Raw genomic sequence first — 57,671 nt, 5'->3', positions numbered from 1 at the left:
CTGCACCCAAATCGAGAAATGCCGAAGAGTAAAATGTGTCGTTGTTGGGACGAACCACCAAGCGTGATCGAAAATCGGGGAACTGATTACTATGATGAAAGTGATTAACAGGCACTCCGGATCCGATTCGGGTAAGATCGGTTAATATCAAGGGTAAACCGTAAATATATGCCTCTTTGGCTATTTTCAAAACTGAATCTTTTTCCAGCTTTGGAGCCGCCTGTCCGTTCATTGCTGCGACTGCAAAAACTATTAGCAGCATCAGTTTATTTAATTTTGTCTTCATTTCATTATTTGTTTTTTATTTTTCATTATCGTGGTGTTACAATATTCCAATTCGGCTTGGCAGTCTCAATCAGTTCAAAAAACTCTTTCAGCAAAAATATATTTCCTGAATAATTAACCCCATCTTTTGTTTGTATCTTTTTTCTCAAGGTTTCTGCATCAGTGAATCCTGACAATAAGACCTTTTTAGGAATGGTAAGTGTTAGTTCAGCTTCAAAGTCGGTTTTGTTTGTACTATGGTGCAATACCGCATTCTTAACTGTCACCAATGTATTTTCCTTCACATCGGGAAAAATAAACCGGATAGAAATATCTTTACCTTCTGCTTTTTTGCCATCAAGAGCCACAGACAGATAATCGAATAAAGCATCAGTAGTTAATTTGTTGATTTGCCCGGCAGAGGAAAGTGCCCCACCGGGAATAGCCCTGTCCGATACATTGCCATCCGCCCGAAGTTCCGTTGCTCCCGACAGATATAAGTTTCGCCAGATAGAGGATTCAGTCTGATAAGCCAACTGTTCAAAAGCATCAGCTTGTAGGTTACGTGCTTCCCTGTTGGCAGGATTGGCAAATACTACATGCTTCAGCACTTCGGCTACCCAACGGTACTCTCCCTTAGCATAACTGAGGCGGGCTTTTTCGAGTGCCGCTTTTTCGCCACCAAAGAAATCCACATAATGCTTTGCAGCCTCCACATCAGGAAGCTTATCGTAATTGGCTGGATTGCCATCCCACCATCCGAGGTAATATTGATAAACAGCTTTGGAGTTATGTTTCAGCGTACCGTAATAATCTCGATTATACCATTCGCCAGATAGTTCTTTAGGGAGTTGGATTGTTTCTGCTATTTCTTCCATATTCAGCCCACGATTAGCCAAGTGTATGGTTTGATCGTGAACGTATTTATATAAATCCCGCTGTTTCTCCAGAAAATCAATACTCTTATCGTGACCAACCAGCGGCCAGCCGTGTACCAGAAAAACCACATCGGTTTTATCGCCAAACCGTTCAATAGCTTCATTCAGATAGCCAGCCCAACCACGTGCATCGCGTATTTTTGCCCCACGGGGAGTGAGCAAATTATGAAATGTGCGGTTGGCATCTTCAGCTGGGCAGAAAGCTTTGTATTTAGGTATATAGAAATAAAATTCGGCAGGTGCTTCGGTGTTGGGTGCCAGCAAGAACTCAATATCCAGACCGTCTACATTAACAACTTCTCCGGTCTTTTTTATTTCAATATTGGGTTCCAACAAACTTGAAATGCTACGTGTACCTATATAGGATTTTCCCAGACCAGCATCGACGCGTCCTTTTTCGTTTGAAGTCAGTGAAGCTCCAAACTGGTATCCGGCTCTTCGAATCATGGCATTTCCCAACAGAATATTTTCACTCACGGCTTCGTGGTAGAAACCTTCCGGAGCGATGTATTTTACTTTACCGCTTTTAATATCATCGAAATTTACAACTCCTTCAATCCCACCGTAGTGATCAGCATGACTGTGTGTACTGATAACTGCCACCACAGGTTTGTCGCCCACATGCTTTTTTACCAACTCATAAGCCGCCCGGGCTGCATCAGCATTAGTACATGGATCGATTACCAGATAGCCGTTGTTTGTTTGCACAAATGTAATAACAGCAATATCGAACGAACGAACCTGATAAATACCTTCAGCCACTTTAAATAAACCATTGATTGCATTTACCTTAGCATGTCTCCACAAAGAGGGGTTGACAGTAGCAGGAGCATCATCTTTCAAAAAATTATATTCATTAGCATTTACAGCTATTTCGCCTTTATGATTGTAAATAATTCCACTGTCAAGTGTGGCAATAAAGCCACGACGTGCATCTACAAAGTCCGCCGAATCTTTGAAGTTCAACTTAGAATAGAAAGCGTCATTGGCTTTTTTAGTATATTCTGTAGCAACCTTTGATTGTCCAAAAACAAACAGAGAAGTACTTATACCTATGATCAAAAAAATATATTTAGTATTCAACATGTTATATGGATATAAAACAGGTCGAATAAATTCGACCCGTTGAGTGGATTATTCAACTATTTTTTTCTGTTTTTCTCAAACTCCAGTCTTTTCTCATAAATATCTGCCCAGTCGATATAGGGAGCTAATCCATAACGCTTTGCCTGTGCCTCAAAAAGGGTCTTCAGTTCTTTTAATTTTTCAGGATATTTTGCTGCCAAATCATTAGTTTCGTTGAAATCCTCATTTAAATTATAAAGTTCCCATTTCTCAGTATCAAATCGATTTGGGTCACGAGGTATTATCTGTTGAGCTTTAGGCGAAGTGTATAAGTCGATATAATCAGGATGATGAGGAGCGGCTGCCTTCCAACCAGCTTTATAAACAGATCGTGCTCCGAAAATATAATAATGCTGAAGCGTATGTCTTGATGGGGCTTTAGCATCATTCAACGAATAAAATAAAGAAGTTCCATGAATAGAATCCTGTTTTATATTTCTGATTTCGGAAGGTGACTGAATGCCAATCAAATCGAGGGTTGTAGGCAACACATCAATTACATGTCCGTATTGTGTTCGGATACCTCCTTTTTCAGTCACAACTTTTGGATAATAAACAATGAGTGGATTACGGGTACCTCCTTCACTGTAAGCATCCTGCTTCCAGTTTCGGAATGGAGTATTCGTTGCCTGAGCCCAAGCCAGCGGATAATTGGCAGAAGTAATTGTGCTGGGAGTTCCTATTTTGTCAATATTCTTCAGGTTGTAATCCAAAAACTCTCCATCGTTTTCAAATGCAAGTACACCTTTGTCAATCACTCCATTGAAAGTACCTTCCTTACTTGCTCCGTTATCACCGATAATGGCAAAAACAGCTGTATTCTCCAGTAGACCTGAATTACGCAGGTATTGAATTAATCGTCCGATTTCATAATCGGTATACTCAAGGAACCCCGCATAAACCTCAAAAAAACGTGCATATAATTTTTGTTGCTCAACCGACAAATCTCTCCATGCTTTCAACCGGGTATCACGTGCAGGCAATTTTGCATTTAGAGGAATAATACCCAATTTTTTCTGACGGGCAAAAACTTCCTCGCGATACCAATCCCAACCCTTATCAAACTTCCCTTTATATTTATCGCTCCACTCTTTGTCCACCTGATGCGGCGCATGAACAGCTCCCGGAGAGTAATAAAGGAAGAAAGGTTTATCGGGCGCTACTCGATGTTGACGAGTAATGTATGCAATGGCCTTATCGGTTATTTGCTCATTCAGGTGCCGACCATCAGGGCGCACGTGCTCATTGTCATTAACTAAATCAGGCTTATATTGATCTGTAGCAGAACCCAGAAAGCCGAAGAAGTGGTCGAAACCTTTACCTGTAGGCCAGCGATCGAACGGTCCAACGTCTGTTGTATCAGCATCGGGGGTCAAACCATATTTTCCAACAGCAAATGTGCTATAACCTCGATCACGAAGTATTTCGGCAATCGTTCCTGTCTCAGAAGGAATTCGTCCTTCCCATGCCGGGAATCCCGCAGAGAGGCTTTCATGTCCAAATCCTGCCATGTGAGCTGTCGAGCTATTACGTCCTGTCAGAAGAGATGCTCTTGTAGGTGCACTTATAGCACAGGTATGAAAGTTTGTGTAGCGTAATCCGTTATTTGCAAGTTCATCAAGGTTCGGCGTATTGATTAACCCGCCAAAAGCGCTACTGGCTCCAAAACCTACATCGTCAATCAATATCCAAAGTACATTGGGTGAACCTACTGGAGCTTTAGGGTTTTGAGTTCTGGCTTCTTTGGAATCACTCAGCGTTCTGCCAACAACTCCCGGAAATTTGTCTACATATTTTGATATGGATTGCGCACTGACCATTCCTGTTCCGGCAAGTATAGATGAAGCCAAGACTCCGGCTGTTTTTAGATGAAATTTATTATTTGTCATTTTAAATCAGTTTTTATATGCCCTTCGCCAAATAATCAGTAAAGAAGAAATATGACTGTTCAAGGAAAGGTTACTAATGATTATTGTATGGATAAGCTGAAAATGAGTTTACAGTAAATCCCAATAAACATCATAATTGTTTATTGGGATTCGAGCTTAAGTATTTATTTCGTTTCGCGAGCTTTAGTGATATCCTTCGCACTTTCTATAAATGATTTACTATTCTTGGTACGATGAATTTTTCCATTCAAAACGTCATCCCAGGTAATAAACGGATATAAATTATGCGATTGAGCTTCGGACTCAAAGAGAGCTTTCAGTTCTGCCAGTTTAGTAGGATTTTTCTTCGCTAAATCAATACGCTCTGTTGGGTCATCAATCAGGTTATAAAGCTCCCATGCATTTTCGTCGAATGTTACTGAAGTACTATTCTGAGCCTGAGGCTGACCTAAATCAATAAAATCGGGATGATATGCTAATGACGCTTTCCAACCATCTTTGTAGATGGAACGGTTTCCAAAAATGTAATAGTACTGCTGTGTACGACGTGCCTGAGCTTTAGCATCATTGATAGAGTATGCCAACGAAATTCCTTGAATACTGTCTTGTTTCACACTTTTTATCTCAGCAAGGGCTTTAACACCAGTAATATCAAGCGTAGTAGGAAGAATATCAATCACATGGCTGTACTGCGTACGGATTTCACCTTTAGCATGAATTTGTTTCGGATAAAACACAATCAATGGGTTGTGCGTACCACCTTCGCTGTTTGCATCCTGCTTCCAGTTTCGAAAAGGTGTATTGGTAGCCTGAGCCCATCCTAATGGATAGTTGGTTTCAGTGCCTGCTGCAGTACCTATTTCGTTTATTTTATTCAGATTATACTGGATATTCTCCTGTTCGGTAAGAGCCTTTGATAATAAAGTACGATCAATATCACCATTCTGAGTACCTTCTTTACTGGCACCATTATCGCCAACCAATACAAATACCAAGGTATTGTCCAGCTGTTTTATCTCTTTCAAATGATTAATAACCCGACTGATTTGATAATCTGTATAAGTAAGATAACCTGCATAAACTTCGATAAAACGGGTATAGAGTTTTTGTTCATCCGGCGTTAGCTTATCCCATGCCTTAATATTTGGATTCCTATCGGGCAAAACAGCATTGGCAGGAATCACACCAAGCTTTTTCTGACGGTCAAAAACCTCTTTTCTGTATACATCCCAACCCTTATCAAATTTGCCTTTATACTGATCGCTCCAGAATTTATCCACCTGATGTGGTGCATGAACAGCTCCGGGAGCATAATACAAAAAGAATGGTTTATCAGGAGCAGCTTTCTTCTGTCGATCGATATAGCTAATGGCTTTATCAGTAATCTGTTCACTCAAGTGCCGGCCATCAGGTGTTACATGCCATTGATCTTCCACTAGATCGGGACTATACTGATCGGTTTGTGAACCCAGGAAACCAAAGAAATGGTCGAATCCTTTTCCTGTTGGCCAACGATCAAAAGGACCTGCATCGGTAGCATCTTCATCGGGTGTAACTCCATATTTACCTACTGCATAAGTGTTATATCCGTTTTCACGTAGAATTTCAGCAATTGTTCCTGCAGAAGATGGAATTTTCCCATCCCATCCCGGGAATCCGGCAGACATAACCGTATGTGAGAATCCTGATACATGAACTGAGGCGCTATTTCTACCCGTCAGTAGAGCTGCGCGTGTTGGAGCACTAATAGCGCAGGTATGAAAATTGGTATATTTCAATCCGTTATTTGCCAGACTATCTAAGGTCGGAGTCCGAATCAATCCTCCAAATGAGCTGATGGCACCATATCCCACATCGTCCAGTAAAATCCAGACTACATTGGGTGCACCTTTGGGAGCCTTTACAGGTTCTGGCCACCATTCTTTCGATTCGGCCAGTGTACGACCAATTTTACCCTGATAGGGCTGTACATTTTGCGCATTAGTGTAAGCAATTGATCCGCTTGCTGCTACAGTCAGCGTGGTCAATACATTTAATCCTTGTTTAATTCTTTTCATTTTGAATATCTTTTATAAATAATTACTCAATTAAATTATTTCCAGGCGTCATTTTGCACCAGTTTCTTATTATTTAGCAACTCTGTTGCCGGAATTGGAAGTAACAAAAACTTCTCAGATACATTTTTCGATTTAGCAACAACCCATTCGTTTGTCGCCGATACGCCCGGAATACCGGCAGCAGCCTGCTGAGCAGCTATGGTTGGTAGTGCCTGTAATGCTTTTACCAGCAATGCAGATCCAGAACCATTTATTCGAATCAAATCGAAAAAGCGAATTTGCTCATATACAAACTCCAATTGACGTTCGTTGAAAATAGAGTCGCGGAATTGCTCTTTGGTCAATCCAGTAGTGAGACCGCTACTTGTTGGTCGTGCACGTTTATAAACTTTGTTGAACAAAGCATAGGCAGAACTAGCATCATTCGGATCGCCCGGACCTGAAAGTTCGTTCTTAGCCTCAGCAGCAAAAAGCAGAACTTCGGAATAGCGAATGATGGGTGCATTTACTCCATTGTTAGCGAGATTGGCAGCAGCAGTTGGATCCCAGTATTTATAGAAATGCGGGTAGTACATTTTCTTTACCTTTGCAGCACTAGAAAATACTGAGTCCTTAAATGTTATCTTAGTTCTGGTATCGCTAGCCTTAAATTTTCCGCGCAATGTCACCAAAGGTTGATCGGCACCATACCCTGTACCCTGACCAGTTTCATATCCGTAAATCCAAGTAGAAATCATACTCAGAATGTTTACATTACCTTTTCCAGACATGGCGGCTGAACCGTCGGCAATAAAATTCGCATCAAAAATGTGTTCAACGGTATTCTCTTTGGAAGTAACAAAATTGTCAGCATAACTTGGAAACAAACCATAGGAGTAGGGTGTCGTACTAATTATATTATACTGTTCGAGTGCTTTATTATAGTCTCTACGAGTTACATAAACATTAATTAAAAATGCACGAGCCGCTCCTTTGGTAGCTCTGAATCCATCAGCACCGGTATAACTTAAAGGTAGTCCATCCGCAGCAGCTGTAAAGTCATCTATAATCTGTTTGTAAACTGCATCTACGGGACTTTTAGCAAGTTGTAGATTCTGAAGCGTTGTAGTTTCCTGCGTTACCAACGGAACCTCGCCCCATAAACGCACTAGATTGTAATATAAAAGACCTCTCAAAAAACGGGCTTCGAGTACTAATCTGGTTTTTAGCGCTGCATCACCTCCGGTAATCCCCGGAATACGGGAGATAGCTGAATTAGCACGGTTGATAGCTTCGTAATGCTGACGCCATAGCTCATAAAAACGGGTATTAGTGGCCGAAGCTGTTAAAGCACACAACGAACGTACGTCAGGATTGGTTGCTCCAACTCCAGCAATATGATCGTCGGTCAGCATCCCAACTGCAAGAACAAGTTGACGATTGTATATGGACGCATGATCACCAGAAGTATTATGAGTTAAATCAGAGTATATGCTTTGAACTGCAGCAATAGCATCATTATCTGTTTTATAAAAGTTTTCTGTGGTAATTTGTGATCGGGCATCTTCCTCAAGATTGACACACGAGCTGAATCCAGTTACACTTAAAATGACAGAAATAATCAATAATTGTTTATATATTTTTTTCATTTTCATCTCATATTAATTAGTTATGATTATTGTATCAAAAGGTAATACTTACACCTGCTGTATACGTTTTTGAAGAAGGATATGATCCAAAATCGACTCCCTGACGACTGGAGTTTGAATCGTAAAAGTTAACTTCTGGGTCAAAGCCAGGATAAGAAGTAATTGTTAGTAAATTATTGCCGGTAGCATATATTCTGAGTTTTTCTATCTTAATTTTTTTTGTCAGACTTTTTGGTAATGTATATCCTAATGTTAATGATTTTAACCGAAGATAAGAAGCATTATAGACATACAAATCAGACACAGCATTTGTCGTAATATTTTCGTTAGGTCTCTGATATCTGGCACTTGTGTTATCAGCTGTATAATGGTCAGCAAATCCGCCTATAACATTTTGATAACCAGTTGGGGTCATTAATTGCTGCAAAAAATAGCTATATATCTGATTTCCAACTGAACCGTTCAAAAAGATTGATAAATCGAAATTTTTGTATCTTAAATTATTGGTAAAACCGAAAATAAAATCAGGTTGTGCATTTCCAATAGTAGTTTGGTCGCCTGCCTGAGTGATTTTTCCATCGGGAGAACCATCTGCGTTACCACCTAAATCAAGATATTTTACATCACCCACTTTGGTATTGGCAATAAGTGGAGTAGTTGGGATTTCGCTCGTATTACGATATAGTCCATCGGTTTTATATCCCCAAAAAGTACCTAAAGGCTGACCTACAATAATGGCATTACCGGTTTGAATCTCACTTGCAACAAATATCTGCTTTGTACCTTCGTTCAATGAAAGAACTTTGTTACGATTAATAGAATACGTTATATCAGTTGTCCATGTAAAATTTTTAGTTTTGATGTTTTCAGTATTTAAAGTTACTTCCAATCCTTTATTGCCAACACTACCTATATTCTGAAGCGAAGATGTATATCCACTACTCAATGGAACAGCCACTGCCAACAGTAAATCGTTAGTTTTTTTGTAGTATGCATCAAAAACAAGATTTATTCTATCTTTAAAAAATCCTATATCAAATCCTGCATTGTACTGATTAGTTGTTTCCCACTTTAAATCAGGATTTGGAATTTGAGATGAAGAATAACCAGTAATCAAAGTTCCTGTTGCCGTTGGATAAGTGTAAGCTGTGAGTACCGAAAGTGATTGATAAGGCGCAATTTCCTGACTACCTGTAGTACCGGCACTTGCACGAAACTTTAGTTTGCTGATTTTAGCACTTTCTACGAACTTATTCAGGAACACTTCTTTATCAGCTTGCCAGGCAAATGATAATGAAGGAAAATAACCCCAGCGATTATTCCGTCCCAATCGGGACGATCCATCAGCACGGAAGCTTACAGAGGCAAAATATTTCTGATTGTAATTGTATGTGGCACGACCTAAATACGATAGTAATGTCCATTTAGAATAGACACTTGATGGTGTTTGAAGTGTAGCTCCACTTGCAAGGTCGTTGTATTCTACTACATCATTTGTAAATTTAGATGAACGAGCGACAGCACCTTCTGCCACTGATTGTTGTTGAGTAAAACCACCCAAAAATTCCAGATTATGTTTGTTTGCAATGGTTTTATTGTAAGTTATCGTATTTTCATTTAATACATTTGACACACTTTTAAATCCTACAGATGCTAAACCTCCGTATGTCTGACCATCGAGAATAGTGGAAGGTATGTAACTGTTTTGCTTATTATATATCAGGTCGGCACCAATCAGAAATTTTGCTTTTAGCCCTTTGATAATCTCATATTCTCCAAATCCACTTGATAACAGGCGGTTTGTTTTGGAAATATTGGTAGCCTCATTGAGGTAAGCAACCGGATTACCCTGAGTAGTGATATAAGGATTGCTAAGTGTATAGTTACCAGCATTATCATATATACTGGCCAATGGTGAAAAGAATAATGCATTTTTCAGAATTCCATCCGGAGCTATTTCAGAAGTTGAATAACTGTTGTTGAAGTTTACACCGAGTGTAAATTTTTCATTTACTTTGCTATCCAACGCAACACGTGCATTGTATCTTTTGTATCCGGTGTTTATGATGATACCTTGTTGATCTAAATATCCTACAGACACCGAATATTTATTTTTATCAGTACCACCTATGATGCCAATGTTGTGCGACTGAATGGAAGCATCTCTTAATAATGCGTTCTGCCAGTCAGTCCCGTTTAAGGCATTAATATCAGTTTGAGTGTACAACGGAGATTTTCCAGCATTGATTAAAGCATCGTTCTTATACTGAGCCCACTCTTTACCGCTTAACAAGTCAATTTTATGTGCAACTTGTTGAACTCCATACGATCCTGTATAAGTAACTTTACCTACTCCGGTTTTACCCCTTTTGGTAGTAATAATAATTACTCCGTTAGCCCCTCTTGAACCATAAATGGCTGTTGAGGATGCATCTTTTAATATATCGATAGATTCAATATCTTCAGGATTAATGCTTGACAATGGATTAATTCTGGTTCCGGCATCTGCCAATCCACCATTGAGTGCTCCGGCATTTGCATCGCTGGTATTATTGTACACAGGGAAACCATCAATTACGTAAAGAGGCTCATTGCCGCCAGTAATAGAATTACCACCTCTGATTCTGATGGTGGATGCTCCACCGGGTGCACCGGAAGTCTGTGTTACCTGAACACCGGAAGCTAATCCCTGCAATGCATTCACAAATGATGTTTGTCCGGATTCCTTAATTTGCGGAACGGATATCGAAGATAACGATCCTGTAAAATCACTACGTTTCTGGGTACCGTAGCCAATGACCACTACTGTACTCAATCTGTTTTGATCTTCTGTAAGATAGATAGTAGTTGGTTCGGCTTCGTATACATCTATTTCCTGAGGCCTATATCCTACTATTGAAACATTTAATGTTACAGGGAGCGTTCTTACTTTTAAACGAAACTCTCCGGTAGCGTCTGAAACTGTACCGAGTTGTTGCCCTTTAACTTTGACTGTGGCTCCAATAACCGGAAGTTTTGTACCTTCTTCCAAGATTTTTCCGCTTACCTCTATTTGTTGAGCTCGGGCAGCAAGAGTAGTTAAAACAGCAAACAGGAATAGTACTCCATATTTGCGTAAAGAATTATTTAGAAACGTTTTGCCGTTCCCAAAAATAAATGGTAATTTTGCCATACAATTTTTGAATTGTGGCGGGCGTACCCTCAATCAGTTTGCCGACGGAGAAGGGGACGCTCGCTTTATGTATATTTAAATAGTGAATATTTTATTTTAACGTAAGGTATTTCTCCGACAACAGATTTGTTTGTTCTGCCAACGATTGTTTATCCAGATTTAGAAATCCTTCGCTATGGTTAAATTTTTGCCCTTCGGTCAGAACCCATTTTAGAAAATCTGAAATTTCTTTTTTTGGAGTTTCTTGTGAGTAGATAAATCCAATCTTTTCAACAGGTATAGTTTCTATATGACTTTTCTCAAGGGCATCTAATACCAAATCCAAGTTGCCTGTCAGAATTTCTTTTGTTTCTTTTTTCAAATCAAGTGGAAGCAGTGCAATACCATCTTTCAATTTGCGTGAATTAGTATCATACAAATAACCCAAGTTATTATAAGCCAGACCTATTGAATCTTTCTTAACTGCTGAAATCAAATAAATATCATCACCCAACACTTTTTTACCTCTTATTTCCGCAGATACATGACCAAAATAATTGGCTAAAGCTGTAGATGCACAAGCCTTATTTTCTCTTGAATAAATTGTAGCTTGATATTTAGGCTTCTCTTTTGTTGGTTCTGCATCGTAATCAATTACCTCAAAAAACAACTTGTCAATCTCCTTTCTGCTTAAGCCTTTCTTAGCAGTTGTAGCCAAAAGTGGATTTTTAGTATTTGTTATCGGGAGTAAAGCATATCTACCGGTATATATAATTTCCTTATTATCTGCCAGTTCTTCCTTGGTTGGCTGATGTGCAATGACACTTAAGTCAACTTCAGCACCCGAGATTTTTGAAGCAAGTTTTATACTGGCATTTGGGTTTACTTTAGTATATTCGGCAATCCATTTTTCGATTAATGGATACGTAAATTTTGTTCCTGAAATTGTAATAGTTTCGTTAGCTTTATTTTCTGCCCCAAAAGCAGTAGCTGAAATAAATAAAGCGAAAAGCAATTGATAAAAATAAGTTGGTTTCATATTCCTGAGTTTTTAAAAATGAATATATTAATGGCTAAATCAGACCAATATATGACCTGAAAAGAGTGAAAAGAAATGTGATAAACTTGTGAAATTTCTAGTCTCGTAGATTATAGAGGAAAAAGAAACGAGAACTAATGAATATGTGAGAATTCAATACGCAGTGCAACAACAGCACATTCGCATAGATGAGGAGGTGTAATTTGGTTCTAAAGAAAAAGTTCGTTGAACTATAGAGAGAATCCGGTTCCTGTCCGGAAGCTGTTCACTTCGTTGTTTCGAAGCAAACAGAATGTTTTGATTAATATAATAAATACCTGTTCTCATATACTATACCTTTGTTTGAATCTGAAGTTTCTCGTTCACGATGCAAAGATAGATGACACCCTCAATACATCAAATACCAATTTTAGGTCATTCTATATACCTCATTTTAGGTATTTTATAGTTAAGAATGCGATTTTAATTAAAATTCAACAAAAAAGTTACATGTTCTAAATCAAATATAAAAATTCGACGCAAGAAGTCTTTTAGTCTTAATAAGCACTAACAGCATCATCCCCTCTCGAATCGGCGCCACCTTGCAGCCAACCATCAGCGGTGATTTGCACAGCATCAACCCGACCAATTTTGTCTCTGGGCACAATTTCATATCCTGTAGAACTAAGATGTTCACGTACATTTTGCGGTATAGCATTATCTTCAACAAATACTTTATCCGGCAACCACTGATGATGAAAACGTGCTGCATTAACAGCTGTCTGCACAGGCATTCCGAATTCAATTACATTAAGAATTGTTTGAAAAACGGTGGTAATTATAGTTGAGCCTCCAGGCGATCCTACAACAAGAAATAATTTTCCATCTTTTTCAAGTATAGTAGGTGTCATGGAGCTAAGCATGCGTTTATTCGGTTCAATAGCGTTCAGCAAACCTCCAACCAATCCGTATTGATTGGGGAATCCTGCTTTTATAGAAAAGTCATCCATCTCATTATTCAATAAAAATCCGGCACCTGCTACTACCACATGCGAACCGTATGAGCCATTGAGTGTTGTGGTTATCGACACAGCATTACCATCCTTATCGACTATCGAAAAATGAGTGGTTTGCTCACTTTCATATCCGTTCAGGTTACCGGGTTTTACTTCCTGGCTGGGAGTGGCTCTGTCAAAAGATACCGAACTCATACGGTCTTTAATATATTTATCATTGAGCAGCTCTTTTTGATGAATCGGATTGAAGTCCGGATCACCCAGATGAGTGGACCGGTCGGCATAAATCCGACGTTCGGCTTCCACCATTAGCCTCACGGTTGAATCCTTCTGAAAGCCCCATTTTGAAATCGGATAAGGTTCAACAGATTTCATCAAGCTGATAAGTGCTATTCCGCCACTCGAAGAAGGAGGCATAGTGATAATTTTAAAATTCTTGTAATTTCCGACAACCGGTTCGCGCCATATAGCCCGATATTTTTTCAAATCATTCAGCGTTACTATTCCATTTCCACGGTTCATTTCTGCCACAATAAGTCTCGCGGTACGTCCTTCATAAAAACCTTTACGTCCTTTATTCTTTATCAAAGTCAGTGTTTTTGCCAGTTCAGTCTGTTTCAATATATCGCCGGCTTTCCATTGTTTTTCATTCGCAAAAACTGTTTTGGTAGAATTACATTTAATAAAATCATCGTGATGTTTATTGAGCTCCGAAGCTTGCATGGCTGTAATGTGAAAGCCCTCTGAAGCTAGCTGGATGGCTGGTTCAATAAGTTTTCGCCATGCCAGTTTTCCATATTTAGCATGCGCCTCCACCATACCGGCCACCGATCCGGGAATTCCTACTGCTAACGAACCGTACTGACTTAAATCAGAAACCGGATTCCCGTTTTTATCCAGGTACATATCTCGCGAAGCTTTTGAAGGCGCGGTTTCCCTGAAGTCAAGTGCCGAGACAGCACCCGATGAAGCCCGGTAAACCATAAATCCACCACCACCAATATTGCCGGCATTCGGATATACCACCGCCAAAGCAAATTCTACAGCAACTGCAGCATCAATGGCATTTCCACCTTGCTTTAAGATAGCAACTCCCACTTTAGATGCCTCGGGATGAGCAGACACTACCATTCCGGTTTTATAGTTTTGTGAAAACGCTGACAGCGAAAAACACAAAGCCAAAAGCAACGTAAAATACTTATACATAGAGCTATATTTCTTCTTCAAATGATTGTTCATAATGCAAAGTTATCAATTTTAAATGGTAATGTAATTATAACTACTACCAGAAGAATATAGTTATAGATTCAAAGTCAAGTACACAGAACAATCTCAGATATAATACTCTGGTAGAACATTAGAATCTAATTTCAGCTCCATATAAATATTACAGCGTGCATGCAGTTGACTTTGATTTATTTCAGACAAAGGCACTTCTTCAAAACCAAGTTGTCGGTATAATGAAATAGAAGCGGTCATTTTGGTGTTTCCTTCCAACACAACACGTTTAAAACCACGATCGCGGGCTTTTTCAATTAAAGCCAAACCAAGTAATCGACCTATACCTCGGTTTCGGGCTTGAGGGTCTACTGCCATCTTAACCAGTTCACAGGTGAAAAAATCTTGGACTACTAATGCACATGTGCCGACAGGAACTCCATTCAATAGGGCTATAAAAACAACTCCACCCTTATCCAGAATATATTTTTGTGGATCATTCAAAACCAGTTTGTCCGCCTCTTCCAACCAAAAGTTGGAGGAAATCCAGTCTTCATTAATGCGTTTAAAATCTTTAGCATACGCCATGGAATTTGTTCTGACAATTATCTCTACACTCATAATCAACTGATTTAAAATTTTATAATTCTTTCAACATCCAAATAGTACAGGCAGAATGTCCTGAGTTTCCTAACGATTCATTTATTTGTCTAAATCCTAATCTCTTATAGATTGTAACTGCTTTGTCTAATTCAGGGAAACTCTCCAGATACAATTGTTTATATCCCAGTTCTCTGGCTGTATTTATGTTTACCTGCAATAAAAGCTTTCCAATGCCTTTACCTCTTGCGTCGGATGAAAGGTAGTATTTAACCAGTTCTGCACAATCTGATGGAAGTCCGTTAGTAGGATAAATTCCACAGCCGCCAAGTAAAACTCCATCTTCTTCAGCTACCCAATACCTTGATAAATCATCTTGAAACAATTCGTATAGATTATCTGTCGTCGGGTCGGTATAAACCGTTCCGGGTCGATCAATATTGAACTCGCGAAAAACCGTTCTAATGAGTTCTGCCAAAGTTTTATTGTCACTTTTTTGTATTTGTCTTATTATAACTGCCATATTGCGAAATTGACGGAATGACTTTAAAATCACCCCGTCAATAAGTTTATTTATAATTTATTTCCTTATCTGTTTGATTGTATCCTTCTTACGGCATCCACCAGTTTATCAATTTCGTCGGTGGTATTGTAAAACGAGAATGACGGACGAACAGTGGCTTCCACCCCCAATCGGCGTAAAGACGGTTGTGCGCAATGATGCCCCGCACGCAGGGCTATTCCGGCATCTTTATCAAGCAATCGTCCTACTTCGGGCGTAGGTACATCTTTCAATACGAAAGAAACAACACTTACCCGTTCGCGCGGATTACCGATGAGAGTTAACCCGTTAATCTTCGACAAATGTTCACGCGCATACTCGGTAAGATAGTGTTCGTATTTTGAGATGTTCACCAACCCTACATGACTTACATAATCTAACGCTGCACCCAACCCTACGGCATCAGCCACGTTGGGAGTTCCCGCTTCGAAACGTGCCGGAGGTCCGTTGAAAATCGTTTCTTCGAAAGTTACATCCTGAATCATGTTACCTCCTCCTTGCCAGGGTGGCAAAATATCGAGTATCTCTTTCTTTCCATAAACGACTCCTATTCCATTGGGAGCATATATCTTATGACCCGAGAAAACAAAAAAGTCGCAACCTAGTTCCTGTACATCCACCGGCGTATGAGCCACAGATTGCGCACCATCAATCAGCACCCGGGCACCATAACGCTTAGCCAGATCGATCATGGTTTTGATTGGCAGTATTGTCCCAAAGGTATTATTCACCTGTCCGATGGACACAATCTTTGTCCGTGGAGAAAGAAGACGTTCATACTCTTCGAGAATGATCTCGCCATTATCATTGATCGGAATAACCAGCAGTTTGGCCTTTTTTTCTTTGGCAAGTTGTTGCCAGGGCACAATATTGGCATGATGATCGAGTGTGGAGATGATAATTTCATCGCCTTCCTGAATATATTTCCGGCCGTAAGTTTGTGCCACCAGATTTATTCCTTCCGTCGTGCCACGCACAAAAATAATTTCATCGGGACTCGAAGCATGAATAAAGTCTTTCACTTTCTCACGGGCACCTTCGTAAGCATCGGTGGAACGAGCCGCCAGTGTATGTGCAGCACGGTGAATATTCGAGTTATCCTGTTGATAAAAACGGGTCAAGGTATTGATAACATGCGCAGGTTTTTGGGTTGTAGCGGCATTGTCGAACCAAATCAGATCTTTGCCATTTACCTTTTGATGCAAAATGGGAAAGTCTTTGCGAATGGTTTGCACATCAAACACATCCCTGTTACTATAATTAAATTCCTGATCGCGGAGAAACGAATAATCCGAATAGGTATTATCGGCAAATTGATTGCGTGCAGCCGACGACAAGTCATCCTGTTTGGTGGTTGCGGGCGAATCCGGAAAAAACAAGTTGTTTAGCCCGTCGGTAAAAGGCAGTCCGGCCTGAAAATCGGGCAATACCAGTCCGCCGGTGCTTATTCCCAAAGGATTTTGCAATTGAGCAAAAGAGGCATACACACTTTCCAGATTAATATCATCGGGGATTACCTCCGAAGCAATTTGACGAGCTTCCTCAGGACAAAAACCACTGGCAATTTCTCTCAGACGACCGATATCGAAGCCCCCTAAATCCCCCGAGGGGGACTTATAGTTAGTATTACTATTGTTTAACTCTAACATAATAGATTATTTTTGTTTTGAACCCCCTTGGGGAGGCAGGGAGGCTTTATTTTTCCGACTTCCGGTTCTGATAATCGTGATAGTAGCCAACTTCTACATTTTCCAATACGGCAATAGCATCATCGGTCAGTGAAGCCAACGAAAAATACTTAGTCAAGAGATAAGAAGCCACGCCAAATTTATCCAATCCCATCAACCGTGCCGAAAGACTCGGAGCTATTTCGCCCGGAATACCCGTTTGATGTAATCCCACAATTCCCTGCTCGGCTTCGCCTGTACGTACCAGAATAAAGCTGGTATTTCCCACGCCCCGGTTAGTCAGGTATTGCCCTTTTATCTCCACTTTATCGCTCGGAATAATGGGCACTCCACGCCAGGTGATTACTGATACACCAAACACATTGGTAGTTACCGGAGGCACACCGCGCCAGGTACATTCGCGCTCAAAAGCAGCAATGGCACGCGGATGAGCCAGAAAGAAAGAAGGTGATTTCCAGACAAGCGAAAGCAATTCGTCCAAATCATCGGGTGTGGGTGCGCCATAACGGGTACTAATGCGGTAACTTGGCTCAACACTGGCCAGTAAACCAAAATGTTTATTGTTTACCAATTCCCATTCCTGACGTTCTTTGATACTTTCGATGCTTAAGCGCATCTGTTGTTCTAACTGATTATACGGATTATTGTACAAATCCGAAACACGGGTATGAACACGCACAACGGTTTGCAGCGTATTCAATGAATATTCGCGGGGCGTTTCTTCATAATCAATATATGTTTCGGGAATCAGATTATCTTCTTCGTGACCTGAGACTAAATCAATATGTTTCTCGCCATGTGTATTTACGGTTGCTTTTAGCCGGAGATGAGCATCAACAGCTTTTTGAAATTGCTCGCGGAAATTAGGCACTTCTTTGATAATGCTTTCCAATTCGGCACTATTCAGTGTAAAAAATACGCCCGAAGTAATGGTGCGCACAGTTACCGACGATGGTTTATCGGAAATAATATCGGCTTCGCCAAAATACTCTCCTTCCGACAGTAAAGCAATACGCAGATTCTCACCATGAGTTCCTTTACTCAGAATTTCCACCTGTCCTTTGGCCACGATGAAAAACTTCTGGCGATCTTTTCCTTCTTTAATCAGACTACCTCCAAGTTCGACCTGTTCAACCTGAAATTTCTTTGCTAAACGATTTACAATATCTTCATCAATATGAGAAAATAAGGGAATACGACGAAATGACTCAACCCGAAAAGCAGGTACGCCATCGAAAAATTCAACTTCAATGCGCTCTGCACTTTTCAATTCCACTTTTGTGCGGTTTACCCGGTAAGTACCCGAATCAACTTGTGTCCATGGAAGAAGTTTAAGCAATAAACGAGGAGTAATGGAGCCCATTTGTGGGGCTGTCTTGGTCGTGGTTGCCAGTTGTCTGGCTGTAGCAGTAGTTATACTGCGCTGTAAATCATTTTTAGCCATCATTTTTAGGGTTATTATTTGTTATTTGCCCTTCGGGCGATATTTATTTCTTGTTATTTGTTCGCTTTGCTCACGTTATTTATTTCATGTTATTTGCTTTCGTTTGTTATTTGCTCGCTGTTCTTTATACTATTAATAACGTACGAAGTGCAAATATCGGCGCAGCCTAATAACAGCCGAAGGCTTAATATCAGTGAAGCTAGATTCCCAAGCCATCGTAAAACGAACTGACGATGGCTTTTTGCTGCAAAATGCGCGAACCGGCCGGTACACTGGTGGTAAGCCACACATTACCGCCTATGATTGAATCACGTCCGATGGTTATGCGTCCCAAAATATTGGCATTGGCATATATCACCACATTATCTTCCAGAATAGGATGCCGGGGTACATTTAGCGGGTTACCGTCTTCGCCCAGGGTAAAACGTTTAGCCCCGAGCGTCACACCCTGATACAACCTAACGTGATTTCCGATTACAGTGGTTTCTCCGATTACAACCCCGGTGCCGTGATCGATGCTGAAATACTCACCGATCTTAGCACCCGGATGAATATCAATACCGGTTTCGGAATGTGCCAACTCGGTAATCACCCTTGGGATAACAGGCACTCCGAGCTTCAACAACTCATGGGCTATACGATAATTAAATACGGCACGAATGGTAGGATAGCAAAAAATTACCTCGCCATAACTCTTGGCTGCCGGATCGCTATCGTAAGTGGCCTTAATATCTGTGGAAACGATACGTTTTAACTCGGGAAGTTTATTGATTAATGATTTGGCTATCTCGGGAGCTAGCTTTTGCGACTCGATACACTGATCTTCGGTGGCGTTAAAACACAAACCATTCTGAACCTGATCCCGAAGTAAACTATACAAGCGTTCAAGATTGACTCCCATGTGGTAAGCCAGCGTATCATTGTCGGTTACCGTGTCGCCATAATACCCGGGGAAAATAATCGACCTGAATAAATCCACCACCTGCGATAATTTCTTCAACGATGGCAGAGGTTTATTGTGCAATGGTATATATTTGTATTCCACTGCACTGTCATTTGTCAAAAGAGGAATGTTCTTTTGGATAATATTTAGTATTGATTGTTTCATATTGCGGATATTTGACGTGTATATAATCAGGTGACTTCAATAGCTACTTCGGTACTGACTCCGTTTTGTATATTAAATGCCTTCAGAACGGGTACTTCAGCAGCCAAAGACACAATAAGATAAAGAATATTCGGATCGTAAGCCAACCGGATGTCTTCTTCCGAAGGACGTGAAGGAGTTTCCGGATGACTGTGATAATTCGCAATAATCTCCAACTCATCGGCACGAGCCGAACGAAGCACCTGAAACTGCTCAGCCGGATCGAATGAGAAATGCTCGGGACTGTGATCGATATTAGTCAGAGGATACTGTTTAAGCACATCACTCCCACTACCTACCAGTAATCCGCAAGCTTCATTTGGCAGTTCATTAATTGCTTGCGCAATAATCCCATTAACAATATATGCCGGAATTCGAATCATTTCTGAATAACAATTAAATGTGTTCCTTTTACTTCGGCTTCGGTTATCGAAAGCACTTTAAATCCCTGTTCTTCCGAACTACGTGGCACGTTTTCCAACGGTTCACCCTCGGTTAGCAACACTTCCAATGTATCGCCCTGTTTCAGTTTTGCCAATTCAATCTTTGTTTTCACAAAAGTCATTGGACAATGTTCTTTGGTTATATCTAATTTGTAGTTTGCCATCTTAATTATGAATTATAAATTGTGAATTATGAATTAAATAAAGAGTGTTTGCCCTCCATCGGCCAGTTTCAAAAAAGTAGCCACGCCCAGTATATCTTTCACTTCGGGTATTAAATCAGTTTTCTGAATGCCCAAAATATGCATCGCCATTTCACAAGCATAAAAGTTGATTCCAAGCAGTTTGGCTGCTTCTACGAGTTCTTCTAGCGTAGCCACATTGTTTTTACGCATTAAATAGCGGAAAATCTTTGGACTAATGCCGCCAAAATTCAATCGGCTCACCGGTGCACTCTTCAGTCCACCCATAAACACTCCAAATACTTTAGGCAAAAAACCGTTTCCTACTGCACTTCTACCCTGCTTTATCTTGATAGCATCCAGTCCCCAAAATGTAAAGAAAATATTTACTTCGTATCCCACTGCTGCCGCGCCGGTGGCCAGCGTAAATACAGCAGTAAGTTTATCAAAATCACCACTAAAGCTTATGAGCGACAGTTTCTTTGTTGTCGGATCGAGTTTAATTTCTGTTGTTGCCATGATTATAATTATTTACCCCTAAGCCCTAAAGGCGAACTGTGTTAGTTATGTATAATAAATACTTTTTAAAGTGTCATTTATAGTTTATCTTCTTATTCTAGCTGAAATATAAAATAAGACTTGCATAATTCCCCTTTAGGGGTTAGGGGTCATCTTATTTATTTTTTCTATGACTTTCAATATCGCAAACCGCCTGTTCATAATCTACCAATCCTGTAACAGTCGGGTGATTTCCACAAACGGGACAATTATCATTGTGTTTCGTGTGTACAGTTCTGAATTCCATCGTTTTCGCATTGAAAGTAAGTAGCCTGTTTGTCAATAAATCTCCTACTCCGGTAAGGTATTTCAATACTTCCGCTGCCTGAATGGTACCCAACATACCCGCTATTGCACCCAATACGCCAGCTTGCGAACAGGTTGGAACAGCATTAGGCGGAGGTGGCGAATGAAACAGACATCTGTAGCAAGCCGAACCCGGCACATAAGTCAGTGTTTGTCCATCAAAACGAAGAATACCTCCGTGTGAGAAAGGTTTCTTAGCGATCACACAAGCATCATTGATTAAAAACTTAACGGGAAAATTATCCGTTCCATCCACTACAAAATCATAGTCATTAATAATTTCCAACGCGTTTTCGGCTGTCAGCAGTTTCTGATAAGTAACCACCTTTACATCCGGGTTTATCAGATTTATTTTTTCTTTGGCCGAAATTACTTTTGGTTTATTTACATCAGGGGTAAAATGAATTACCTGACGTTGGAGATTGCTTAAATCCACCACGTCGCCGTCAATAATTCCAATTGTACCAACTCCGGCAGCAGCCAGATAAAGTGCAATAGGTGCACCCAATCCGCCTGCACCAACAATCAGCACTTTGCCGTTGTTGATTTTTTCCTGACCTTCCACACCTACGTCCTGCAGCAAAATGTGTCGGCTATATCGTTGTATTTGTTCTTCTGTAAAGTCCATGTTTCTATTTAAGATTGTAGATTTTATATGTACGATTAAAGATGCAAGTTGCTCTAATTTCCAATCGAAAATCGTCAATGATTCAATCGAAAATTAGATTGATCCTCCCCCCATAAAATACAGAAAATCCAATTCATCTCCGTCCGATACCGTTGTAGTGTCAAAGTCATCACGATTCACAAATTGTCCGTTTAGTTGTATGGAAACCATACTCGGTTGAGCCACATTGTTTAGTCTTATCAATTCTGTGATTGAAACAGGAGTTTCAAGTTCCTGCACCTTTCCGTTTACTGAAATTTTACTCATTTTATTCTGATTTATCTTGTTTATTTATATTATACTTCAAACTGATAAAGTGGTGTTGATAAATATCGTTCACCCGTATCCGGCAATATGACAACTATAGTTTTCCCTTTATTTTCAGGACGTTTAGCTATCTCGGCAGCAGCATAAGCAGCAGCTCCCGATGAAATTCCAATCAAAAGTCCTTCGGTACGAGCCAACTCACGACCCGCTGCAAAAGCCTCTTCGTTTTTCACTTTGAAAATTTCATCTACCGTGTTTGGATTAAAAACTCCCGGAATAAATCCGGCACCAATGCCCTGCAGCTTGTGCGGTCCTGGTTTACCTCCTGAAAGAACAGGCGAATCAGCCGGCTCAACTGCAATCACTTTAATATTCGGATTGTATTTTTTCAGAACTTCACCGGTTCCGGTTATTGTTCCTCCGGTTCCAACTCCTCCTACCAGAAAATCAATCTTTCCATCGGTATCACGCCAAATTTCTTCGGCAGTCGTCTTTCTGTGAATTTCAGGATTAGCAGCATTCAAAAATTGTTGAGGAATGAATGAATGTGGTTTTTCCTTTTGCAACTCTTCAGCTTTACGAATAGCACCACCCATACCTTCAAAGCCCGGAGTCAGGACAATCTCAGCACCCAACGCCTTTAGTAATGTACGGCGTTCAAGGCTCATGCTTTCAGGCATTGTTAGAATGATCCGATACCCTTTTGAAGCTGCCACCAATGCCAGTCCAATGCCAGTATTTCCGCTCGTTGGCTCAATGATAATACTATTTGATTTTAAAATTCCACGTTTTTCAGCATCTTCAATTAATGAAAGCCCAATTCTGTCCTTGACACTTCGTCCCGGATTGAAAAACTCAAGTTTAGCGATCAACGTTGCTTTCAACTTGCTTTTCTTTGAAAATTTGGACAGTTCCAGTAGAGGTGTATTGCCAATTAAATCGGTCAGTTTTGTTGCTATTTTTGCCATGGATTTTGTAATTAATATTCTGAAGCAAAGATAGATTGGAAGAACTATTACTGAAATACCATTGATGTGGCATTTTTATACCCTGTTTGTGGTATGGAAAAATAAATCTCAATATTCAAATTGATAGTATTATTGAAAATAACATCTTAATAAAGGAGTATTTACAGCACTCAAAATGTAAAAGTGGACTGAAAATATAAATCTATTCTTAACCTTACTATGTATAGTTAAACACGAATACGAACCGACTGACTACTATCCGCACATTTTTGTTGTTTCATTTCCGGAGCCGCCTGATTTTGTTCTTCATTTGCCTGTATTTCTTGTTTGGGACTTATTGTAAGTTGTATTTTAAGTTTCAACGCAGCCAACTCGCTTTTCTGCTTTTTCAATTCTTCCTCCTTTTCCCATGTTCGATTTATTATTTAATGAAAAGTGGGTATATCTCTTTCCATTGTTATGCTCCGGTTCTTATTTTTATCAGTATTGTGATAAATGACATCATTTTCATGTTACCGTAGGTTAAAACAAGCAACCCGACTTCGGAGTGGTTGCCAGCCCGCTGCAAGGGCAAGTACTTTTGAGATGCTGAAAGAATTTCGAGCATCTCAAAAGATACCTTGCTATGTTTTTGAGAACATAAAAATCCGCGTTCGGACAGATTGCTTGTTAGTCACTATTCACTGCGGGTGAAACATCAATAATATACCTTTTTTTACTTGGAGGACAAAAGTAACGTATTTATACATTGATTTCCATATGGTAAAAGAGCCACAAGCTACCATCTAAACGCCACAAGTTGCTACCAACCCGAAACTCTCGCCTATCCCTCATTTTTTTTAGCTTTCAAATCGGGTTACATTATATAGTTTTGCACTATGCGATGATAAAGAACCTAAAAAGACTGCATAGAAAGGTTCCTGAGCAAGCCTCCAATATTGCCAATAAATGATATTGATAACCAAATAACAAATCAAAACCATTTCTCAAATAGGCAGAGCGGAACACAATTCTTATTTGGTTTTTATAAAATCGCAAGCGATGAATAGTTTTATAAAAACCAAATAAGAAATGCAGAAACTTAACTTTAATGCCCCGCAAAAGCCGTTCGGCAAAAATCTAGTGATATTTTAAAGGTCATTTTAGCCGAACCGCTTTTGACTAATAGGGGACAATGGAATACAAGAAATGAAAAGCCCAGTCCCTTTTTATGGGGGTATTTATCGCTTTCCATTATTTGTAAACGTGTTTGGCACTTCGTGCAATATAATGTTAGTTAGCACCGCCTAATCTATTATCAACAAAAATATGATAATAAAAATGGAAGATGGTTTACGCTTCGCGTGAAGAGACGAGAGTGTTTTACGCTAAGAAATACTGCCTTTATGGTAACAGTGTATTTCTCTTGAGGTGTTTTAAACTGTCTTCTTTGGGCTGGCTATTGTTTCGTCAGAAAGATTTGAGTAATATTGACAGATGTATGAGAAGGAAAATGGCTTTGTTTACTTTAATTCAATATCTTTGCAACAGTCATTTGGGAAGATGAAAACCAATGCAGAGTAAGGTAGGCATTTGGTTTATAAAAAATTACCTAAATGCGGATTGTGGATAGGGTGGAATCACAGGTTGTTACCTACCTGTGGAAGATTTATTGGAAGAAAGGAGAAATGTTTATACAAAAGAAGGAGAAATGTGATTACTGACATTTAGTAATCACCTTTCGGCTTTTAATCAATTCGAAATTGAAGTGTTAATTCAATGTAGTTGTTCCTAACTGAATAATTATTGGAAAAGACTTTTTTTACAAGAAAGAACAACCTGCTTTGCGACCCATTGTCGAAAATGAATGCATGGATAACTGTTTATTCGATAGCTCAAAGCGATAATTACTTCCAGATTGAAATATTCAACAATACATTTCAGATCGTTGCTAAGAATTTGAGTTTCTTCTTTTTTTACCTCCTTATCTCCAAAACTATTAGATTTTAATAGGTATTTTAGTTTAGCCTCTACAGAAGAAAGATAAATATTAAACATGGAAGCTATTTCGTTTTTTTGTCATCCATACAGTCCCAGCCTCAGACAGTTCAATGTAAATCTGAATATTGTCTGAATTGATATTTCTGATTGTTATTGTTCCCCGGTTCATAACTCTTGTTTTTTTAAGGTGACTTTTCCATATCATCCAATTTACTAGAAAGTAATTGCATGTCCTTGCTAATTTTCTCATTCGTAATACGAGCATAAATTTGAGTTGTTTTGATGTTCGTATGTCCTAACATTTTTGATACGGTTTCGATGGGTACACCTTTGGATAGAGTAGTTGTCGTTGCAAAAGTATGACGTGCTAAATGGAAGGTAACATTCTTATGAATATCGCATAAATCAGCAATTTCTTTTAGGTAGGAGTTGAGCTTTTGATTGCTTAACACCGGAAGCAATTGCCCTTTAAGGAGTTTTCCTTCATACTTCTTCAGAATGGATAATGGAATGTTCAGAAATGGGAGATTGACTGGAGTATCAGTTTTCTGACGGTGAGTCATTATCCATTGTTTTCCATCAAAAGAAGTACAAATATTATTGGCTGTTAGTTGTTTTACATCAATATACGCCAGACCGGTAAAACAAGAAAAAATAAAGACATCCCGAACTTGTTCCAAGCGGTTGCATACAAATTTTTCTCCATAATTGTCTGTATTTCCTGATCAGTTAGGTAACCTCTATCCACACGTTTTAACCGGATTTTGTAATTAATAAACGGATCTGCATAAATCCAACCGTTATTTTTGGCAACAATGACAATCATACGGAAGGTTTGCATAAACTTAGCTGTAGTATTTTCATTGCATTTGCTAACTGTGCGTAAATAAGTCTCAAAACCGGTTACAAACTTATGATCGATTTCTTTTAAGGCTATATCCGTCTGTTTGTATTGAGCTTTTATATATTCTTCAAGACGACGGCAGGCTCGGTCGTACTTAGACAGGGTGGCTTCAGTTTTATTGATGCCGACCAATTTTCGGGCATCTTCATTATGATTCCTGAATAGCTCTAAAAGAGTGTTCTGTTTGATTGAATAACCTAAAAAAGCATTACGCACTTTCTCTGCTGTTACATAGGCCTCATGATTTTCAATATCACGATAATGGTTCTTCAAAGAAGTACGAATGTCGTCTAGGAGATTGTTTAGTTGACGAGATTTTAGACTATTTCCGGTAACTTTTCCTTGTTTCACATCCCAGAGTTCCGGTTCAACATCCAATTTGGAACTAAACTGGGATACTTCACCATTTACTGACAAGCGAGTCATAATACTGGCCTTGCCAGCTTTGTTTACCTGATTCTTTCTCAAATAGAATAGAATCTTAAATGTACTTTTACTCATAATACTTTCTTTTTAATTCCAAACAATGGATATAATCTCCGTTGCAAAGGAATGATTAGTGTTTAGTATATGAGCAGACACTTAATGTACAAAAGAAGACAAATCAGAGACTTAGATTGAAAATCGTTACTATTTTAGATAGCTCTTTTTTAGTAACGATTTAGTAACAGAACTCTGTCTTTTTTTGACTTTTTCTTGACTTCCAAACGTTATCGATAATAAATAGACAAATCCCGTAAAACCTTGATTTTACGGGATTTGTCTAAGTTTTTCTATCATTTGTCTTTGGTAGTCAGCGGAGAGGAAGACTCTAACACATACATGTTCAATCAATATCAAGTGATATCTAAATATCTCTAATATACAGTAGTATGTATTTTTGTGTTATCGTAAAATATCACAAATAATCATTGCATATTTAAAAATTAGTCCCTACTTTTGTATAATAGGGACTAAATAATTAAATTATGCAGATCAAGAGAAACTATCTATTTTTTCCTGATAAAGAAGGGACGGAAGCGATTGGATATAAGTCCGATGCAAAGTTACGGTTGCGTGTCAGATTCGACAAAAGCAAGATAGTCAATTTCAATGTTGGCTATAGGGTTGATCTTAAAAAATGGTCAACCGAAACACAACGATGCAAGAGTGGGACCACTCATAGCAAGAAAAAAATATCCGCTTCCGAAATAAATACTGAAATACAAAGACTTGAAAATTTAGCAGATAATGTATTCAAGTGTTTTGAAGTCATGGAGTATTTGCCTGATGAGAAAGAGTACCGGGCCGCTTTCAATGAGGCAAACGGCAAATCAACAGGGAAAGAACCAGAACGGGCTCAAACTTTCTTCACTATATTCGATGAGTTTACCCGCACTATGGGTTGGCAAAACAGCTGGACATCCGCTACGTTCACAAAGTTTTCATCTATTCGAAAACATTTGTTTTCATTCGATCCAAAATTAGATCTCAAAACATTAAATGAAGAGCAAATGCAGCTCTTTGTAGCTCATCTTCATAAAGAAGATATGCGAAACACTACCATTGCGAAAAATGTGGCTTTTGTAAAGTGGTTTTTACGTTGGGCAAATGCTAAGGGGTATTATCCAGGCAATTTACATATGGTTTGGAAACCAAAATTCAAAGGGACAGACGGAAATCAAAAAGAAGTCATACATCTTACCTGGAATGAACTAATGAGCCTTTACAACTTTGATTTTAGTCAGGCTAGAATGAAAGTGAAGGATATTAACGGTAGACCAATCTTGACTGTTTCAGGGAATCCAAAAGAGATAGACTTAACCGATGAAAGCAAAAAAATGCTTGGGTATGTTCGGGATGTTTTTTGCTTTTGCTGTTTTACATCCTTGCGCTATTCGGACGTGGCTAAATTAAGCCGTTCAGATGTTCGAGATACATTCATTTCGATTGTAACGCAAAAGACAACAGATGGGCTTAAGATAGAGTTAAATAAATACAGTAAAGCAATTCTCGATAAGTACAAAGATGTTCATTTCCCTAAAAACAAAGTTTTACCGGTAATTTCCAATCAAAAAATGAACGACAGGTTAAAAGAAATGGGTGAAATCGCAGGAATAAATGAAGATCAACGAATTGTTTATTTTAAAGGCAATGAACGCATTGAAGAGGTTCATCCAAAATATAACTTGCTTACAACACATTGTGGAAGGAGAACATTTATTGTGAATGCATTATTTCTAGGCATTCCAGCTGAGGTGGTAATGCGTTGGACTGGACATAGTGATTATAAGGCTATGAAGCCTTATATAAAAATAGTAGATTTATTGAAAGAACAAGAAATGAATAAATTTAATCAAGTATAGAACATGGAAAATAGCATAACCCCAAAATCAGACTTTCTTCTGCTAACAGAGATTTTACCTCACTACAAACAATTAAACTATATCTATTTCACAGTCAGAGAGAAATTAAAGCTTAATTATTTGGATCAATTGCATGTTACTGATTTCTATAATCAATACAATGATATAATAGCTTTTGACAAATCTCTTTTAAATTTTAGTCTATTTATTGATAAAAAGTCTCAATTATCAATTATAAAAAATTTAACTACAGAAATAAAAAAGAATATTGAATTATATTCCAACAATAAGTCATTCTTTGATAATATTGATATAATGGATGTCTGTGATGAATTTCTAAGCGGACACAGACAGAGAATCAAACTGATGGAAGAAGGTGCATATCGAATTTTTCACGAGTTAAATGGCACAAAGCATGAACTTGAGTCTGAAAGTTGGAAAGGAAATAAAATAGTGGGGACATTGCATGAAGAAGTTAAGCAAATTCAGGCTAAACATGAGAAATATTGTTCAGAACTTGATGAACTCTATAGTTTGGAATATGAAGACGCAAAAAATGCAAGCAGATATTTTAAAAATATATTTGGAGAAGTATGCCAATTGAATCAGTCTTTACTCACATGTATAAACTATTACTTCCCTGATGAATATCAATCAAACACTTTAAATGAAGTTGAATATTTTAAAATGGATTTCGTATTGCTTATTTATACGGAATTTAACGATCAGTTGTTTAAAAAAATATCGATTGTCGATTTCTATCACAATATTAATCTTTTACCAGCGCAAGTTCGGCTGGAGTTTGCAGAAAATGAGAAAGAGAGAGTAGTTTTTTATGTATACAAATTGTATAATTATTTGAAAAAGAAAAAATGCAAAGAATGTGTAAGCTGGAGAAACAATATTTGTGAAATACTAAAAATTGATATGAATTTTTATAGGTCTAAATCCACTTGCGTTAATTCAGCCTTAGAAGGTAGCAAATCATATAATTTCAAACAAAAAATCAATCAAATAATCACTTAAAGGGTCAAATTGAATCATGGATTACTGGGACACCACTTTTACCACCTGAAATATATTATATCCACTTGAAATTCAAGTGGATATTTTTTGTTTATACAACCACCATGCAACTCTCGTTCATATATACTTTTGCAATGTTCGAACATGAAAGCCGAAGTACAAGGCATTGTTTAATCGTAACATTATAAAATATGAATATTGAAGAGTTAAAACAAAAGCCACTTTGGCAGATGACTGGAGATGAGTTTCTCTTTCTTCAGCAAAGTTCAGGACAAAAAGAAGTTCAAAGTTCTCCATTAGTTGATAATTCCAAGAAATATGTCTATGGCCTGAAAGGCTTGAAAACTCTCTTCGACTGTAGTATTGCAACGGCTAACAGGATAAAGGCATCTGGGAAGATTGATAAGGCGATTATTCAGGTAGGAAGAAAGGTAATAATTGATGCAGATATGGCTTTAGAACTTGCAGGCCGTAAAAATGGAGGTAGAAAGTAGCTTATGGCAAATCATGAAGAGACCAAGACTTCAAAATATTCCAAAAATGAGAGTATTGAACGCTACCTATGCAAAAGCTACGAGTTTAGATTCAATACGATTAAATCCAAATCTGAATTTCGTAAAAAGAACGATACGGGTACTTTCATTCCTATATCAACTTACCATATCAATACTTTCAGGCGCGAATTGGATAGAAACGGAGTAAATACCACTACTGATAATATTAGAACCATTATCTTTAGTGATTTTGCTCAAAAGGTTGACCCATTGAAACAATACTTCAATGAATTAGTTCCAGTACAAAATGGAGCGATAAAAGCACTGGCCAACTCAGTAGTTGTAACTAACCCGCAGAAGTGGACACCCTACCTAACTAAATGGTTAGTGGGTGTCGCTGCAAACACCTTAGACGACAGCCAGTGCAAAAACCATTTATGCCTTGTTCTAACAGGTGCACAAGGAAAATTCAAGACAACTTTCCTAGATCATTTGTGTCCTCAACGTCTTAAATCATATTTATTTACAGGGAAAATAGACCCGCAAAGCAAGGACACTCAAACTCTTATAGCTGAATTCTTATTTATCAACATCGACGATCAGTTAAAAGAACTCAACAAAAAAGACGAGAATGCCCTCAAGAACTTAATCACTACTCCATCTGTAAAGTACCGTAGACCATACGATATTTATATTGAAGAATATCCGCATACTGCAAGCTTCATGGCCTCTGTTAATGGTTCTGAATTTCTGACTGATCCAACCGGTTCAAGAAGATTTCTCGCTTTTGAAGTTGTTGACATTAATATCGAAGAAGCAACTAAAATCAGAATGGATGATGTTTATGCGGAAGTCATGTTTTTGTATCATTCAGGCATCCGTTATTGGTTCAACGATATTGAAATTCAAGAACTGACTATACACAATAACCGTCATCAGGTGCAGACTTTAGAATATGAAATGTTGGTTAAAGGATTCATTGTACCAAATGATTCGGACAATAGCGTCGAGTACCTAACTAATTCTGATATTCTTAATTACTTACAAGCTCATACAGCCTATACGCTTTCTTCAAAACGATTGGGTGAGGCACTATTAAAAACGAGGTTTGTAAAGGTATCAAAGAGGCTAAATGGAAATCCGGCATATTGTTATGGAGTAATTAAAGTAACTCCAAACCCATTTTATCAATAGGTTTATATATTTCATCTTACTACATTACTACAAAATTAACTATTCCCTTGAAACAAAAAAGATTAAATGTAGTAAGTGATAAGAAATTTATCTGACTACATACTGACTACACTACTACTAATTATCCGGTAGTAGCTACTACAGAAACAATCTTACTACATTCTATATAGCTGATATTCTTTAAATAAAAGGTTGTAGTAACGTAGTAAGATAATAACCACAAATAATAGAATTAGAATTATGACTTTTAAAGAAGCAAATAAAATAAGTATAAAAGGCTATTTAGCCAACCGAAGAATATTGCCATCCAAAGAAATGGCATATTATGGTATGTATTATTGTCCGTTCAGAGAAGACAATAACCCAAGCATGAAAGTTGATTACGTCAAAAATATTTGGTTTGATCACGGTACAGGCATGGGTGGTACGCTCATTGATCTTGTAATGAAGCTGGAGCAATGTTCTGAATATGATGCCATCATGGCACTAGAAAAAGAACAATATAGTTTTGATTTTTTTTCTTTTCAGGGGAATACATTAGCCACCTCAACTGAATTTAGCATCAAAAAAATTCAACCACTCCAAAATAAAGCTTTATTAGACTATGTCTGTATTGAACGAAAGATCAGCGTTGAAATAGCTAAACGATACTTGCAGGAAATCTATTATTCTGTCAAGGATAAATCCTATTTTTCAATTGCATTTAAGAACGATGTAGGAGGCTATGAGCTTCGCAATGCTTATTTTAAAAATTGTGTAGCTCCAAAGGAAATAACTACCATTAGAAATTCAAATGAGACTAACGTTGGATGTTTGGTTTTTGAGGGATTCATGGATTTTCTCTCTTATCAAACTTTGAAGAAACAGATAGAACCCATTGAAAGTGATGTTATAATTCTTAACTCAACCTCTTTAGTAAATCACGTAATAGAGATGCTTCCTGCATATAAGCAGATCTCCTGTTTTTTAGACAATGATAATGCGGGATGTCAAGCTTTAGGAAGCCTACAAAAAAAATACGGACACCTAATTTTAAATCAATCTATCCACTTTAGAGAGTATAACGATTTGAACGATTTTCTCTGTGGTAAGAAAATGAAACAAAAAAAATCCTGACTTAAATAAAGAGAGTACCCCTTTGAAGTAAATAAAAGTTATTCTGTAAGTCAGGAAGCTCTAAAATAAATGGTCGCAACTCTTGATTTGATATAGGAGAAATGAGCCAGAAAAAAATATAAAATCAACAAAATTGAATTACAATTCACAATGGCAAATAATCGCCGAATAATCACGTGCAAGGTATGTGTTTGTCCGTACGTCAAATCACCTTGCCTAAGCCGAGCTTAGGAAATTAGTTCTCCCTATGGTCGCACTTAAAGTATAAAATATGAAAGAAGAAATAAAAATGGCTAGAATAGAAGTCAGAATTACAATTAATGAACAGACCAAGATCAAAAACAAGGCAAATGAATTAGGCATTTCAGTTTCTGCCTATATGAGAAAAACAGCTTTAAATCATCGTATAATTATCAAAACAGACAATGAGATGATACGGCAAATTCGATTTATTGGTAACAATATCAATCAAATTGCACACAGATTAAATATAAATTCAGATACGTTAAATTATCTTGATACGTATACACAAATGGAAGAATACAAACAAATGCTTCAATTAATTATTGACAAAATCAGGAAAATATGATAGCTAAAATATCCAGTCCATTCGGAGATAATACAACCTTATTAAAAAAAATATCATACAATGTAACTAAGATTGAGGTTGGAAAAGGCGAATACTTGTACGATAACTTCTTTGAAAACGATATACATAAACTTTTTGTTGAAATGAAAGAAGTTGGTGAGATGAATGATCGTGTAGATAAAAAGTTTATCGAAGTATCCCTGAATTTGACTCCCGGAGAACAAATAGACAACGATAAATTTCTTCAACTAGGAAAAGAATACATGCAACGAATGGGTTATGGTAACTGTTGTTACGCTGTAATTAGACATTCAGATAGAGAGCATAAACACCTACATATTTTGTCAACAACTGTTGATTACGATGGTATTCATGTATCTAACTCGTATGATTGGCGTAAATCACAAGAATTATCAAGAGATTTAGAGAAAAAATACGGGCTTAAAGAGGTTGAATATAATAAATTCAACAGTAAAAGCCTCTCGAAAATAAAGGAAAGAGAATACTATTTCTCTAATGCATTAGATAAAGGATTACGTAATTTTTCGACTAAAACTGAGCTTCTGGAATTACTTTCGGATGAAGCAAAACTAATTCAAAATAATCAGTTATCTAATACCGAATTAGAAATTCTTCTCGGTAAAAATGTCTATAACGAGGTAGGAAATGTTTTGGAGAAGAATAATCTTTTTGTGAGTTTATATAAAGAAGAACTACTCCAACAACTTGATATGTGCTATACTTCATCAAAAAACAAGTATGATTTTTTCGAGAGAGTTCATGCAGCTGGACTATATGTAAGAACTATTGCAGACAAGGATGGAAAACAGAAGCTAACTTATGGACTTCCCAATGCAAATATCTATTTTAAAGAAAATCGTCTGCCGCAGAAATATCGTTATGCAGCTATTTCAAACTTTATGACTACAAGAGCAATGTCTACCGATGAGCAAAAAAACGCAATTGCTTCAAAGGTAATTGTAGCATTAAATAATAGTAACTCATTTGAGAGTTATCTTATAGAGTTAGATAAAATTGGAGTTAATGCTATGCTTCATCAAAATACAGGAGGAATATATGGAATCTCATTTCAATTGAAAGATATTGAAGGAGCGGAAATCATAAAGGCAAGTGAAATTACAACCAATCGCCGATTTTCTTTTTTCAATATAACAAGATATTTCAGTGGTGAAGCAACCCCGTTAAACGATCTATTAAAAGTTGGAACAATTGTAAAGCAATCCTCAATGAGTGAAGAAGCGCAAAAAACACATATAAGGAATCAGGTAATACTAACATTACCTTCGGCTAAGAGCATTGAGGATCTTATTGAAAAACTCTCAGAGAAAGGCATCTCACTATGGGTAAGAAAAAGTAAATCGGCAGAAGTAAAGGGATTCTCTTTTAAAATGAAAAATTGTACTGATGCCATTCCTATTAAAGCTCGGGATATATCCGCTAATTTCGATAAAGAATTATTCATAGCAGTTCAGGGTCTTCAGGCAAATCATAATAATGATACGATGAACCGGTTTATGAATAAAGTGGAACATGGAGATTTCAACGGGTCTAATATACCAATACTACAAGAACGGGTTGAATTTTCAGATGTAGGTGGAGTGAGTGGAAACTTGCAAAATGATGATGCTCCCTTGAGTAAAAAGAAAAAGAAGAAAAATAATATCGATTTTAAAGGCAAAGTTGAATTATGAAAATTCACATCGATTTTTATTTAAAAATATGTTTCCCTGTTTTAGAATTATATGATTTTCAGTTTCTGAGACTATAAAAAAAACAAATAATTTCTGTAAATTGCGTGCTATTTTTATAACTCAATATAATTAGTCAGTAAACTAAATGTAAACACTTTAAAAATGTAAATATGAATACATTATCTGTTATTGATCCTCAATATAACGAGGTGTTTTTTGATGCGAAATCTATTGGTTTGGCAATTGTAAATTCTGTGTTAAGTTCTAATGTGCATGACCTATTGAAGAGAACTTTAAAAAATCCATGTGTTATATTAGAACAAGCAAGTGGAAAAAGGAGTTATGTGTTTCTAACTAAAGATTTAGATATACATGCAGTTAATGTGGTATTTAAGGACAGCAATTGGTATGCTGAAGGATTAAATGCTGAAATGAGAAGAGAAGACTTAGTTGAATTGAACAATATAAGCAAGGTTATTTATAAAAAACTTGGATAACTAGTTTATTCCGAAAATCATTATACACACATGATTGTCCAATATGCTTCCGATTTACATTTGGAATTTATAGAAAATAGGGCTTATTTAAAGGAGAACCCGCTACAGGTTGTTGGCGATGTTTTACTGCTTGCAGGTGATATAGTCCCATTTAAGTTGATGGATCAGTACAAAGACTTCTTTAGCTTTCTTTCCGACAGTTTTGCAGCTACCTATTGGGTACCAGGTAATCACGAGTATTATCACTTCAATATTGCAACAAAATGTGGTGTTGTGAATGAGAAAATACGAAGTAATATATTTTTAGTAAATAATACTTCGCTAATACATGATGATGTAAAGTTTATTTTCTCAACACTTTGGAGTAAAATTAGTACGGCCAAGGAATATCAGATTCAAAGCGGAATGAATGATTTTCATGTCATAAAACATCGTGGATATCCACTTTCAATAGCTCAGTATAACCAATTACATGCCGATAGTTTAGCATTTCTTAAAAGAGAATTAACCTTGGAAACATCTACTAATAATATAGTAGTTACTCACCATGTACCGACTTATAAAAACTACCCTGAAAAATATAGAGACAGTATTATAAATGAAGCATTTGCAGTTGAATTATATGATTTGATAGAATGTGCTGCCCCTGATTATTGGATTTACGGTCATACGCATGGTAATACGTCTGATTTTTCAATTGGAAAAACGCGATTGTTGACCAATCAATTGGGTTATGTAAAGTACGGAGAACAATCAGGTTACATTGGAAATCGAAGCTTTAATTTGTAGTATTATATAAATGTAGAAATATAGAATACAAATATACTCTTTTCCCTCAGTAGTACTAAGATGTTTTTTTTCAAGGTTTGGTGGTGAGATGATTTCTAGTACTGATGTAGACCGCCCAAGTTCTCAAGAGATATCTTAATAGATTCTCAATTTTTTTGATGTTTTCGTACTCACGTCTTTCCTCTGTAAATGGAACTGTAGCTGATTATCACCAAGTTTAAAAGTACTTGAACCAATATAAATAACCTCAATGGAAACTTTTGCAAATAATATTATACCTTTTTCGCCAACACACTCTGGAGAAATATTGAGAGATGAAATTGAATTTATAAACATCTCTCAACGCAAACTAGCCACACAAATGGGCGTTTCTTACACCGCTTTAAATGAAATATTGAATCTAAAGCGTTCTGTGAGTGTTGAATTTGCATTGCGTGTTGAAGCAGTTCTGGGATTGGAAGCTGAGATGCTAATGAACATGCAATCAAGATACAATATACAGATTGCTCGTACAGACAAAACCTCAATGCAACAAATAAACAGAATCGACTCAGTTATATAGGTCTTTTACATTGATCAGGCTTTTCTGCACTATTCGAATTAACAAGAAAAGGAACAAACATATGTATGTTTAGTTCCATTTTAGCTCTTAATGTTTGTAATTTACTGTTTATTAGTGTATTTAGTGGTGAGATAGATTTTCTTTTAAAATGAAAGATTGCTCTAATGCCATTTTTATCAAAACAAGTGCTGTATCAGCAAGCTTTGACAAAGAATTATTCAGAGCAGTTCGGGCTTTTTATTCAAATAAGAATATTGATACGATGAATCGGGTTTCAATTTACCTAGGGTTTATTAGGAAAGCAGAACAGGGACATTTCAACGAGTCTCAGATATCAACATCACTACAAGAACCCTATGAGTTTTCAGAGGTAAGTGAGCAGATTTCCAAGATGATGACACATCTTGGAGTGACAAAAAACAAGAAAAACAATATAAATTTTGAAAGACGGATGGATTAATTCACAATATTTCTATTGTCTTATATCTTAAATATTTGTATTGATAGTCAGTTTGTACCCATTTCCATATACAGATACTATTTGTAAGGCAGGGAAGGCTGTTAGGCTCTTTTTAAGGTGCGAAATGGTTGAGTCAAGCACGTTATTCAAATTATAGGAATTATCACCCCAGATAGCAAGTAAAATATCGTTACGAGACAGTACTTTGTGCTGATTATTTAAAAGAAGCACAAACAATTTAGACTCTTTTTCCCGAACTATAATCTCTGTGTTGTTAATGACTAGTAATTGATTGTCTATAATGATGTGTAGATTTTCAAATTTATACCTTCGGGCTGTTATTGGACTTAGGATACTGTTAATTTGAGCCAACACAACCTGTGGTACGATTGGTTTTCTTAGATAATTAACAGCTCCCAGCTTATATCCTTTAATTTGATAGGGAGCCTCAAACTGAGTGCCGGTCATAAAAATTATAGGAACTATAGTGTTGGACTTACGAATTTCAGCAATAACCTCAAAACCATCTTTCTCCGGTAAAATAACGTCGAGTAAAATTAATTCAGGTTTTATATTGTTGAAATATTTAATGGCCATATTACCATCTTGTGCCCATGCTACAGATAATCCATTACTCTCAAAGAAATCCTTTAAAGTTTCTCCTAATATAAAATCATCTTCAACTAATAGTATTTTATGCTTCATATTTCTCGTGTAATAAAATAATAAATTCACTACCTTCATTTATCCTGCTAATAACAGAAATACTCCCCCCATGAGCTTCCACCATTGATTTTACGTAAGTTAGCCCAAGACCAAATCCTGTTTTTCTTTTCAGTTCTTTTCGGTTACTTCTGTAAAATCGGTCAAAAATAAACTTCAAATCATAAGCTGATATACCCAAACCATTGTCTTTTACAGATATTTTAATCCCTTCGTTTACATCAACTATCTCGATATTAATGTCAACCTCTTTATTTGAGTATTTAATAGCGTTTTCAACCAGATTATCCATAACATTCGAAAAATGGAGGACATCCGCAAAGAGTGACTTCTTTTTAGTGTCAATATTAGTCTGTATATGTACTTTTTTCTCAGAATTTTCAGGGCTGGAATAACGTTTCTGAATAGACTGAACCAAGGTCTCAATTTCTATTTTAGACCTGTTTAATACAATATTTACTTTCTCGTTGTTGCTGATCTGCTGAATCCGTTCAGTGTATGCAGTCAGTTTATTTAGTTCTATTATCGTATTGTCAGCGTAGGCAACTACCTTAGAAATATCATTTTTTTCGATATAAAACGGTATTAATGAAACCATGGCTACAGCACTTGAAATCGGGCGCTTAAACTCATGGGTCATGGAGTTTACAGATTCCTGCCGGAGTTTTTCCAGTTTCCATTGAAGCACAAAACTTCTGCCTAAATAAATCATACCTCCAACGCCTATTAAAATCAGAAGAACAGAAAGAGCTAACTGATATCCCATTTTATTCAATATTGCCATATTGGGAACCTCAATATAGCCAACCACAGCAATATTGTTTAGTATATCAAGTGTAATTGTATCCGTCTGCAGATAATTAGATGAAATATCTTCAGGTTTACAGCTCTTAATTACTTTCTTATTCTTTAAATCCAAATAATCAAAATAGGTATTTTTAATTGCATATTTTTCAGAAAGTTCCTTCCTGAAAAAAGCATTAAGTTTTGGCAAATCAATTGGTAACTCATCTTTTAAAACTAATTGTGCTATTTTATACATAGAGCTTGGATCTTGCCTATCAATAGTAACCACATAAGTAGTGTCTTCTGCTCGGACTCTTTTTACAACATATCTCGATGTGTCATTGGGCTCTGACAGATTCGTTGAGAAAACTTTAACTCCACCAATAGATTCACCTCTTTCAGCTATTTCCATGAAAATAGCTTGGCTTGCTGATCGATTTGCATAATCTATCAATTCCTTTTTATGAAGACTATACATATTGGTAATCCACACTGTCTGATTCAGTGTGATTAGTGTCGATACCAGCACGATAATTATTTGAATATATGTATGCTTAAATTTCATAAATAGCTGATACTATATTTTTTAGGTGAAAATGCAATCGAAAGTATTCTTTTTGCTATGAAAATTTAGCAAATATAATAATTTAAAACAGAATTGTATCAGAATTACGACAGAATTTTATCAGAATTAAGTTGCTTTTTTTTTGTGTATATTTTGTCTAAATATGTTTAATTTGCCTATCATTCTTTAAGTTTAAAACAAATGAAAAAAATACTTTATTCTTTAGCTGTGATGGTACTGTTTGTCACTACATTCAATTTTACTATTGTAAACAAGCGTGTCAACAATGTATCATGTCTTGCATTACAAAATATAGAAGCATTATCTTATGCTGAGTCCGTTGGTCAACACTGTTTTTACGATGGAAGTATAGACTGCCCGATAAGTAATGATAAGGTTAAATTTGTGTATTAATGAATTATAATAAATTATTACAAGTATTTGTTTTAGTTCTGCTATTACAAAGTTGTGTCGATACTAACAAAAAACTTGCTGACTTTGGGGCTGTATCTAAAAAGATTTCAGGAAAGGTGCTATCGTCTGGTTCCGTCTACATGCGTTATCCATTTCGTGTAAAGCAAACTGACTCTACATTGGTTATAATGGATTTGCATGGTTCGGATTTCTATTATCATGAGTTTAGTTATCCTCAATTGAAATTCAAACAATCCTTTGCAAAGCCGGGTATAGGTCCGAACGAATTTCTGGATGCCGAAAATATTCGTTTTGATAAACAAGGAAAATTTTATTGTTTGGATGCCAACAAAAGTTTAATTACCATTTTTGACAGCGATAAAAATGATACAACGGCACGAATAAAGCTTTCGGATAAATTGATCCGAACCTTAGACTTTGATATTGTAAACGATTCAACCTTCGTAGTACCCGATTATACCGGTAAACACCGATTTAATCTGATTAACAGAAAAGGCCAGATAACAAAGAGTTGCTTTACGATTCCCAGTAAGCGAAATAAGTTATCGAACGTGGTATTGGCGCAAGCCTGGCGATCGTTTATTGATTACAATCCCTCCAATGGAGTACTGGCTATGGTTACGCAATTGGGTCAGGTGTTGGAAATCTACGATTTGAAGAAAGATTCCATCATTAATATCGTATACGGAAAAGCCGACGAGCCGGAATTTATCAACAAAGGAGGATATGCTTCGCCCTGTGGCATTATGGGGTATAGTGATGTATATGTAGGGAAAGATAAAATCTATGCCATTTTTTGGGGAAAATCATTCAAAGATATAGAAAACGATCCCAATTCAAAGGATGGGGGTAATCTATTACAGGTATTCGATTTGACAGGGAAGCCTCTTCGTCAGTATGTACTGGATAAATATATTACCGGATTTACGGTTGATGAAAAACATAATAAAATCATTGCGTTGGATATAAATGGAAATTATCCATTAGTGGAATACCAACTTTGAAAAGAATTTATATAATTATTGAGAATGTAAGTAATGATATAATTCCTCAGAATAGTTTAAAACAAACTATCGATTAAAAAGCGAGTTTCCTTAGATGTGATGAATTTAGAAGACAATCAAGATAATATATGAAAAACAGAATCTTATTTATAATTTGTTTATTTATTCTTTCAGCATGCAGTAATCTACCAAAGGAATTGAAAAACAAGGTTTCTAAGGAAGTGGAGGAAGCACTTGATGAGGCCGGAACTAACCGACAGGAACTTGAAAAGGTGTTAATCCATTACAGTAAGAATCCACAAGACTCTTTAAAGTTTAAGGCAGCTTGTTTTCTGATACAAAACATGAAGGGATACTATAGTGTAACGGGAGAAAATGTGAATAAATTGGAAAATATTTACAGGATACTGGGAGAGGTGTCAACAGATGAAAGAAACGAAAAATACAAACGAGGTGTCGACTCCCTAAAAATTGATTATAGATTCAATAAACAACCCGATTTGCAATATATTCAAGCAAATTTTCTTATTCAGCATATCGATCAGATTTTTAAAGCTTGGGAAGCAACTCCCTGGCATCGCAATTATTCTTTTGATACATTTTGTGAGTATGTGTTACCTTATAGGGTATATGAAGAGAAATTATCTTTATGGAGTCCACTTATTGAAAAGCGATTTAAACCCCAACTGGACAAAATCTATTTTGAAACCGGCAATTTGTACGAAGCTGAGAATGCCTTATTCGGTAAAGCAACCGTAGAAGAAAAATTTTCTGCATCCAACTATAAAGCGGTAACTATTACAGCAAAAGACAGACTGATTTTTGAAAATGTACGTACTGAACCAGGAGAAAAGATATTATTAATACAGCATTATAATGGGGGAAGAAATGCTAAAATTAATGTAATAGTAAATGATTTTGATACAGTTCAAGCTGTTTTAAAATATACAGGAGGTTGGTCTAAACCTGCATTTAGTGTAGTAAAGGTACCTATCAAAGTCAATAAAACTGTCAACAAAATTTGTTTAGAAAGTAAATCCGAAAAAATTTCCATAGATTACGTTGAGCTGGTGCCTGTATTGGATTTCAAATTGGTTAAACAGTCTGGGATTATATCGGGTGCTACATACAAAATAACAAATAAACGAAATTCAGCAAGCCTTACAATTGATAATGACTCTACAAAATCAGCTTCAAAGACTTTTACTTCAGAGTTTAAGGATATGAATAATCAGAAGTTTATCATGTCTTATACCGATTATGGGTTCTATAAGATTAAAGAACGGGATAACCATAAAGTCGTATTAAACATGCCTTATTTATCAAAAGATAATGGAACTAGGCATGAATTTTCCACCGGTTTTACTAGTTATAGTAAACTATGGGCAATACTTCCTACTAAAGATATTGGATACTTTAGAATTGTGAATAGAAATAGCAGAAAATGTTTGGAAATAGATACTAAGTCATCAAAAGGAAGAAATAAGGTGGTTCAGAGCGAATATAATGGCGGTGACAACCAATTGTGGAAATTTGAGATGCTAGAAAAAGCACCGTTGAAAGATACTTTGACAGAACTGAAGCCCGGAACTTTCAGGGAAGCATCTACCCGAATTTTCTACGAGACGCTTGATTTTCAGATATATCAACTTAGTGGAGCTATGCCGTCAATCAATGCAATAGATCTAATTCATACAAAAATAGGGAGTTGCCATGAAGAAGCACAGTATCTAACATATATTTCGCGTGGCTTGGGAATACCCATTGCGAATGATTTTATACCTCAATGGCCAAAGCGAGCCTTGTCTCACTATTGGAACGTATTGATTGATGAGAAGGGTAAAATGGTCAGGAATTATTTTAGAAATAAGCCCGGAGCATACACAATATTTGACTCTATTCCTAAAAGCAAAGTTTTTAGAAACACTTTCACCATTAATAAACGGAGTTTAGGTTTTATAAATAACAATGAAGAAGATATTCCAAAATTGTTTAAGAACATGCATTTTGTTGATGTAACACAAGAATATTTAAAGACATCTGATGTGAAAGTTATTCTTGACCCCCAAAAGGCTAAGAATAGACATTTTGCCTATTTGTCTGTATTTGATAATAAAGATTGGGTGCCTATTTTTTGGGGCAAGATACAATCAAATAGTGTAGTATTTGATAAAATGGGAAGAGATATAGCTTATTTGCCCATCTATTATAGCAGCACAGGAAATATACCTGCCGGTAATCCATTTTTGCTAAGCGCAGCAGGAAAAATAAAGGCGCTAAAGCCAGATATCAAGAACTTACAGAAAATGGTTTTGTATCGTAAGCATACCTATATATTTTATTATAACCCAAACAATAAAATGATAGGTGGGCGATTTCAGGGATCAAACAATCCTGACTTTGTGAATGCCGTAAATCTATTTACGTTTAACAGTGAGACAAATGCAAGTTATTGTAATTTAAAGATTAATGAAAAGAGAACATTTAAGTTTCTAAGATATATAGGGGCTGATGGCACACACAGTAACATTAATGAACTTATGTTCTATGATGAAAATGGAAAAGAAATAATTGGAAGTGTGATAGGAACAGAAGGTAGTTGCAATGACAACGGATCTACTAAAGAAAAAGTATTTGACAAGAATATATTGACCGGATTTGATGCTCCTTTGCCCAATGGAGGATGGGTTGGGTTGAAATTGCCAAAAGCAGTGAGAGTAAGTAAGATCCGTTTTATGCCACGTACTGATGGTAATATTATAGAGCCGGGAGATAATTATGAATTAGTGTATTGGAATAATGGTTGGAAGTCACTTGGAGAGAAAAAAGCAATAGCTGATTCGTTGGTTTATAATAATGTTCCAAGTGGAACTTTATATCTTTTGCATAACAGAACAAAGGGAACGGAAGAAAGAATTTTTACGTATGAAAAAGGAAAACAGGTGTGGTGGTAAAGAGAAGTTGATAGGTGGATAGTTTTGAATTGGTATTTATTTTTTTCTGATTGATGAAAGTTTGAGCTAAATCAACTATGTTGTCTAATTTTAAAAAACAAGTTTGGAAAATCGTATTGATGTTGAATTCAACGAAGAATCAAAAAATTAAATTTATAGGGGGGATTTTAGGATTAAGAGCACTCATGGCATTTCTGATTAAATTATCGGAATCCGACAGAAAATCATTGCAGTTGCTCGACAATGAGAGCAAATCGTTTTCCGATAAGACATACAAATAGGCTTCATGAAATGAGATACAATAATTATTTCGGATTATGTATTGTTGATTGCCTGTGAGTATGATTTACAGCTATGTTCAGGACTTTCTGTAAACAAAGAGGATGTGTGTTAACTGCTTGAAATGGTGTATAACACCAAGTTATTGGTAGGTGGTGATACTTATAAGATCTCGCGTTTTATGTGTATGAAATCTAAAATTGCACTTAAAATGAAAGAACCAGTTGTGCAGGTCATTGATGACGAACTGGGTAAACTCTTTAAACAGACTACTGCTTCAACCAAAAAGGCAGTGATAAAGTAACTGATTTAGATTTCTAGTTATAACGATTGTTGGTTTGTCAGATTAAAAGGACTAATCTTTATGAAGTATTTCCTGCTGAATGCCTCTATACATACGCAGTGGGGTGAATAAGAAAGGGAAATCAGAATTGAGCCAGAATTGAAAGATTTATTAACCCAATTATGTGCTAAAGTTTTAATAGTTTTGTTCCAGTTAATAATCTCAGTGTGTTGCTTTTATTACATTTTACCCTTAGGAATGAAGTTTACTCTAAAGTAAAATATGAATTAATGTTGATATCGGAATGTATTGATTTATATAAAATGGAAAATAACCGGCTATAACGTTAAACAAATGCTAATAATAGGGAAAATGGGGCGGATAATTGTCTACACTCTCGTAAGGTTAATAACAACGACCTCCGCCCCAACTCCCACCTAACTAAAGAAAGGAGGCACAAAGGTACAAAAAAACACTAAAAAATATCCAAACAATTCGTTTTGGTGCTATTGAAAGGATATATATAGCCATAATTAGAACTTATTATCAATAAAAAATTTAATAAAAAAGAATATGAAAAAGAAAATTATAGGTGCAACATTCGTTGTTGCTATTGCAGTAGTAGCTGCATTCAATCTCAACTTAAATAAATCGAATGCTAAAGCTGATTTGGCAATGTCTAATGTGGAAGCATTGGCTGATGGTGAATATTCACAACCTGTATGGAATATATACAATAGGCCTGATGGTACTGGTTATAACTGCTATAAGTGGGGAGAGAAGATTTGCTTTTGATTCAATAAATTTTAAACTGGGATGAAAGTCCCAGTTTTCACATTACTATAATAAATTAAATAAGTTAGACATGTTTAAAATTAGGTTTAAATCTGTAGTGATTTTAGTCGGATTAGTCTTTTTTGTTCAATGTACTTCAACAACAAAGAAAGTTGATAATAATGTAAGTGAACGTAGAGTTAATTTTGGCAAGTTGATCAAAATCAATAATTCTGAAGTTATTTCTAATTATTCATTCATTCGATTAGAAACGACTGAAGAGTCATTAATAGGAACTGTTAATCAAATAGAAATAGTAAATGATAAAATATATATATTGGATAATTATGCATCACAAGGTTTGTTTGTTTTTTCAATTACTGGAAAATTTTTAGCTAAACTGACACATCGAGGAAATGGACCAGGAGAATTTATCTCACCTTATTCCTTTTATATTGATAAAAATGGCTATTTGTTATTATATGATATGCAATTAAGTCGTTTGCTAAAGTATGATTCAAATAGCTTAAAATTCATAGAAGAGGTTAAAATGCCATTTCGGTCGGCGAAATCATTCTATGTTTTGCCAAGTGATGATTTGTACTTGTATTATGGTGATAAGGGTAATAGAGATTTCAAAGAAACAAATATCTTAATTGTTTCAGATAAGAAAGGGAAAGTTCATAAGCAGTTTTTAAAAACTACGCCTTCTGAGAATATATTTCACGGAAGTGAAACAGATTTTTATTCATTTTCAGGAGACAGTTATTTCTATCCATATTTTTCAAATAAGATATATTTAGTAAAAAAAGATACTGTGCAATGTAAATATGAACTTTTGTTTGGAGACAATAAAATGGTTGACGAAGAACTTTTTTTAAAATATAAAAATGATCGAGATTTCATGAAAGAAATAATTATGGGTGATGATAATTGGATTCGTCTTCTGTACGTATATGAAAATGATACAAACTTAGTTGTTAAGTACTATATTAAGAAAGACTTTTATATGGGAATTTATAATAAGATCAGTCAAGAAGTAGTCAATTTTAAATGTTCAACAGTTACTGATGATATAGGTATTGGTGGTGTATTTCCTCTTCCAAAGGGTAGATACGGAAATCGATTTATAGCACAAATAAATTATTCTGATATACACAAAGATGCATTGAAAGATGAAAAACTAAAGGCTATTGTTAAGGTTTCAAGTGAGGATACCAATCCAATATTGATGATATACTCAATAAATAGTAAATTAGGGAGGGTCAGTAGATAATAGTTATATTTTTAATATTCAATAGTTTGACAATGATATGATACGGATATTTATTATCAGTGAAATTAATATTATAAAAAGAAAAAGGCTATAATCTTTTGATTAGAAAAAAATAAATTAGCGTCAGCTTAAATCATAAATCTATTGACAAAATGAGAACAATTGGTAACAGAGTGAGATGCATCATAATGCTTTTATTAGTATTATGCATACAATCATGCGATAATAAGAAGAATCGAGCAGAATTAGTTGTAAAAAAATGGATTCAAAAAGAAATTCAAATTCCTGGAAATATAACATTTAAAAGTGTTGGAAGAGACACTGTTTGTTCACGAATAATGAAGCATCGAAATATCGTTTTAGTTTATATTGATTCTTTGGGTTGTGCTGCCTGTAAGTTAAGATTGGCCGAATGGAAAGCATTTATCGAAACATGCCAAAAGATGTCTTATGATGTTGGTTTCTTGTTTGTGGTTCAATCTACAAACTACAAAGATCTTGAGAACAAACTACTTCTTGATGATTTTACTTATCCAATTATTTATGATTATAAGGGCGACTTTGATAGAATTAATAGCTTTCCAAAGGAAGAGGAGTTCAGAACTTTATTGTTGGATAGAAGACATAGAGTTGTATTAATTGGATCGCCAGTTAGAAGTCATAAGATGAAACAATTGTTTTACAAAGTAATAAGTAATGGTGATTTTAATGAAGTTCGTTTTAGAAATATAGAGACTTATTATTTAAAAGAGACAACTGTAAATCTAGATAAAGATTCGATAAATCTTGGCAAATTTTCTTTTAAGACGTCTAAACATTTGATTTTTAAAATAAGAAATGTTGGAAATAATCCACTTCTAATTAACACTGTGAATACATCCTGTGGTTGTACTTTAGCCAAATATGATAAAAAACCTATTCCCCAAGGAGAGACGACTACTGTGGTACTTGAGTATAGACCTAACTCGTTGGGTTACTTTAGTAAAACAGCCGATGTGATGTGTAATGTACCCAATGGGCTTGTGAGGCTCAAGATTAGTGGGGAAGTGGTGGAGAAATAAATGATTAGTTGACAGTTGATAGTTGACAAGTGATAGTTAAGGAGTTTGATTGGTTCAATCGAATTTCTGAACTATCTTTCCGACATAAGTTGACATTTAAGTGCACAGTGATAAACAATCTATGAAAATAAAATATCGTTTACAAAAATTCTGGAAGATAGCGCTACAGGTATTGGTTTTGATTCTTGTAAGTGTTATCCTGACTATTGTCCTCAAAGTGTTTTGTTTTGCATCTTTCAAGGTTCCATCGGGTTCGATGGAACCCACTTTGAAAACAGGCGATTATATTATGGTAAATAAAATGATATTGGGACCTCGCATATTTAAAGATTGGAAATTCTGGGCAAGTGGCAACTGGAAAATGAAAAGATTGAAAGGCATGCGTGCTATCAGACGGAATGAGATATTGGTATTTAATTTCCCAATCACGAATGACAATTGGAGTAAGATAGAGATGGATTTTAACGCGCATTATGTAAAGCGTTGTGTGGGCATTCCCGGCGATACTTTCTATATTGAGGATGGTTTTTATAAAGTAAAAGGTTGTAATGATACCTTAGGAGCGTATGGTAATCAACAGGCTTTATTCGCCAGGAATGATTCTACTTTGAATAAGATTGTTTTTAATTGCTTTCCTTTTGATGATCTCCATCATTGGACAATGAAAAACTTCGGACCACTCTATATCCCAAAAGCTAAGGATAAAATACAGATTGATTCTAAAAACATTGAATTGTATAGAAAGATGATTGTTTACGAAACAGGTAAGAACGTAGACGTGAACCACGATATCGTTACGCTGGGAGGTAAACCACTTACAGCGTATGTTTTTAAAATGAACTATTATTTTATGGCCGGCGATTATGTTATGGACTCCAAGGATTCACGCTACTGGGGTCTCTTACCCGAAGATCATATTATAGGTAAGGTGTCTTTTATCTGGAAATCGGAAGATGAAAATACAGGTAAGTACAGGTGGGAGCGGTTTTTTAAAGGGGTGTGAAGCCCCTAAATCTAGCCCCCTCAATCCCCCGAAGGGGGACTTTAAGACGTTGAATTGATTTTTTTGTATCAAACGAATCTTCCCTTAATGATTAAAATGAAACTAAACTTTTTATCTGCAAATCATAGAAATCTGATATTTAAGTCCCCCTTCGGGGGATTGAGGGGGCTGTCTTTTTGTCTGGTTTTATCCACCGTTTTTGTAGTGGACGAAAAGTTGGCGAATGGTGTTGTGTCCGCAAAGTATTTCTGGTTTTATGGGGCAATGGGTGTTACCGCTCTGGTTTCATTGTTGGTGTATGGTTTAAGAAGAACTGCCTGTAAGTTTTATCCGGTTGATTTTTTACTATTATTATTCTCCGGTTTTATATTGGTTGTGAACTATTTCAATTCCGGCAATATAGTTTCTACTAAATGGATACTGCTGGTGCAGCTCTTGTTACTGTTCTTTTATTTTAGAGTCGCACTGCAAAATAAGACCCTGCGTTTTTATCTTACCGTTTTCTTTATCTTTACCGGGTTGTTGGAAGCCGTATGGGGCTTAAGGCAGCTGTATGGGTTTATACCTTCTAACCATGCGTTGTTTAAACTTACCGGCTCGTTTTTTAATTCCGGTCCTTACTCCGGTTATATAGCGTTGGTAGCACCGTTGGCACTTTACGCCATGCTAAAAGATGTAGTGGTTTTCAAGCGTAAGTTCTTTATCGGCTTTTTACCGCATTATATCCGCTTCACTGTTTCCTTGCTGGCTTTTACCGGGGCTGTTTTGGTACTTCCAGCTACCATGAGCCGTGCTGCATGGATAGCAGCAGTGGTCGGTTGTAGTTTTGTGGTATCGTTGTATTATTTACAGAAAAAGCAGATCAAGAATTATTTAATCCTGCAGCGAAAGAGGATATTTCTATTTCTGTGTACTGGAGTTGTATTGTTGGCTTGTGGTGCTGTCGGTATCTATCAGCTAAAAAAGAACTCGGCTGATGGACGTGCCCTGATATGGAAAACCACGCTTCATCTGATTGTGAAACAACCTAATGGTGTAGGATTGGGGCACTTCTCTGGTGCTTATGGTAAGGAGCAGGCTGCTTATTTTGCCGCCGGGAAATACAGCAATCAGGAAGAATTAGTAGCCGGAAATCCCGAGTATGCATTTAATGAATACTTGCAAATCATTGCTGAGTTTGGCGTGGTGGCAGCCTTGGTTTTGTTTACGGCTTTTATCGCTCTTATCTATATCGGTGTCAAGCGTAAAGCAATTGCAGAAACTGGAGGATTGATTTCGTTATTGGTGTTTGCATCCATGTCTTACCCCTTCAATTTACTTCCCTTTCTCATTGTATTGGTCTTTCTAATGTCATTAATACTTACTCAACGGCAAGCAGTAAGAATAAAAGGCTTTACAGAAAGAAGTGTCGAATTGCGTTGGAAAGCAGTGATGATGGTATTGGCGGTTGCCGGAATGATCCTTTTTGCCGCTTTGTATCAACGATACCCAACCTACAATGCCTACAAGGAGTGGAATAACTTGAAAATGATGGGAAGTGCAGATGCTTATCCCGAAATGAAAACCGACTACGAAAAACTTTATCCTTATCTGTCCGATCAAACACCGTTTCTCTTTGAATATGCCCAATGCATGAACAAAGCGGGAGAATATGCTGAAAGCAATTGGGTTTTAGAGCAAGCCATAAAGATCAGTTGCGATCCCATGCTTTATAACATATTGGGAAAGAATTATCAGGCTCTTAAAAACTATCGGCTAGCAGAGCAAAATTTCTTACTTGCATCACATATTGTTCCCAGCCGTATTTATCCTTATTACCTGTTGGCTAATCTGTACGCTGAAGGTGGAAATACCCAACAAGCACTACAAATGGCGCAAATAGTGCTCACAAAAGAACCGAAGGTACAGTCTACTGCTATCAATGAAATGCGTGAGAAGATGCGGGTGTTGATAAAGAAAAAGGAAAAGGAAAAGGAAAATCAGAATTGAGTCAGAATTGAAAGGTATATTAACTCAATTATATGCTAAAGTTTAGATAGTTTTGTTCCAGTAAATTCTATAATTGTTTAGTGCCTATTATATTATTAACCTGAAAGCCTGAAATAGGCTGCTAAGTAAGATGGTGACTTATGTCGACAGTGATATTTATGGATTCACCAAAATCTGTCTATATCGTTACTTAATTATTAACAACAGGGAAAATGGGGCGGAAAAAATGTCTACACTTTCGTAAGGTTACTGACAACGACTTCCGCCCCGGCTTCCACCCTAACAAAGGAAAGGAGAACAAAAGTACGGAAAATAGATGAAATAACATGAAGTTTGTGGCTTCAGACTGTTGAAAGGATACATACAGTCAAGAAAAAACTAAATCATTTATAAAAAATCAATACAAAATTTATGAAAAAGAATTTTTTTGGTGCCTTGTTGGTAGTAGCTATCGCTGTAGGTGCAATGATGAATGTGAATTTAAATAAAACTAGTAATAAGGGCAACCTTGCATTGGCGGAAGTGGAAGCATTGGCCGATGGCGAAAGAGGTTGTAATTCAGTTGGTTGGTGGAATGATAACGGAAATTGTGTGTCAAATGGAACACTTTATTTCTGTGCAGAGCCACTATTACTTTTACCGGATGACTGTAAATATTAATAGTTAATTAGTGAGGCAGCGTGAAATTTTAATCTAAATCGCTGCCTCACACAATATATAAAAAAAATGAAAAAAATTTTTTTAAAATCGCTATTAGTTTTTACGTCATCTTTGATATTTATTTGTTGTTCTGCAAGATTAGAAAATAATAACCCGATACATGAACATGCCCGTACTGATGAATTACAGCTTGAAAAAAACGATTCTATAAAATTTCCTCTTGACTCCATTACAACAGTCTTCACAACAGCTTCCCAATACAATGATGATATGGAAACCTATTCATTTTTGAGTCAGAACAATACAATCTGCTCATATAGTTACAAAGATAAAAAACTAATATATAAAGTAGATTTACATAAAATCAACGGAGGAACAGAGTTTTTAATTAAGAATAATGACACAATATATGTTTATAATGGTAAGTCACATTCAATTTCGTTAATCAACTATCATGGAGATATAATAAAAACATTTCATGTAAAATCTGACATCAAATCCTTTCCATCTCCATTAACCGGTGTTGCTCCAATGCTCGTTAGGGGCGATAATATTATAATATCTGGAAGTCTTTATGGTGAAACTATAAATGATAATGAGAACGATAGAAAGGTTAGTTATATATACAATATTAAATCTAACAAAACAGTTTCTACAGCACCTTATTCTTCTTTATATTATTCACATAATTGGGGTTCGGGTCTATTGAGATGGGTTTATTCAACGGAATCCCCAAAGGAAAATGTCATGCTATTTAGTTTCCCTGCCGACCACTTTATTTACGAAAATCTAATTGGCAATAATAAACTGAAACCTCACTATGCAGGAAGTAAATATTTTGATAAAATACCATCTTATAATCGCAGCAAAGCAGTTTTCTTTAACACTGATGAAGCGACAAAATATTTTGCAGAAAGTAATAGCTATGCAAATATCTTGTATGACAAGTATAATAAGGTCTACTATAGGATTGCTGAGCTAAAAACTAAATATAATGGAATGCCAGGTTGGAAGAAAGAAATCTCTATCATTATATTAAATGCAAACTTTCAAATCGTCGGTGAGACTTTAATTGGAAAAGTACATGGGACTAATAATTATTCACTATTTGTCAATAAGCATGGATTGCATTTGCAGTCTAATAAGAAAGATGAAAATTTTATGTTTTTTGATATTTACAAACTAACAAAAAAAATAAAGAAAAGATGAAGTATTTTATATGTATAATAATAGCTATTCTGCAAATTAGCTGTAGCATCGGTGTGAACGATAAAATAAAATTTCAATATGCAGTGAGAGAAGTATTTTCTGACGTAGATTTAAATAATATTGACTATCTAGTGATAATACCGAGCCAAGGTTGTGGCGGTTGCATAACAGGTGCAGAGAATTACTATATGGAAAATAGAAAAAATAGAAAAATAAAATTCATTTTCACAAACATTATATCAATGAAAACTTTGAAACAGAAGATTAATATTGATCCTCATTCTGTTTTTCTTGATAAAGACAATATTTTCTTAACTGCGTATCCAGTAGAAAAGCAAATATATCCTGTAGTTCTAAAGTTGAAGAATCTAAAAATTACTGCCATTTATTTTCAATCTCCTGAAAGCGATGCATTTGGTAAAATAAAAAAATCGTTACTATGAAATTTATTTTTATATGTTTACTTATTTATTTTTCATTCTTTTTTTCATCTTGTAAGAATAATAATTCAGAGTTTCCAATAATTGATTTAGAGGGTTCAATTGCTGTTAGGAACTTCAATAAAATGGATTGGGATAAGATTTCAAAAAATGTTGAATCCATTCAGCTTGAAACCTCTGACTCATGTTTATTAGTATCTCCTCGTATTATTGATGTTACAAAAAGTATCATTGTTGTTGAAGATCGAAGCATTATATACATATTTAATGCAAAAAACGGACGTTTGGAACAAAAGATCGACAGAAAAGGGGGTGGGCCTGAAGAGTACTCTAGCATAATGGATGTCGTTGTTGATAGTAATGAATCCTCACTTTATATAAATGACTCAGATAAAGGAAAAATTATTATATATTCCTTCAAAGGAGAGTTTATAAAGTCGCTAGATATTAACTTTGTAGGTTCATTTAACCATACTGCAAACAATGATTTTGTAGTTTCTTTCAATCCAGTGAGAAACAACAAGAATCTTGTTGGATTTTACGACAAAACATGGAGAAATATTATTAACCTATTTGATTCAAAAAATGAGAAAGGCGTATTAAACAAAGGTTTTGTTTTTTTTAACCCTATAAAGACAATTGGAGATAAAACATATTTTAAAGATGAGTTCTCAGATACTCTATATGCAATTAAGAATCATATTGCAACTCCTATTTTAACAATATCAAAAGGAAAATACAAAATAGCAAAGACTATTGCAGCTGATTTCTCAAAAAGACAAGAAAGAAAAAAATATATATTTGGAGAGTATGGTCAAATTGTGAATAATTATTATTTCTTGGCATATTACTTTCAAAATGAAATAATTAGCGATATATGGGATATAAAAACATCAAAACTTCTTTATAGAAACATAGCAAAGAATAAATTTGAGTATGGATTTCCGTTAAATTTAAAATCTAAAGAGATTTATGTTTGGCCTAATTATGTTGATGAAGAATTTATATATTTCTTTCTAAAGAATAATAATTTCGAAGAGCGAAATGAAGATTTAAATCCAATTATTGCAAAAATAAGAAAAGATGTTTTTTTTTGATGGATTGATTCAAAACAGACAAACTTATTCGTCATATAATCAATATACTTGGCATTTAGGTGAATTGACTAAATTGATAAATTCTAAAAATTGAATTAGTGAGTTTTAAATAATAAATATCATATATGAAAAATTTCACCATTCCTTTATTTTTAATCGGTTTACTGGTGCTTGGAGGAGCTTGCTCCTCCAAACCCAAAGAAGCAAAAGCAGAACAAGTAAAAACAAAGTTAGCCGAAGAGCAAACGCAAGTAAAAGCAATGAAATTAGTAAAAACGGCTTTTGCTCGCGAAATTCTGGCCAACGGAACTGTTGCAGCTGTTCGTAAAGCTGATTTGTATTTTCAGACCAACGAAGTAGTTACACGCATATTTGTAAAAAATGGCGATAGAGTGCTTAAGGGCCAGAAAATAGCTTCGCTCGATTTGTTTAAACTCAACAATGCCTTGCAGCAGGCTAGTGATAATTGGGAGAAAAGTAAACTGGAACTTCAAAATGTATTAATTGGTCAGGGCTATTCGGTTAAAGATTCAACAAAGATACCGAAGGAGGTTATGCGGATAGCCAAAACCCGAAGTAACTATGAGCAGAATCGTATACAGCATGAACTATCGGCCTACAACCTGAAAAATGCAGTCCTTTACGCACCATTTAATGGTGTTGTGGCTAATCTGCTTAGTAAAGAACATAACCAGCCAACCAGCGGTCAGCCATTTTGCACTATAGTAGACAATGCTTCTCCCGAAGTAATTTTTCAGGTGTTGGAAAACGAACTACCCATGATTTCAGTAGGGGATAGAGTAGTAGTTTCACCCTTTTCGGTTGCCAATTATAATGGGCCAGGTAGGATTGTAGAAATAAACCCTGTAGTGGATAAAAACGGAATGGTCAGGGTGAAAGCCACTATACAAGCTTCAACCAAATTATTTGATGGTATGAATGTGAATGTACGGGTACAAAAAACACTCCCGAATCAATTGGTTATTCCCAAAAAAGCGCTGGTACTACGAACAAACCGACAAGTTGTCTTTACGCTTCATGCCGGCAAGTCCATGTGGAATTATGTGAAAACAGGACTGGAGAATGCTACCGGATTTATTGTTACAGAAGGACTGAACGAAGGTGATAGTGTGATTTACGATGGAAATATCAATCTGGCTCATGAAGCTCCGGTATCTGTAATAAAATGATAAAGTACCTTCTGAACCGACCAATTGCCGTTTTTATGGTTTTTACGGCATTTTTTATTCTGGGTCTGGTGACCTACATGAATATCCCTATTTCATTGTTGCCGGATATTGCCATACCCGAGATAACAGTAAAAATTTCAGGGAAGAACACTTCTGCCCGCGAACTGGAAAATACCGTAGTAAAACCTATCCGTCTTCAGTTATTGCAAATAGGGAATTTACGTGATATTCACACCGAAACTCAGGATGGAAATGCCATTGTACGCCTGAAATTTGAATATGGTGCAAATACCGATTTAGCATTCATTGAGGTCAACGAGAAAATAGACCTTGCTATGAATTTTATACCCAAAACGATTGATCGTCCGCGGGTAGTAAAAGCTAGTGCCACCGACATCCCTGTTTTTAATCTAAACTTAACCCTAAAAAATGAAAAGACACTCGATAAAACGGATCAAACCGAGTTTATTAATCTATGCGAATTTTCAGAAAATGTAATTAAGCGCCGCATAGAACAACTACCGCAAGTTGCCATGGTAGATGTGACCGGAGAGATTAAAAAGCAAGTGATTCTGGTGCCAAATCATAACTTGCTCGAAATTTCAGGTATTACAAACAATGATATTGAATCGGCATTAGCCAATAACAATATTGATCCGGGAAGCATGACCGTTCGGGATGGTTACTACGAATACAATATCAAGTTTTCAACAATAGTACGCTCCGTTGAAGATATTGAAAATATTTTTATTCGAAAAAACGATAAAATCTATCGCCTGAAAGACCTTGCAAGTGTAAAAATAGTTCCTGAGAAAGAAACCGGAATGGCGTTTTATAACGGGAAAAGAGCTGTTGTAATGCAGGTTATAAAACAGAATAACGAAAAAATAAGTAGCCTGAAATCTGAAATAGCAAGACTTACTGATGATTTTAAAAGGAAATATCCCAATATAGATTTTACAGTGTCACAAAACCAAACTGTATTGCTGGATTATACCATTTCGAACTTGGAACAAAACTTATATATTGCTTTTATTTTTGTCTGTTTTGTTTCTGCCATTTTTCTAAAAGATATTCGCACATCGATTATCATAAGTCTCAACATGGTTGTGTCTCTTGTTATCTGTTTCTTGTTCTTCTATTTATTCGGTGTATCATTGAATATGATCTCTTTAACCGGATTGGTTCTGGCTTCGGGGATGATGATTGACAATTCGATAATAGTTACCGATAACATTAGCCAGTACCGCCGTAAACGCTTTTCAATACAAAACTCTTGTATTAAAGGAACCAATGAAGTTATTGCACCTATGCTAACTTCATCGTTTACTACCACTTCCGTTTTTGTTCCGTTAATTTTTTTAAGTGGAATGGCTGGTGCACTTTTTTTCGATCAGGCATTTTCTGTAAGCGTAGGATTGTTTGTTTCATATCTTTCGGGGATTATTTTCCTTCCGATATGCTACAAGCTGGTTTATTCTGTTAAATTACCTGAAAATTGGCTGAAAAAGGAAAATGAAAGATTAACCAGACCTGTTAAGGATACAATCTTTGATAAAATATATGATTGGGGAACGCGTTGGACCTTTAGTCATAAAGCACTTACAATGATTGTGATGGTATGTATCTTTCCATTATGTTCGTTTCTCTTTTGGATTATTCCGAAAGAAAAAATGCCTTATATCACTCAGAACGAAATGATAGTGAAAATTGATTGGAACGACAACATTCATTTGTCTGAAAATAAGGATAGGGTGGAAACATTAATAAAGAGTCTGAATGGTGCATTGCCCGAACATGCTGTCTATTTAGGGCAACAACAGTTTTTACTGAACAAGGAAAAAGAACAAACCACATCTGAAGCTGAAATATACATGAAAGCACTTCATGTTGAAGATATTCCCAATTTAAAACGAAACGTAACTAATTATTTAGCCAAAAACTATCCTTTTGCTGCTATAACTATATTTCCTGTAGGGAATATATTTGAACGGATTTTTGAAACCGGCGAACCCGATTTATGTGTTGAATTGTATCCCAAAAACGGAAATAGCCCGATATCGCGTGATGGTATTAATAAGATAGAGCAAAAAATACTAAAAGAAACTCACAAAAAGCCAACGGCAACGCCGTTTCTTTTACAAATGAATTTGAAAATAGACAGAGAGAAACTTCTGCTGTACAATGTCTCTTATGAAGAAGTCTATAATGTTCTTAAAACTGCATTTAAAGAAAATGAAGTTGCTGTTTTACGTTCATATCAACAATATTTACCTATTGTACTGAGTGGCGAAGAAAGAACAGTAAATGAAATTATTACGAATACATTGGTAAAAACATCTTCATTCGAACAGGGCAGATTTTCGGCTATCCCGTTGAGCAATTTCTTAACAGTTACCTATTCGGAAGATTTGAAATCAATCATTGCCGGAAAACAAGGTGAATATGTTCCGTTGCAATTTTATGACACGAAACATCCTGATAAAATAATTGAAAAAGTGAAATCGGATGCTTCGGTTAGTAATAATTGGAATATTGACTTTTCAGGTTCATTCTTCTCCAATAAAAAAATGATTAATGAATTAATCGTTATTCTGTTGATATCTATTTCGCTAATGTATTTTATTCTGGCGGCACAATTTGAGAATTTCGTTTTACCATTAATTGTATTACTTGAGATTCCAATTGATATTACTGCCTCATTGGGGTTACTCATTGTTTTAGGGCATTCGCTTAATTTAATGTCTGCAATCGGGATAGTAGTTAGTGCCGGAATTATTATCAATGATAGTATATTGAAAGTGGATATGATGAATCAACTACGAAAAACCGGGATACCTTTAATGGATGCTATACACGAGTCAGGAAGACGAAGATTGAAAGCTATATTAATGACCACATTTACATCAATCGTTTGTATGTCTCCCCTATTATTTGGTAACGATATTGGCTCCCAGCTAGAAACACCATTGGCTCTTGGTATCATAGGTGGAATGGTAATAGGAACGCCAGTAAGCTTATTTGTAGTTCCATTAGTCTATTGGTTGATATATAGGAAAAAAGAAGTGAAAGTCAAAGCATAATTCTCAATTTAAAGAAATGAAGAAAGTAATTGTAATTCTCAATATTATTGCGATAT

The 57,671-nt window shown here is 36.2% G+C and carries 47 protein-coding genes and 1 pseudogene (2 of these 48 running past the window's edge); 25 read left to right on the top strand and 23 right to left on the bottom strand.

Going from position 1 to position 57,671, the window contains the following annotated elements; genetic code table 11:
- The 21 genes and pseudogenes from PALPR_RS08020 to PALPR_RS07920 all read right to left on the bottom strand — a co-directional run.
- Positions 1 to 286: the start of a DUF1254 domain-containing protein gene (locus PALPR_RS08020; protein WP_013445119.1), read on the bottom strand. It extends 1,118 nt beyond the left edge of the window; only the first 286 of its 1,404 coding nucleotides appear in the window; it begins with the start codon at positions 284 to 286; its stop codon lies off the left edge, out of view.
- A gap of 25 nt (positions 287 to 311) precedes the next feature.
- Positions 312 to 2,288: an alkyl/aryl-sulfatase gene (locus tag PALPR_RS08015; protein WP_013445118.1), complete on the bottom strand. Its 1,977-nt coding sequence runs from the start codon at positions 2,286 to 2,288 to the stop codon at positions 312 to 314.
- Positions 2,289 to 2,344: 56 nt separating this feature from the next.
- Positions 2,345 to 4,216, bottom strand: a complete 1,872-nt coding sequence (locus PALPR_RS08010; protein ID WP_013445117.1) for an arylsulfatase — start codon at positions 4,214 to 4,216, stop codon at positions 2,345 to 2,347.
- A gap of 164 nt (positions 4,217 to 4,380) precedes the next feature.
- Complete coding sequence (locus tag PALPR_RS08005) at positions 4,381 to 6,273, bottom strand: arylsulfatase (RefSeq protein ID WP_013445116.1); 1,893 nt, start codon at positions 6,271 to 6,273, stop codon at positions 4,381 to 4,383.
- A 35-nt stretch (positions 6,274 to 6,308) separates the two neighbouring features.
- Complete coding sequence (locus PALPR_RS08000; RefSeq protein ID WP_013445115.1) at positions 6,309 to 7,901, bottom strand: RagB/SusD family nutrient uptake outer membrane protein; 1,593 nt, start codon at positions 7,899 to 7,901, stop codon at positions 6,309 to 6,311.
- 34 nt (positions 7,902 to 7,935) lie between these two features.
- Entirely contained in the window at positions 7,936 to 11,073 is a 3,138-nt protein-coding gene (locus PALPR_RS07995) for a SusC/RagA family TonB-linked outer membrane protein (RefSeq protein WP_013445114.1), read from the bottom strand.
- Between the two features lie 91 nt (positions 11,074 to 11,164).
- Entirely contained in the window at positions 11,165 to 12,091 is a 927-nt protein-coding gene (locus PALPR_RS07990; RefSeq protein WP_013445113.1) for a type 2 periplasmic-binding domain-containing protein, read from the bottom strand.
- Between the two features lie 536 nt (positions 12,092 to 12,627).
- On the bottom strand, positions 12,628 to 14,325 hold the full coding sequence (gene ggt / locus PALPR_RS07985) for a gamma-glutamyltransferase (protein ID WP_013445112.1): 1,698 nt from the start codon (positions 14,323 to 14,325) through the stop codon (positions 12,628 to 12,630).
- Positions 14,326 to 14,418: 93 nt separating this feature from the next.
- Positions 14,419 to 14,925, bottom strand: coding sequence for a GNAT family N-acetyltransferase (locus PALPR_RS07980; RefSeq protein WP_013445111.1), 507 nt, complete (start codon positions 14,923 to 14,925; stop codon positions 14,419 to 14,421).
- Positions 14,926 to 14,944: 19 nt separating this feature from the next.
- Entirely contained in the window at positions 14,945 to 15,427 is a 483-nt protein-coding gene (locus tag PALPR_RS07975; RefSeq protein WP_041620335.1) for a GNAT family N-acetyltransferase, read from the bottom strand.
- A 65-nt stretch (positions 15,428 to 15,492) separates the two neighbouring features.
- On the bottom strand, positions 15,493 to 17,115 hold the full coding sequence (locus PALPR_RS07970) for a cysteine desulfurase (protein WP_013445109.1): 1,623 nt from the start codon (positions 17,113 to 17,115) through the stop codon (positions 15,493 to 15,495).
- A 46-nt stretch (positions 17,116 to 17,161) separates the two neighbouring features.
- A complete protein-coding gene (locus PALPR_RS07965) occupies positions 17,162 to 18,601 on the bottom strand; it encodes a family 2B encapsulin nanocompartment shell protein (RefSeq protein ID WP_013445108.1) in 1,440 nt (479 codons plus the stop codon).
- Positions 18,602 to 18,797: 196 nt separating this feature from the next.
- The gene (locus tag PALPR_RS07960; protein WP_013445107.1) at positions 18,798 to 19,706 is read right to left on the bottom strand and encodes a serine O-acetyltransferase; all 909 of its coding nucleotides are present in this window, start codon (positions 19,704 to 19,706) and stop codon (positions 18,798 to 18,800) included.
- Positions 19,707 to 19,732: 26 nt separating this feature from the next.
- Positions 19,733 to 20,128, bottom strand: a complete 396-nt coding sequence (locus PALPR_RS07955) for a M67 family metallopeptidase (RefSeq protein WP_013445106.1) — start codon at positions 20,126 to 20,128, stop codon at positions 19,733 to 19,735.
- Positions 20,125 to 20,352, bottom strand: a complete 228-nt coding sequence (locus PALPR_RS07950; RefSeq protein ID WP_013445105.1) for a sulfurtransferase TusA family protein — start codon at positions 20,350 to 20,352, stop codon at positions 20,125 to 20,127. The genes PALPR_RS07955 and PALPR_RS07950 overlap by 4 nt, the downstream gene beginning before the upstream one ends.
- Before the next feature lie 33 nt (positions 20,353 to 20,385).
- On the bottom strand, positions 20,386 to 20,889 hold the full coding sequence (locus PALPR_RS07945; protein WP_013445104.1) for a DsrE/DsrF/DrsH-like family protein: 504 nt from the start codon (positions 20,887 to 20,889) through the stop codon (positions 20,386 to 20,388).
- A 154-nt stretch (positions 20,890 to 21,043) separates the two neighbouring features.
- Positions 21,044 to 21,862: a HesA/MoeB/ThiF family protein gene (locus PALPR_RS07940; RefSeq protein ID WP_013445103.1), complete on the bottom strand. Its 819-nt coding sequence runs from the start codon at positions 21,860 to 21,862 to the stop codon at positions 21,044 to 21,046.
- 93 nt (positions 21,863 to 21,955) lie between these two features.
- On the bottom strand, positions 21,956 to 22,168 hold the full coding sequence (gene thiS / locus PALPR_RS07935) for a sulfur carrier protein ThiS (RefSeq protein WP_013445102.1): 213 nt from the start codon (positions 22,166 to 22,168) through the stop codon (positions 21,956 to 21,958).
- 29 nt (positions 22,169 to 22,197) lie between these two features.
- The gene (cysK, locus tag PALPR_RS07930; RefSeq protein WP_013445101.1) at positions 22,198 to 23,136 is read right to left on the bottom strand and encodes a cysteine synthase A; all 939 of its coding nucleotides are present in this window, start codon (positions 23,134 to 23,136) and stop codon (positions 22,198 to 22,200) included.
- A gap of 227 nt (positions 23,137 to 23,363) precedes the next feature.
- On the bottom strand, positions 23,364 to 23,528 hold the full coding sequence (locus PALPR_RS15930; protein ID WP_171805032.1) for a hypothetical protein: 165 nt from the start codon (positions 23,526 to 23,528) through the stop codon (positions 23,364 to 23,366).
- A 1,770-nt stretch (positions 23,529 to 25,298) separates the two neighbouring features.
- Positions 25,299 to 26,521, bottom strand: a pseudogene (locus tag PALPR_RS07920) (site-specific integrase).
- A gap of 467 nt (positions 26,522 to 26,988) precedes the next feature.
- Between PALPR_RS07920 and PALPR_RS07915 the strand changes: the two are divergent.
- The 11 genes from PALPR_RS07915 (at position 26,989) to PALPR_RS07865 (ending at position 36,804) form a co-directional block, all read left to right on the top strand.
- Entirely contained in the window at positions 26,989 to 28,365 is a 1,377-nt protein-coding gene (locus PALPR_RS07915; protein ID WP_013445099.1) for a site-specific integrase, read from the top strand.
- A 3-nt stretch (positions 28,366 to 28,368) separates the two neighbouring features.
- Positions 28,369 to 29,391, top strand: coding sequence for a hypothetical protein (locus tag PALPR_RS07910; protein ID WP_013445098.1), 1,023 nt, complete (start codon positions 28,369 to 28,371; stop codon positions 29,389 to 29,391).
- Between the two features lie 191 nt (positions 29,392 to 29,582).
- A complete protein-coding gene (locus PALPR_RS07905) occupies positions 29,583 to 29,885 on the top strand; it encodes a DUF3853 family protein (protein ID WP_013445097.1) in 303 nt (100 codons plus the stop codon).
- Positions 29,886 to 29,888: 3 nt separating this feature from the next.
- Positions 29,889 to 31,079 (top strand): VapE domain-containing protein, encoded by a 1,191-nt coding sequence (locus tag PALPR_RS07900; RefSeq protein ID WP_013445096.1) that lies wholly within the window; start codon positions 29,889 to 29,891, stop codon positions 31,077 to 31,079.
- A 240-nt stretch (positions 31,080 to 31,319) separates the two neighbouring features.
- Positions 31,320 to 32,195: a toprim domain-containing protein gene (locus PALPR_RS07895; protein WP_013445095.1), complete on the top strand. Its 876-nt coding sequence runs from the start codon at positions 31,320 to 31,322 to the stop codon at positions 32,193 to 32,195.
- A 271-nt stretch (positions 32,196 to 32,466) separates the two neighbouring features.
- Positions 32,467 to 32,784, top strand: coding sequence for a plasmid mobilization protein (locus PALPR_RS07890; RefSeq protein ID WP_013445094.1), 318 nt, complete (start codon positions 32,467 to 32,469; stop codon positions 32,782 to 32,784).
- Complete coding sequence (locus tag PALPR_RS07885) at positions 32,781 to 34,496, top strand: relaxase/mobilization nuclease domain-containing protein (protein ID WP_013445093.1); 1,716 nt, start codon at positions 32,781 to 32,783, stop codon at positions 34,494 to 34,496. The genes PALPR_RS07890 and PALPR_RS07885 overlap by 4 nt, the downstream gene beginning before the upstream one ends.
- 170 nt (positions 34,497 to 34,666) lie before the next feature.
- Positions 34,667 to 34,993, top strand: coding sequence for a hypothetical protein (locus tag PALPR_RS07880; protein ID WP_013445092.1), 327 nt, complete (start codon positions 34,667 to 34,669; stop codon positions 34,991 to 34,993).
- 30 nt (positions 34,994 to 35,023) lie between these two features.
- The gene (locus PALPR_RS07875; protein WP_013445091.1) at positions 35,024 to 35,782 is read left to right on the top strand and encodes a metallophosphoesterase; all 759 of its coding nucleotides are present in this window, start codon (positions 35,024 to 35,026) and stop codon (positions 35,780 to 35,782) included.
- Positions 35,783 to 36,032: 250 nt separating this feature from the next.
- On the top strand, positions 36,033 to 36,344 hold the full coding sequence (locus tag PALPR_RS07870) for a HigA family addiction module antitoxin (protein ID WP_013445090.1): 312 nt from the start codon (positions 36,033 to 36,035) through the stop codon (positions 36,342 to 36,344).
- A 148-nt stretch (positions 36,345 to 36,492) separates the two neighbouring features.
- A complete protein-coding gene (locus PALPR_RS07865) occupies positions 36,493 to 36,804 on the top strand; it encodes a hypothetical protein (RefSeq protein WP_013445089.1) in 312 nt (103 codons plus the stop codon).
- 27 nt (positions 36,805 to 36,831) lie between these two features.
- Here PALPR_RS07865 and PALPR_RS07860 read toward each other — a convergent pair whose 3' ends face one another.
- Positions 36,832 to 37,509: a response regulator transcription factor gene (locus tag PALPR_RS07860; protein ID WP_013445088.1), complete on the bottom strand. Its 678-nt coding sequence runs from the start codon at positions 37,507 to 37,509 to the stop codon at positions 36,832 to 36,834.
- On the bottom strand, positions 37,499 to 38,725 hold the full coding sequence (locus PALPR_RS07855; protein ID WP_171805031.1) for a sensor histidine kinase: 1,227 nt from the start codon (positions 38,723 to 38,725) through the stop codon (positions 37,499 to 37,501). Before PALPR_RS07855 ends, PALPR_RS07860 begins: the two co-directional genes overlap by 11 nt.
- 566 nt (positions 38,726 to 39,291) lie before the next feature.
- On the opposite strand from PALPR_RS07855, the gene PALPR_RS07845 reads away from it, so the two are divergent.
- From PALPR_RS07845 to PALPR_RS07770, 14 genes are all read left to right on the top strand, one after another.
- Positions 39,292 to 40,317: a TolB-like 6-bladed beta-propeller domain-containing protein gene (locus tag PALPR_RS07845; protein ID WP_013445085.1), complete on the top strand. Its 1,026-nt coding sequence runs from the start codon at positions 39,292 to 39,294 to the stop codon at positions 40,315 to 40,317.
- 128 nt (positions 40,318 to 40,445) lie between these two features.
- A complete protein-coding gene (locus PALPR_RS07840; RefSeq protein ID WP_013445084.1) occupies positions 40,446 to 43,271 on the top strand; it encodes an RICIN domain-containing protein in 2,826 nt (941 codons plus the stop codon).
- A gap of 1,135 nt (positions 43,272 to 44,406) precedes the next feature.
- Positions 44,407 to 44,628, top strand: coding sequence for an NVEALA domain-containing protein (locus PALPR_RS07825; RefSeq protein ID WP_013445081.1), 222 nt, complete (start codon positions 44,407 to 44,409; stop codon positions 44,626 to 44,628).
- Between the two features lie 70 nt (positions 44,629 to 44,698).
- On the top strand, positions 44,699 to 45,883 hold the full coding sequence (locus tag PALPR_RS07820) for a 6-bladed beta-propeller (protein WP_013445080.1): 1,185 nt from the start codon (positions 44,699 to 44,701) through the stop codon (positions 45,881 to 45,883).
- Positions 45,884 to 46,035: 152 nt separating this feature from the next.
- Complete coding sequence (locus PALPR_RS07815; protein WP_013445079.1) at positions 46,036 to 46,944, top strand: DUF1573 domain-containing protein; 909 nt, start codon at positions 46,036 to 46,038, stop codon at positions 46,942 to 46,944.
- 121 nt (positions 46,945 to 47,065) lie between these two features.
- A complete protein-coding gene (gene lepB / locus PALPR_RS07810) occupies positions 47,066 to 47,947 on the top strand; it encodes a signal peptidase I (protein ID WP_041620333.1) in 882 nt (293 codons plus the stop codon).
- 96 nt (positions 47,948 to 48,043) lie between these two features.
- Positions 48,044 to 49,936, top strand: a complete 1,893-nt coding sequence (locus PALPR_RS07805) for an O-antigen ligase family protein (protein WP_013445077.1) — start codon at positions 48,044 to 48,046, stop codon at positions 49,934 to 49,936.
- 411 nt (positions 49,937 to 50,347) lie between these two features.
- On the top strand, positions 50,348 to 50,596 hold the full coding sequence (locus tag PALPR_RS07800) for an NVEALA domain-containing protein (RefSeq protein ID WP_013445076.1): 249 nt from the start codon (positions 50,348 to 50,350) through the stop codon (positions 50,594 to 50,596).
- A 66-nt stretch (positions 50,597 to 50,662) separates the two neighbouring features.
- Positions 50,663 to 51,805 carry a DUF4221 family protein gene (locus PALPR_RS07795; RefSeq protein ID WP_013445075.1) on the top strand — a complete coding sequence of 381 codons (1,143 nt, stop codon included), beginning with the start codon at positions 50,663 to 50,665 and terminating at the stop codon, positions 51,803 to 51,805.
- Complete coding sequence (locus PALPR_RS07790; protein ID WP_013445074.1) at positions 51,802 to 52,248, top strand: hypothetical protein; 447 nt, start codon at positions 51,802 to 51,804, stop codon at positions 52,246 to 52,248. The genes PALPR_RS07795 and PALPR_RS07790 overlap by 4 nt, the downstream gene beginning before the upstream one ends.
- Positions 52,245 to 53,342, top strand: a complete 1,098-nt coding sequence (locus tag PALPR_RS07785; protein ID WP_013445073.1) for a 6-bladed beta-propeller — start codon at positions 52,245 to 52,247, stop codon at positions 53,340 to 53,342. Before PALPR_RS07790 ends, PALPR_RS07785 begins: the two co-directional genes overlap by 4 nt.
- A gap of 125 nt (positions 53,343 to 53,467) precedes the next feature.
- Positions 53,468 to 54,532, top strand: coding sequence for an efflux RND transporter periplasmic adaptor subunit (locus PALPR_RS07780; RefSeq protein WP_013445072.1), 1,065 nt, complete (start codon positions 53,468 to 53,470; stop codon positions 54,530 to 54,532).
- A complete protein-coding gene (locus tag PALPR_RS07775; RefSeq protein ID WP_013445071.1) occupies positions 54,529 to 57,615 on the top strand; it encodes an efflux RND transporter permease subunit in 3,087 nt (1,028 codons plus the stop codon). Before PALPR_RS07780 ends, PALPR_RS07775 begins: the two co-directional genes overlap by 4 nt.
- Before the next feature lie 16 nt (positions 57,616 to 57,631).
- Positions 57,632 to 57,671, top strand: partial view of a TolC family protein gene (locus tag PALPR_RS07770; protein ID WP_013445070.1) — the 5' portion only. The gene runs 1,445 nt beyond the window's last position; only the first 40 of its 1,485 coding nucleotides appear in the window; its start codon is at positions 57,632 to 57,634; its stop codon lies beyond the right edge, outside the window.

The organism is Paludibacter propionicigenes WB4 (genome assembly GCF_000183135.1).
In the GTDB taxonomy this organism is placed as follows: domain Bacteria; phylum Bacteroidota; class Bacteroidia; order Bacteroidales; family Paludibacteraceae; genus Paludibacter; species Paludibacter propionicigenes.
The sequence above is the reverse complement of the archived record's forward strand: the minus strand, read 5'-3'. Positions and strand labels throughout refer to the sequence as shown.

Excerpts from the sequence above, each read along its gene's own strand:
- PALPR_RS07895 (WP_013445095.1), top strand. The coding sequence starts at position 31,320 with ATGACTTTTAAAGAAGCAAATAAAATAAGTATAAAAGGCTATTTAGCC.
- PALPR_RS07880 (WP_013445092.1), top strand. The coding sequence starts at position 34,667 with ATGAATACATTATCTGTTATTGATCCTCAATATAACGAGGTGTTTTTT.
- ggt (WP_013445112.1), bottom strand. The coding sequence starts at position 14,325 with ATGAACAATCATTTGAAGAAGAAATATAGCTCTATGTATAAGTATTTT.
- PALPR_RS07950 (WP_013445105.1), bottom strand. The coding sequence starts at position 20,352 with ATGGCAAACTACAAATTAGATATAACCAAAGAACATTGTCCAATGACT.
- PALPR_RS08000 (WP_013445115.1), bottom strand. The coding sequence starts at position 7,901 with ATGAAAAAAATATATAAACAATTATTGATTATTTCTGTCATTTTAAGT.
- PALPR_RS07815 (WP_013445079.1), top strand. The coding sequence starts at position 46,036 with ATGAGAACAATTGGTAACAGAGTGAGATGCATCATAATGCTTTTATTA.
- PALPR_RS07785 (WP_013445073.1), top strand. The coding sequence starts at position 52,245 with ATGAAATTTATTTTTATATGTTTACTTATTTATTTTTCATTCTTTTTT.
- PALPR_RS08015 (WP_013445118.1), bottom strand. The coding sequence starts at position 2,288 with ATGTTGAATACTAAATATATTTTTTTGATCATAGGTATAAGTACTTCT.
- cysK (WP_013445101.1), bottom strand. The coding sequence starts at position 23,136 with ATGGCAAAAATAGCAACAAAACTGACCGATTTAATTGGCAATACACCT.
- PALPR_RS07900 (WP_013445096.1), top strand. The coding sequence starts at position 29,889 with ATGGCAAATCATGAAGAGACCAAGACTTCAAAATATTCCAAAAATGAG.
- PALPR_RS07845 (WP_013445085.1), top strand. The coding sequence starts at position 39,292 with ATGAATTATAATAAATTATTACAAGTATTTGTTTTAGTTCTGCTATTA.
- PALPR_RS07795 (WP_013445075.1), top strand. The coding sequence starts at position 50,663 with ATGAAAAAAATTTTTTTAAAATCGCTATTAGTTTTTACGTCATCTTTG.
- PALPR_RS07840 (WP_013445084.1), top strand. The coding sequence starts at position 40,446 with ATGAAAAACAGAATCTTATTTATAATTTGTTTATTTATTCTTTCAGCA.
- PALPR_RS07860 (WP_013445088.1), bottom strand. The coding sequence starts at position 37,509 with ATGAAGCATAAAATACTATTAGTTGAAGATGATTTTATATTAGGAGAA.
- PALPR_RS07990 (WP_013445113.1), bottom strand. The coding sequence starts at position 12,091 with ATGAAACCAACTTATTTTTATCAATTGCTTTTCGCTTTATTTATTTCA.
- PALPR_RS07820 (WP_013445080.1), top strand. The coding sequence starts at position 44,699 with ATGTTTAAAATTAGGTTTAAATCTGTAGTGATTTTAGTCGGATTAGTC.
- PALPR_RS07780 (WP_013445072.1), top strand. The coding sequence starts at position 53,468 with ATGAAAAATTTCACCATTCCTTTATTTTTAATCGGTTTACTGGTGCTT.
- PALPR_RS07960 (WP_013445107.1), bottom strand. The coding sequence starts at position 19,706 with ATGAAACAATCAATACTAAATATTATCCAAAAGAACATTCCTCTTTTG.
- PALPR_RS07855 (WP_171805031.1), bottom strand. The coding sequence starts at position 38,725 with ATGGAAATAGCTGAAAGAGGTGAATCTATTGGTGGAGTTAAAGTTTTC.
- PALPR_RS07995 (WP_013445114.1), bottom strand. The coding sequence starts at position 11,073 with ATGGCAAAATTACCATTTATTTTTGGGAACGGCAAAACGTTTCTAAAT.
- PALPR_RS07790 (WP_013445074.1), top strand. The coding sequence starts at position 51,802 with ATGAAGTATTTTATATGTATAATAATAGCTATTCTGCAAATTAGCTGT.
- PALPR_RS07870 (WP_013445090.1), top strand. The coding sequence starts at position 36,033 with ATGGAAACTTTTGCAAATAATATTATACCTTTTTCGCCAACACACTCT.
- PALPR_RS07965 (WP_013445108.1), bottom strand. The coding sequence starts at position 18,601 with ATGATGGCTAAAAATGATTTACAGCGCAGTATAACTACTGCTACAGCC.
- PALPR_RS07970 (WP_013445109.1), bottom strand. The coding sequence starts at position 17,115 with ATGTTAGAGTTAAACAATAGTAATACTAACTATAAGTCCCCCTCGGGG.
- PALPR_RS07980 (WP_013445111.1), bottom strand. The coding sequence starts at position 14,925 with ATGAGTGTAGAGATAATTGTCAGAACAAATTCCATGGCGTATGCTAAA.
- PALPR_RS07825 (WP_013445081.1), top strand. The coding sequence starts at position 44,407 with ATGAAAAAGAAAATTATAGGTGCAACATTCGTTGTTGCTATTGCAGTA.
- PALPR_RS07955 (WP_013445106.1), bottom strand. The coding sequence starts at position 20,128 with ATGATTCGAATTCCGGCATATATTGTTAATGGGATTATTGCGCAAGCA.
- PALPR_RS08010 (WP_013445117.1), bottom strand. The coding sequence starts at position 4,216 with ATGACAAATAATAAATTTCATCTAAAAACAGCCGGAGTCTTGGCTTCA.
- PALPR_RS07915 (WP_013445099.1), top strand. The coding sequence starts at position 26,989 with ATGCAGATCAAGAGAAACTATCTATTTTTTCCTGATAAAGAAGGGACG.
- thiS (WP_013445102.1), bottom strand. The coding sequence starts at position 22,168 with ATGAGTAAAATTTCAGTAAACGGAAAGGTGCAGGAACTTGAAACTCCT.
- PALPR_RS07800 (WP_013445076.1), top strand. The coding sequence starts at position 50,348 with ATGAAAAAGAATTTTTTTGGTGCCTTGTTGGTAGTAGCTATCGCTGTA.
- PALPR_RS07945 (WP_013445104.1), bottom strand. The coding sequence starts at position 20,889 with ATGGCAACAACAGAAATTAAACTCGATCCGACAACAAAGAAACTGTCG.
- PALPR_RS07905 (WP_013445097.1), top strand. The coding sequence starts at position 29,583 with ATGAATATTGAAGAGTTAAAACAAAAGCCACTTTGGCAGATGACTGGA.
- PALPR_RS07910 (WP_013445098.1), top strand. The coding sequence starts at position 28,369 with ATGGAAAATAGCATAACCCCAAAATCAGACTTTCTTCTGCTAACAGAG.
- PALPR_RS07875 (WP_013445091.1), top strand. The coding sequence starts at position 35,024 with ATGATTGTCCAATATGCTTCCGATTTACATTTGGAATTTATAGAAAAT.
- PALPR_RS07885 (WP_013445093.1), top strand. The coding sequence starts at position 32,781 with ATGATAGCTAAAATATCCAGTCCATTCGGAGATAATACAACCTTATTA.
- PALPR_RS07890 (WP_013445094.1), top strand. The coding sequence starts at position 32,467 with ATGAAAGAAGAAATAAAAATGGCTAGAATAGAAGTCAGAATTACAATT.
- PALPR_RS07775 (WP_013445071.1), top strand. The coding sequence starts at position 54,529 with ATGATAAAGTACCTTCTGAACCGACCAATTGCCGTTTTTATGGTTTTT.
- PALPR_RS07975 (WP_041620335.1), bottom strand. The coding sequence starts at position 15,427 with ATGGCAGTTATAATAAGACAAATACAAAAAAGTGACAATAAAACTTTG.
- lepB (WP_041620333.1), top strand. The coding sequence starts at position 47,066 with ATGAAAATAAAATATCGTTTACAAAAATTCTGGAAGATAGCGCTACAG.
- PALPR_RS07805 (WP_013445077.1), top strand. The coding sequence starts at position 48,044 with ATGAAACTAAACTTTTTATCTGCAAATCATAGAAATCTGATATTTAAG.
- PALPR_RS07865 (WP_013445089.1), top strand. The coding sequence starts at position 36,493 with ATGAAAGATTGCTCTAATGCCATTTTTATCAAAACAAGTGCTGTATCA.
- PALPR_RS07940 (WP_013445103.1), bottom strand. The coding sequence starts at position 21,862 with ATGGACTTTACAGAAGAACAAATACAACGATATAGCCGACACATTTTG.
- PALPR_RS08005 (WP_013445116.1), bottom strand. The coding sequence starts at position 6,273 with ATGAAAAGAATTAAACAAGGATTAAATGTATTGACCACGCTGACTGTA.